This window comes from Streptomyces sp. NPDC015220 (assembly GCF_043079345.1).
GTDB lineage: Bacteria > Actinomycetota > Actinomycetes > Streptomycetales > Streptomycetaceae > Streptomyces.
In genome coordinates this window covers 1-57,671 of the sequence record NZ_JBIBUK010000030.1, presented here as the reverse complement: position 1 = coordinate 57,671, position 57,671 = coordinate 1, and the positions used below count along the sequence as shown (strand labels likewise).

The 57,671-nt window shown below is 72.6% G+C and carries 41 protein-coding genes, 9 tRNA genes, 1 pseudogene and 1 riboswitch; of the genes and pseudogenes, 26 read left to right on the top strand and 25 right to left on the bottom strand.

Going from position 1 to position 57,671, the window contains the following annotated elements; genetic code table 11:
• The first annotated feature begins 229 nt into the window (after positions 1-229).
• Both ACF061_RS35465 and ACF061_RS35460 read left to right on the top strand, forming a co-directional pair.
• The gene (locus tag ACF061_RS35465) at positions 230-1,723 is read left to right on the top strand and encodes a N,N-dimethylformamidase beta subunit family domain-containing protein (RefSeq protein ID WP_392271128.1); all 1,494 of its coding nucleotides are present in this window, start codon (positions 230-232) and stop codon (positions 1,721-1,723) included.
• 79 nt (positions 1,724-1,802) lie between these two features.
• Positions 1,803-2,702 (top strand): phosphoribosylaminoimidazolesuccinocarboxamide synthase, encoded by a 900-nt coding sequence (locus ACF061_RS35460; protein ID WP_392271127.1) that lies wholly within the window; start codon positions 1,803-1,805, stop codon positions 2,700-2,702.
• A gap of 41 nt (positions 2,703-2,743) precedes the next feature.
• Here the strand turns inward: ACF061_RS35460 and ACF061_RS35455 are convergent.
• From ACF061_RS35455 to ACF061_RS35430, 6 genes and pseudogenes are all read right to left on the bottom strand, one after another.
• Positions 2,744-2,819: transfer RNA gene (locus ACF061_RS35455), tRNA-Gly, on the bottom strand.
• A 23-nt stretch (positions 2,820-2,842) separates the two neighbouring features.
• Positions 2,843-3,519: pseudogene (locus ACF061_RS35450) on the bottom strand (LuxR C-terminal-related transcriptional regulator).
• A complete protein-coding gene (locus ACF061_RS35445; protein WP_392271126.1) occupies positions 3,413-3,739 on the bottom strand; it encodes a hypothetical protein in 327 nt (108 codons plus the stop codon). The pseudogene ACF061_RS35450 and the gene ACF061_RS35445 overlap by 107 nt, the downstream one beginning before the upstream one ends.
• A gap of 224 nt (positions 3,740-3,963) precedes the next feature.
• Positions 3,964-4,036, bottom strand: a tRNA-Gly gene (locus ACF061_RS35440).
• 81 nt (positions 4,037-4,117) lie between these two features.
• Positions 4,118-4,189: transfer RNA gene (locus ACF061_RS35435), tRNA-Gly, on the bottom strand.
• A gap of 206 nt (positions 4,190-4,395) precedes the next feature.
• Complete coding sequence (locus ACF061_RS35430; RefSeq protein ID WP_392271125.1) at positions 4,396-4,713, bottom strand: Lsr2 family protein; 318 nt, start codon at positions 4,711-4,713, stop codon at positions 4,396-4,398.
• A gap of 366 nt (positions 4,714-5,079) precedes the next feature.
• Here ACF061_RS35430 and purS point away from each other — a divergent pair, with 366 nt between their 5' ends.
• From purS to purM, 6 genes are all read left to right on the top strand, one after another.
• The gene (gene purS, locus ACF061_RS35425) at positions 5,080-5,352 is read left to right on the top strand and encodes a phosphoribosylformylglycinamidine synthase subunit PurS (RefSeq protein ID WP_392271124.1); all 273 of its coding nucleotides are present in this window, start codon (positions 5,080-5,082) and stop codon (positions 5,350-5,352) included.
• Positions 5,349-6,029, top strand: coding sequence for a phosphoribosylformylglycinamidine synthase subunit PurQ (purQ, locus tag ACF061_RS35420; RefSeq protein WP_392271123.1), 681 nt, complete (start codon positions 5,349-5,351; stop codon positions 6,027-6,029). Before purS ends, purQ begins: the two co-directional genes overlap by 4 nt.
• Positions 6,026-8,284, top strand: coding sequence for a phosphoribosylformylglycinamidine synthase subunit PurL (gene purL, locus ACF061_RS35415; RefSeq protein ID WP_392271122.1), 2,259 nt, complete (start codon positions 6,026-6,028; stop codon positions 8,282-8,284). Before purQ ends, purL begins: the two co-directional genes overlap by 4 nt.
• A gap of 293 nt (positions 8,285-8,577) precedes the next feature.
• Positions 8,578-9,375, top strand: coding sequence for a sterol carrier family protein (locus tag ACF061_RS35410; RefSeq protein ID WP_392271121.1), 798 nt, complete (start codon positions 8,578-8,580; stop codon positions 9,373-9,375).
• 309 nt (positions 9,376-9,684) lie between these two features.
• On the top strand, positions 9,685-11,214 hold the full coding sequence (gene purF / locus ACF061_RS35405) for an amidophosphoribosyltransferase (protein WP_392271120.1): 1,530 nt from the start codon (positions 9,685-9,687) through the stop codon (positions 11,212-11,214).
• 43 nt (positions 11,215-11,257) lie between these two features.
• Positions 11,258-12,364, top strand: a complete 1,107-nt coding sequence (gene purM, locus ACF061_RS35400) for a phosphoribosylformylglycinamidine cyclo-ligase (protein ID WP_392271119.1) — start codon at positions 11,258-11,260, stop codon at positions 12,362-12,364.
• 124 nt (positions 12,365-12,488) lie between these two features.
• Here purM and ACF061_RS35395 read toward each other — a convergent pair whose 3' ends face one another.
• Positions 12,489-12,743, bottom strand: a complete 255-nt coding sequence (locus ACF061_RS35395; RefSeq protein ID WP_392271118.1) for a DUF3073 domain-containing protein — start codon at positions 12,741-12,743, stop codon at positions 12,489-12,491.
• Positions 12,744-13,073: 330 nt separating this feature from the next.
• Positions 13,074-14,162, bottom strand: a complete 1,089-nt coding sequence (locus ACF061_RS35390) for a Leu/Phe/Val dehydrogenase (RefSeq protein ID WP_392271117.1) — start codon at positions 14,160-14,162, stop codon at positions 13,074-13,076.
• Between the two features lie 233 nt (positions 14,163-14,395).
• Here ACF061_RS35390 and ACF061_RS35385 point away from each other — a divergent pair, with 233 nt between their 5' ends.
• Both ACF061_RS35385 and bldC read left to right on the top strand, forming a co-directional pair.
• Entirely contained in the window at positions 14,396-15,268 is an 873-nt protein-coding gene (locus tag ACF061_RS35385) for a hypothetical protein (RefSeq protein ID WP_392271116.1), read from the top strand.
• Between the two features lie 531 nt (positions 15,269-15,799).
• Positions 15,800-16,006, top strand: coding sequence for a developmental transcriptional regulator BldC (gene bldC / locus ACF061_RS35380; RefSeq protein ID WP_003949541.1), 207 nt, complete (start codon positions 15,800-15,802; stop codon positions 16,004-16,006).
• Between the two features lie 474 nt (positions 16,007-16,480).
• On the opposite strand, the gene ACF061_RS35375 is transcribed toward bldC, so the two are convergent.
• The 8 genes from ACF061_RS35375 to ACF061_RS35340 all read right to left on the bottom strand — a co-directional run bounded on the left by ACF061_RS35375 (position 16,481) and on the right by ACF061_RS35340 (position 24,153).
• Positions 16,481-16,696, bottom strand: a complete 216-nt coding sequence (locus ACF061_RS35375) for a DUF6274 family protein (RefSeq protein ID WP_392271115.1) — start codon at positions 16,694-16,696, stop codon at positions 16,481-16,483.
• Positions 16,697-17,200: 504 nt separating this feature from the next.
• Positions 17,201-17,275 (bottom strand) — tRNA-Asp (locus tag ACF061_RS35370).
• 93 nt (positions 17,276-17,368) lie between these two features.
• Complete coding sequence (gene hrpA, locus ACF061_RS35365) at positions 17,369-21,373, bottom strand: ATP-dependent RNA helicase HrpA (protein WP_392271114.1); 4,005 nt, start codon at positions 21,371-21,373, stop codon at positions 17,369-17,371.
• A gap of 169 nt (positions 21,374-21,542) precedes the next feature.
• Positions 21,543-21,893 (bottom strand): hypothetical protein, encoded by a 351-nt coding sequence (locus tag ACF061_RS35360; protein WP_392271113.1) that lies wholly within the window; start codon positions 21,891-21,893, stop codon positions 21,543-21,545.
• A gap of 198 nt (positions 21,894-22,091) precedes the next feature.
• Positions 22,092-22,165: transfer RNA gene (locus ACF061_RS35355), tRNA-Phe, on the bottom strand.
• A 24-nt stretch (positions 22,166-22,189) separates the two neighbouring features.
• Positions 22,190-22,264, bottom strand: a tRNA-Asp gene (locus tag ACF061_RS35350).
• 50 nt (positions 22,265-22,314) lie between these two features.
• A tRNA-Glu gene (locus ACF061_RS35345) sits at positions 22,315-22,387 on the bottom strand.
• A gap of 80 nt (positions 22,388-22,467) precedes the next feature.
• Positions 22,468-24,153, bottom strand: a complete 1,686-nt coding sequence (locus ACF061_RS35340; RefSeq protein WP_392271112.1) for a metallophosphoesterase — start codon at positions 24,151-24,153, stop codon at positions 22,468-22,470.
• An 84-nt stretch (positions 24,154-24,237) separates the two neighbouring features.
• On the opposite strand from ACF061_RS35340, the gene ACF061_RS35335 reads away from it, so the two are divergent.
• The 3 genes from ACF061_RS35335 to ACF061_RS35325 all read left to right on the top strand — a co-directional run bounded on the left by ACF061_RS35335 (position 24,238) and on the right by ACF061_RS35325 (position 28,298).
• Positions 24,238-24,588 carry a metallopeptidase family protein gene (locus ACF061_RS35335; protein ID WP_392271111.1) on the top strand — a complete coding sequence of 117 codons (351 nt, stop codon included), beginning with the start codon at positions 24,238-24,240 and terminating at the stop codon, positions 24,586-24,588.
• 1,283 nt (positions 24,589-25,871) lie between these two features.
• Positions 25,872-28,043: a DEAD/DEAH box helicase gene (locus ACF061_RS35330; protein ID WP_392271110.1), complete on the top strand. Its 2,172-nt coding sequence runs from the start codon at positions 25,872-25,874 to the stop codon at positions 28,041-28,043.
• A gap of 182 nt (positions 28,044-28,225) precedes the next feature.
• Positions 28,226-28,298 (top strand) — tRNA-Lys (locus ACF061_RS35325).
• Between the two features lie 168 nt (positions 28,299-28,466).
• On the opposite strand, the gene ACF061_RS35320 is transcribed toward ACF061_RS35325, so the two are convergent.
• Positions 28,467-29,099, bottom strand: coding sequence for a LysE family translocator (locus tag ACF061_RS35320; RefSeq protein ID WP_392271152.1), 633 nt, complete (start codon positions 29,097-29,099; stop codon positions 28,467-28,469).
• A gap of 214 nt (positions 29,100-29,313) precedes the next feature.
• Between ACF061_RS35320 and ACF061_RS35315 the strand changes: the two genes are divergently transcribed.
• The 4 genes from ACF061_RS35315 (at position 29,314) to ACF061_RS35300 (ending at position 32,845) form a co-directional block, all read left to right on the top strand.
• Positions 29,314-29,820 (top strand): SigE family RNA polymerase sigma factor, encoded by a 507-nt coding sequence (locus tag ACF061_RS35315; protein ID WP_392271109.1) that lies wholly within the window; start codon positions 29,314-29,316, stop codon positions 29,818-29,820.
• Between the two features lie 11 nt (positions 29,821-29,831).
• Positions 29,832-30,350: a hypothetical protein gene (locus ACF061_RS35310; RefSeq protein WP_392271108.1), complete on the top strand. Its 519-nt coding sequence runs from the start codon at positions 29,832-29,834 to the stop codon at positions 30,348-30,350.
• Between the two features lie 471 nt (positions 30,351-30,821).
• Positions 30,822-31,580 (top strand): glycosyltransferase family 2 protein, encoded by a 759-nt coding sequence (locus tag ACF061_RS35305; protein ID WP_392271107.1) that lies wholly within the window; start codon positions 30,822-30,824, stop codon positions 31,578-31,580.
• Positions 31,577-32,845, top strand: coding sequence for a mannosyltransferase family protein (locus ACF061_RS35300; RefSeq protein WP_392271106.1), 1,269 nt, complete (start codon positions 31,577-31,579; stop codon positions 32,843-32,845). The genes ACF061_RS35305 and ACF061_RS35300 overlap by 4 nt, the downstream gene beginning before the upstream one ends.
• A 49-nt stretch (positions 32,846-32,894) precedes the next feature.
• Here ACF061_RS35300 and ribA read toward each other — a convergent pair whose 3' ends face one another.
• Together ribA and ACF061_RS35290 are read right to left on the bottom strand one after the other, a co-directional pair.
• On the bottom strand, positions 32,895-33,617 hold the full coding sequence (gene ribA / locus ACF061_RS35295) for a GTP cyclohydrolase II (protein WP_392271105.1): 723 nt from the start codon (positions 33,615-33,617) through the stop codon (positions 32,895-32,897).
• A gap of 131 nt (positions 33,618-33,748) precedes the next feature.
• Entirely contained in the window at positions 33,749-34,261 is a 513-nt protein-coding gene (locus tag ACF061_RS35290; RefSeq protein WP_392271104.1) for a MarR family winged helix-turn-helix transcriptional regulator, read from the bottom strand.
• A 77-nt stretch (positions 34,262-34,338) separates the two neighbouring features.
• On the opposite strand from ACF061_RS35290, the gene ACF061_RS35285 reads away from it, so the two are divergent.
• From ACF061_RS35285 to ACF061_RS35270, 4 genes are all read left to right on the top strand, one after another.
• Complete coding sequence (locus ACF061_RS35285) at positions 34,339-35,499, top strand: dihydrofolate reductase family protein (RefSeq protein ID WP_392271103.1); 1,161 nt, start codon at positions 34,339-34,341, stop codon at positions 35,497-35,499.
• A 242-nt stretch (positions 35,500-35,741) separates the two neighbouring features.
• Positions 35,742-35,815, top strand: a tRNA-Met gene (locus ACF061_RS35280).
• 448 nt (positions 35,816-36,263) lie between these two features.
• A riboswitch (cyclic di-AMP (ydaO/yuaA leader) is annotated at positions 36,264-36,421 on the top strand.
• Positions 36,422-36,432: 11 nt separating this feature from the next.
• Positions 36,433-37,500, top strand: a complete 1,068-nt coding sequence (locus ACF061_RS35275) for a M23 family metallopeptidase (protein WP_392271102.1) — start codon at positions 36,433-36,435, stop codon at positions 37,498-37,500.
• A 79-nt stretch (positions 37,501-37,579) separates the two neighbouring features.
• The gene (locus ACF061_RS35270; protein WP_392271101.1) at positions 37,580-38,533 is read left to right on the top strand and encodes an aldo/keto reductase; all 954 of its coding nucleotides are present in this window, start codon (positions 37,580-37,582) and stop codon (positions 38,531-38,533) included.
• 15 nt (positions 38,534-38,548) lie between these two features.
• On the opposite strand, the gene ACF061_RS35265 is transcribed toward ACF061_RS35270, so the two are convergent.
• The 4 genes from ACF061_RS35265 to ACF061_RS35250 form a co-directional block, all read right to left on the bottom strand.
• Positions 38,549-40,000 (bottom strand): PrsW family glutamic-type intramembrane protease, encoded by a 1,452-nt coding sequence (locus tag ACF061_RS35265; protein WP_392271100.1) that lies wholly within the window; start codon positions 39,998-40,000, stop codon positions 38,549-38,551.
• Between the two features lie 243 nt (positions 40,001-40,243).
• Complete coding sequence (gene trmB / locus ACF061_RS35260; RefSeq protein WP_392271099.1) at positions 40,244-41,074, bottom strand: tRNA (guanosine(46)-N7)-methyltransferase TrmB; 831 nt, start codon at positions 41,072-41,074, stop codon at positions 40,244-40,246.
• A gap of 149 nt (positions 41,075-41,223) precedes the next feature.
• Positions 41,224-42,471, bottom strand: a complete 1,248-nt coding sequence (lhgO, locus tag ACF061_RS35255) for an L-2-hydroxyglutarate oxidase (protein WP_392271098.1) — start codon at positions 42,469-42,471, stop codon at positions 41,224-41,226.
• 57 nt (positions 42,472-42,528) lie between these two features.
• Entirely contained in the window at positions 42,529-43,953 is a 1,425-nt protein-coding gene (locus ACF061_RS35250; RefSeq protein ID WP_392271097.1) for an MFS transporter, read from the bottom strand.
• 681 nt (positions 43,954-44,634) lie between these two features.
• Here ACF061_RS35250 and ACF061_RS35245 point away from each other — a divergent pair.
• Both ACF061_RS35245 and ACF061_RS35240 read left to right on the top strand, forming a co-directional pair.
• Entirely contained in the window at positions 44,635-46,713 is a 2,079-nt protein-coding gene (locus ACF061_RS35245; protein WP_392271096.1) for an asparagine synthase-related protein, read from the top strand.
• A gap of 344 nt (positions 46,714-47,057) precedes the next feature.
• Complete coding sequence (locus ACF061_RS35240) at positions 47,058-50,627, top strand: BTAD domain-containing putative transcriptional regulator (protein ID WP_392271151.1); 3,570 nt, start codon at positions 47,058-47,060, stop codon at positions 50,625-50,627.
• A 115-nt stretch (positions 50,628-50,742) separates the two neighbouring features.
• On the opposite strand, the gene ACF061_RS35235 is transcribed toward ACF061_RS35240, so the two are convergent.
• A complete protein-coding gene (locus ACF061_RS35235; protein WP_392271095.1) occupies positions 50,743-51,540 on the bottom strand; it encodes a TetR family transcriptional regulator in 798 nt (265 codons plus the stop codon).
• 395 nt (positions 51,541-51,935) lie between these two features.
• On the opposite strand from ACF061_RS35235, the gene ACF061_RS35230 reads away from it, so the two are divergent.
• Positions 51,936-53,312, top strand: coding sequence for an NAD(P)/FAD-dependent oxidoreductase (locus ACF061_RS35230; protein ID WP_392271094.1), 1,377 nt, complete (start codon positions 51,936-51,938; stop codon positions 53,310-53,312).
• Between the two features lie 237 nt (positions 53,313-53,549).
• A complete protein-coding gene (locus ACF061_RS35225; protein ID WP_392271093.1) occupies positions 53,550-55,223 on the top strand; it encodes a SpoIIE family protein phosphatase in 1,674 nt (557 codons plus the stop codon).
• 121 nt (positions 55,224-55,344) lie between these two features.
• Here ACF061_RS35225 and ACF061_RS35220 read toward each other — a convergent pair whose 3' ends face one another.
• Positions 55,345-56,613, bottom strand: a complete 1,269-nt coding sequence (locus ACF061_RS35220; RefSeq protein WP_392271150.1) for an MFS transporter — start codon at positions 56,611-56,613, stop codon at positions 55,345-55,347.
• 162 nt (positions 56,614-56,775) lie between these two features.
• On the opposite strand from ACF061_RS35220, the gene ACF061_RS35215 reads away from it, so the two are divergent.
• Positions 56,776-57,327, top strand: coding sequence for a MarR family winged helix-turn-helix transcriptional regulator (locus tag ACF061_RS35215; protein ID WP_392271092.1), 552 nt, complete (start codon positions 56,776-56,778; stop codon positions 57,325-57,327).
• Positions 57,328-57,671 lie beyond the last annotated feature (344 nt).

Sequence of the window (57,671 nt, the reverse complement as noted above, 5' to 3'; positions counted from 1 at the left end):
CTTGCTCGCTGTACCGGAGCCCTCACTTCCACTTCAGGTCAATTCGCAACGACTAGTGACAGTCCGCGTGCGTAATGTGATGTGCTGGGACCGATACCGCGCATGGCAAACGCTTCTGACATACGACAGACACCGACAACCGCACAGAGAGCCGGCCGGACAGCCGCTCGGGACGTCGCCCGCACCGCCGCGGGGCACGCCACGGGGGGCGCGAAGGAGGGGAGCGGACATGGGAACGGAGCGCATCCGCCGCTGGGAGTCGGGAGCACTCGCGCACGCCGTGACGGACCCCTTCGGCCTGGGCCCCGTGCCCTGGCTGCGCGGCAGCGAGACGTACTTCGACGACACCGGACACGTCGTCCCGTGGTACGTCGACCCGCCCCCGCGGACCACGCCCGGCGCGCCCCGCGTCCCCGCCCCGCGCGTGGCCGAGGGCGGCCCCCGCTCGGCGGACGACGTCCACCGCCAGATCAAGGGCTTCGCCTCCACCGGGGCCGTCACGCCCGGCGAGGCCATCGACTTCCACATCACCGTCGACCCGCCCCAGCAGTTCGGCGTCGACGTCTACCGCATCGGCCACTACGGCGGCGACGGCGCGGCCAAGATCACCACCAGCCCGCGGCTGTCCGGCATCGTCCAGCCCGCGCCGCTGACCGCCGACCGCACCGTCTCCTGCCACCACTGGTGGCTGTCCTGGCGGCTGCAGATCCCGTCGTACTGGAGCATCGGCGCCTACGTCGCCGTTCTGACCACGGCCGACGGCTACCGCTCACACATCCCGTTCACCGTCCGCGACAACCACCCGGCCGACCTGCTCCTGCTGCTGCCCGACGTCACCTGGCAGGCGTACAACCTCTACCCCGAGGACGGTCACACCGGCGCCAGCCTGTACCACGCCTGGGACGAGGAGGGGCGGCTGCTGGGCGAGGCCGACGCGGCGACCACGGTCTCCTTCGACCGTCCGTACGCGGGCGCCGGCCTGCCCCTGCACGTCGGCCACGCCTACGACTTCATCCGGTGGGCCGAGCGCTACGGTTACGACCTGGCCTACGCCGACGCCCGTGACCTGCACGCCGGCCGCGTCGACCCCACCCGCTACCGCGGCCTGGTCTTCCCCGGCCACGACGAGTACTGGTCGGTGCCGATGCGCCGCACGGTCGAACTGGCCCGCGAGAACGGCACCTCCCTGGTCTTCCTCTCCGCCAACACCATGTACTGGCAGGTCGAGCTGGGACCCGCGCCGTCCGGTGTGCCCGACCGCCTGCTGACCTGCCGCAAGCGCAAAGGACCGGGCCGGCCGGCGTTGTGGCGGGAGATCGACCGCCCCGAGCAGCAACTGGTCGGCATCCAGTACGCCGGCCGGGTTCCCGAGCCGCGCCCGCTGATCGTGCGCAACGCCGGACACTGGCTGTGGGAGGCGACCGGGGCACGGGAGGGCGAGGAGATCGACGGCCTGGTCGCGGGCGAGGCGGACCGTTACTTCCCGCGTACCCCGCTCCCCGACCACGAGGACCGCATCCTGCTCGCGCACTCCCCGTACCAGGACGCCGACGGCGTCCTGCGCCACCAGGAGACGTCCCTGTACCGGGCCCCTTCCGGCGCCCTGGTCTTCGCCTCCGGGACCTTCGCCTGGTCTCCCGCCCTGGACCGCCCTGGCCACGTCGACGCCCGTGTCCAGCGAGCCACCGCCAACCTCCTGGACCGGATCTGCAAGCGGGAGTGAACCGCGCGCCACCCGCTGTCCGCGGCCGGTGTCCGATACGGGAGAATCGGGCCATTGGACAGAACCACGGGGAGGAACCGTGTCCGGATTCGTCGAAAAGCCCGAGCCGATCCAGGTTCCGGGCCTGGTGCATCTGCACACCGGCAAGGTGCGTGAGCTGTACCGGAACGAGGCGGGCGACCTCGTGATGGTCGCCAGCGACCGCATGTCCGCCTACGACTGGGTGCTGCCCACAGAGATCCCCGACAAGGGCCGCATCCTCACGCAGCTGTCGCTGTGGTGGTTCGACCGGCTCACCGACCTGGTGCCCAACCACGTCATCAGCACCGAGATCCCCGAGGGCGCCCCCGCCGACTGGGCGGGCCGCACCCTCGTCTGCAAGTCGCTGCGGATGATCCCGGTGGAGTGCGTGGCCCGCGGCTATCTCACCGGCTCCGGCCTCGCCGAGTACGAGGAGACCCGCACGGTCTGCGGCCTCGCCCTGCCCGAGGGCCTGATCGACGGCTCCGAACTGCCCGCCCCGATCTTCACCCCGGCCACCAAGGCCGAGGTCGGCGAGCACGACGAGAACGTCTCCTACGAGGAGGTCGCCCGTCAGGTCGGCGCCGAGACCGCCGCCCAACTGCGCCAGGCCACCCTCGCCGTCTACGGCCGGGCCAGGGACATCGCCCGTGAGCGGGGGATCATCCTCGCCGACACGAAGTTCGAGTTCGGCTTCGACGGGGAGACACTCGTCCTCGCCGACGAGGTCCTCACCCCGGACTCCTCCCGCTTCTGGCCGGCCGACGAGTGGCAGCCGGGCCAGGCGCAGCCGTCGTACGACAAGCAGTTCGTCCGCGACTGGCTGACCTCCGCCGAGTCCGGCTGGGACCGCAGGAGCGAGCAGCCCCCGCCGCCGCTGCCCGAGCAGGTGGTGGAGGCCACCCGGGCCAAGTACGCCGAGGCGTACGAGCGGCTGACCGGCACGAGCTGGTCGTAGAAACGAACGAGCCCCCCGGCACAGACCGGGGGGCTCGGAACTGGAGCGGACGACGAGGCTCGAACTCGCGACCTCAACCTTGGCAAGGTTGCGCTCTACCAACTGAGCTACGTCCGCATTGCGCCGTGGCGCGAGAGCCACTATACCCAACCTCGTCCCCGTGCGAGGCACACCGCCGCATGCCGATTTTCCGCGCCAGCTCGGTCACGGCCGAAGACAGGTAGTTCCGTACGGTTCCGGCGGTGAGCGCGGCCCGCTCGGCGGTCTCCGTGACGGGCGCTCCGTCGGCGCCGAGCTCCAGCACCTCGGCCTCGCGCGCGGTGAGCGGAGAGCCGTCGGCAAGGATGGCGTCGGCGGCCAACTCCGGTTCGCCGTAGTGGTGTCCGGCGTGCACGGCACGGACGATCTCGGTGATCCGCTGGGCGCTGAGGGTCTTCGGGACCAGCCCGTGCCCCCGGTCGCCGGCGCGCTTCGGATGCCCGGGCCGACCGTGGCCGGTCACGATCAGCACCCGGCGCCCCGGCGACTCGGCCCGCTGAGATGTGGCCGCCTTCACACCGTCCGCGCCGGGCGTCCGGACCCCCGGGGTCCATCCGGTCCGCCGCCAGGTGTCCCGGTGGCCTTCGGTGTCCGGCCCGGTCGTCGGCACGTCCAGGAGCAGCACCTCGGGATCGCCGGGCAGCGTGAGCGCCAGGTCCGGGCGTCGCCGCTCACCGCCGGACAGCTGCTCGACCCGTACGTCCGCGCGGCGGTCGAGGCCGACCGGTGCGAGCGTCTCCTGGACCGGGCGTGTCCGGCTCACGCGGCCCGACCGCATCCGAGCGGTCTCGGCGACGGTCGGCTCGGGCGGGAAGCCGCCTTCCTGGAGCATCACAACCGGTGCGCGGTCGCACGACGGCACGCTCCGCGCACGGATCGTGCCCCAGCACCCGTACCCGGTCCGAGGCCGACGTCGCCGACCCCTCCAGGAGTTGGACCGTCGAGGTCTTTCCGGCGCCGTTGGTGCCCAACGGTGCGGAGAACTCGCCGTGTTTCACGTGAAACGTGATGCCGCGACGGCCTTGAGTCCGCCCCGTCCACGCGCCACAGGCCGGTGACCCCAATCACGTGTTCGTGTTCGCTGATGTCCATGACCCCAGCGCTCCGGCCGTCCGGGCGGAGCGGCAGTGCGCGGTGTCATTGATCGTTATGACAAATGCCGGCGGATGGCCACCGTAGACACGAAAAGACCCCGGTCCATTGGACCGGGGTCTTTTTCCCGAGCGGACGACGAGGCTCGAACTCGCGACCTCAACCTTGGCAAGGTTGCGCTCTACCAACTGAGCTACGTCCGCATTGCGTCCGACCGGCTCCCACCGATCGGTACGAACACCAGCCTACCTGATCCACAAGAGTGGTCGGGACCGGCGGTGCAGAGCGGGTGACAGGAATCGCACACTGCGCCTTCCCCCTGGAAGGGGGATGTTCTGCTACTGAACTACACCCGCATGTACTCCGTGGGTCTTGGCCATTCGGCCTCGCCCCTCGGCGTGCTCCAGACATTAGCTGATCAGCAGGGGGGTAGCGCAAGTCGGTTCTCCGCAGGGCCCGCTGACGGGCCCTGGGCTCGTTCCTGGGCTGCCCGGAGTCGGCGTCGGCCCTCCGACGCCGACACCCTGGGCCCGACCCCGACCCTGAGCACCGGCGCCGCCCGTCACTGGGCCGCGCTGAACGCCTCGTAGACCTTCTTGGGGATGCGGCCGCGCGCCGGCACGTCCATCCGGTTGGCCTGCGCCCAGGCGCGCACGGCCGCGGGATCGGGCGCCACCTCGGTCTGCCGGTACGCCTTGCCCGACCTCGACCGCTTGCGGCCCGCCTCCACGTACGGCTCGAGCGCCTTACGCAGTTTCTTGGCATTGGCTTGGTTCAGGTCGATCTCGTAGAACTTGCCGTCGAGTCCGAAGGCGATCGTTTCCGCCGCTTCCGAGCCGTCGATGTCGTCAAAGAGAGTGACCACGACACGCTGCGCCACGAATATCGGTCCCTTCGTGCGACACCTCTGCGTCCCAGCTGCTCCGGCATGCCCTGTCGGACGTGCGGAGATGTTCGCCAGATGTCGGCTGTCCGCCTGTTATCGGGAAAAGTATCGGCTGTTGCCAATTCATTTGTACAGTGCCGGGCATTGCCAAGTGAAGCCCCGACTAAATCTGCCCGCGTGTCCCGGGGCAATACTGGATCAGGCACGGAACACGGAACTTTCCCAGAACTTTTCACAAAGTCCGTGCTTCCTGGGGCGTCCGTGACCGGCGTCACGTACTTTCCTACCAATCTACTCGCGTAGAAATTTTGTGCGGGTAGTCTGAAGGAACCTGCTCAGCACCACACACCGGGAGTGCCAGTGGCACGCGTCGTAGTCGACGTCATGCTCAAGCCGGAGATCCTCGACCCCCAGGGCCAGGCGGTGCAGCGCGCACTGCCGCGCCTGGGTTTCGAAGGCATCTCCGACGTACGTCAGGGAAAGCGATTCGAACTGGAAGTGGACGGGCCCGTCGACGAGGCCGCGCTCGCCCGCATTCACGATCTTGCCGAATCCTTCCTCGCCAACACCGTGATCGAGGACTTCACCGTCAAGGTCGAGGCCGACGACGTGGTCGCGGGGGCCGCGAAGTGACCGCTCGTATCGGCGTCGTCACTTTCCCGGGCAGCCTCGACGACCGGGACACCCAGCGCGCGATCCGCCTCGCGGGCGCCGAGCCGGTCGCCCTCTGGCACAAGGACAAGGACCTCAAGCAGGTCGACGCGGTCGTCCTGCCCGGCGGCTTCTCCTACGGCGACTACCTGCGGGCCGGCGCCATCTCCCGCTTCTCGCCGGTGATGGACACCGTCATCGACCAGGCCAGGGCCGGCCTGCCGGTCCTCGGCATCTGCAACGGCTTCCAGGTCCTCACCGAGGCCCACCTTCTGCCGGGCGCGATGCTCGGCAACGACCACCTCCACTTCGTCTGCCGCGACCAGAAGCTCCGGGTCGAGAACGCGGAGACCGCCTGGACCAGCGACTACACCGCCGGCCAGGAGATCCGCATCCCGCTGAAGAACATGGACGGCCGGTACGTCGCCGACGAGTACACGCTCGACAAGCTGGAGGCGGAGGGCCGGGTCGCCTTCCGCTACCTCGACGTCAACCCCAACGGCAGCCTCCGCGACATCGCCGGCATCACCAACGAGGCCGGGAACGTCGTGGGCCTCATGCCGCATCCCGAGCACGCCACCGAGCCGCTGATCGGCACCGGCCGCACCGACGGCCTGCCGTTCTTCACCTCGATCCTGAAGAAGCTGGTCAACGCATGAGCAGGACGCCTCTGGACACGGTCGAGCACGCGGCCGCGACCCCCGACGTCGAGCTGCCCTGGGCCGAACTCGGCCTGAAGAAGGACGAGTACGAGCGGGTCGTGGAGATCCTGGGCCGCCGCCCGACCGGCGCCGAGCTCGCCATGTACTCCGTGATGTGGTCCGAGCACTGCTCGTACAAGTCCTCCAAGGTCCACCTCCGCCAGTTCGGCGAGAAGGCCCCCGAGAACGACGCCATGCTCGTCGGCATCGGCGAGAACGCCGGTGTCGTGGACGTCGGCCAGGGCTACGCCGTCACCTTCAAGGTGGAGTCGCACAACCACCCGTCCTACGTCGAGCCCTACCAGGGCGCGGCGACCGGCGTCGGCGGCATCGTCCGCGACATCATCGCGATGGGCGCGCGCCCGGTCGCGGTCGTCGACCCGCTGCGCTTCGGCGCGGCCGACCACCCCGACACCAAGCGCGTCCTGCCGGGCGTGGTCGCGGGCATCGGCGGCTACGGCAACTGCCTGGGCCTGCCCAACATCGGTGGCGAGGTCGTCTTCGACGCCTGCTACCAGGGCAACCCGCTGGTCAACGCCGGCTGCATCGGTGTGATGCGGCACGAGGACATCCACCTCGCCAAGGCATCCGGCGCGGGCAACAAGGTCATCCTGTACGGCGCCCGGACCGGCGGCGACGGCATCGGCGGCGCGTCGATCCTGGCGAGCGAGACCTTCGACGACGCCAAGCCGTCCAAGCGCCCCGCCGTCCAGGTCGGCGACCCCTTCCAGGAGAAACTCCTCATCGAGTGCACCCTGGAGGCCTTCGCCGAGAAGCTGGTCGTCGGCATCCAGGACCTCGGCGCGGCCGGTCTGTCCTGCGCCACCTCCGAGCTGGCCTCCAACGGTTCCGGCGGCATGCGCGTCACCCTGGACGACGTCCCCCTGCGCGACTCCACGCTCTCGCCCGAGGAGATCCTCATGAGCGAGTCGCAGGAGCGCATGTGCGCCGTCGTCGAGCCGGAGAAGGTCGACCGCTTCCTGGAGATCTGCGAGAAGTGGGACGTCATCGCCACCGTCATCGGTGAGGTGACCGACGGCGACCGTCTGGAGATCTACTGGCACGGCGGCAAGATCGTCGACGTCGACCCGCGCACGGTCGCGCACGAGGGTCCGGTCTACGAGCGCCCGTACGCCCGTCCGGAATGGCAGGACGCCCTCCAGGCCGACGACGCGAACGAGCTGCCCCGGCCGCAGTCGGCGGAGGAGCTGAAGGCGCAGATCCTCAAGCTGGTGGCGTCCCCGAACCAGGCGTCCAAGAAGTGGATCACCCAGCAGTACGACCACTTCGTGCAGGGCAACACCGTCCTGGCCATGCCCGAGGACTCCGGCATGATCCGCATCGACGAGGAGACCGGCCTCGGCGTCGCCCTCGCCACGGACGGCAACGGCCGCTACGCCAAGCTCGACCCGTACACGGGCGCGCAGCTCGCGCTGGCGGAGGCGTACCGCAACGTCGCCACCACGGGCGCGAAGCCGCTGGCCGTCTCCGACTGCCTGAACTTCGGCTCGCCCGAGGACCCGGCGGTCATGTGGCAGTTCGCGGAGGCCGTGCGCGGTCTCGCCGACGGCTGTCAGCAGCTGGGCACCCCGGTGACCGGCGGCAACGTCTCGCTCTACAACCAGACGGGCGAGGCCGCCATCCACCCGACGCCGGTCGTCGCCGTCCTCGGCGTGATCGACGACGTGTCCCGCCGCACGCCGGTCGCCTTCCAGGAGGAGGGCCAGCTGCTCTACCTCCTCGGCGACACGCGGCCGGAGTTCGGCGGTTCGGCCTGGTCCCAGGTGGTCCACGACCACCTCGGCGGCCTGCCGCCCAAGGTCGACCTGGAGCGCGAGCGGCTCCTGGCCGAGATCCTCATCTCCGCCTCCCGCGACGGCATGATCGACTCCGCGCACGACCTGTCCGACGGCGGCCTGGTCCAGGCGGTCGTGGAGTCGGCGCTGCTGGGCGGCAAGGGCGCACGGCTGATCGTGCCGGACGGCTTGGACGCGTTCACCTTCCTGCTCTCCGAGTCGGCGGGCCGTGCGGTCGTCGCGGTGCCGCGCTCGGAGGAGGTCCGCTTCAACGACATGTGCGGCGCGCGGGGCCTGCCCGCCACCCGCATCGGTGTCGTGGACGGGGACTCGGTGGAGGTCCAGGGCGAGTTCGAGCTGAGCCTGGCCGAGCTGCGCGAAGCCCACGAGGGCACGATCCCGTCGCTGCTCGCCTGAGCGGACGCGACGACGCCGCAGGCCCCACCCGTCACCGGCGGGCGGGGCCTGCGCGGGCTGCCGCGGACCTCGACGCGGACCCGTGTCCGCGTGCCGAGCCCTGCCCTTTGGAGGGCGTGGGCGACGTCCTGCGCGCCCGTTTCGGCAGGACGTCGGCGACGTCCCGCGGAAACGGGCGGTGGCCGGCCCGGACCGTGGTCGTGTGGACGGGTGCGGTGGCCGTGGGGCGGCGCCTGCCGTCCGCGCGCGGGGCGGGCCTGGCGGTCTCGTCGTGAGGGCATAGGCTCACCGCCATGCCCCCGGCGAAGAAGCGCACCCGGACGTACGACCCCGCCAGGACCCGCACGGCGGTGCTCGCCCAGCTCGGCAACGTGCGGGAAGCCGTGCGCACGCTGACGCCCGGTCAACTCGCCCTGCCCACACGGCTGGGCGGCTGGACGGTGCGGGAACTGGCCGCGCACATCGGGATGGCCGTCACGGCCGTCGGCCGCTCGCTCGACCTGCCCGAGCCCGCGCGGCAGGACGCCGTGCTCCTCGACTGGCCGTTCGCCACCTCGGCCAGCTCCTCGGCCATCGACGACTTCACCCGGCGGCTCGCTGCCCGGAGCCCCGATCTCGACGCCTACCTCACGGAGGTCGAGCAGAGCCTCGTCCGGCAGCTCGAAGAGCACCCCGGCACCCGGTTGCTCGCCACCAACGCGGGCGCCCTGCCGCTCGCCGACTACCTCGTCACCCGCACCGTCGAACTCGTCGTCCACACCGACGACCTGAACGCCGCGGTGCCCGGCCTGGACGTCCCCCTCGACCGCCAGGCGCTCGCCGCCTGCACCCGGCTCCTGGCCGACGCGCTCGCGGTCAGGGCGCCCGGCGGATCGACCGAGGTGCGCGTCCCGCCGTACGCCGTCGTGCAGTGCGTGGAGGGCCCCCGGCACACCCGCGGCACCCCGCCGAACGTCGTCGAGACCGACCCGCTGACCTGGATCCGGCTGGCCACCGGACGGCTCGCGTGGAAGGACGCCGTGGCGGCGGCCGAGGTCCGCGCGAGCGGGGAACGCGCCGATCTCGGCGGCCTGCTGCCGCTGATGGCCTGACCGCCCGTGGCCCGGCCGATCAGGGCCCGACCGCCCGTGACCCGGGCCGGCTCGCGGGCGATGTCCGCCGCCGGGCCGGGTCCGCGCGGCGTACACCGCCCCGATCGTGTGCGACACCTCACTCACGTCCACCGCGGAAAGGGCTGTGGAAGCCCGACGACGGCCGGTCGCGCGCCCGACCGGATCCCCGTTTCATGGCTGTGAGCTGGGAAAACAGTGGTGGCTGGGTGATCGGGGCACAGGCGCCGTCCGGTCGCCTGGCCCATCCCCAATTCGGACCAGTGGTCGACCTCGCTTAGACTCGGTGGCGTGCCACGTGGTGACGGTCGACTCAATCACGATCTGCTCCCCGGTGAGAAAGGCCCCCAGGACGCGTGCGGCGTCTTCGGTGTCTGGGCTCCGGGCGAAGAGGTCGCAAAACTCACGTACTTCGGGCTCTACGCCCTCCAGCATCGGGGCCAGGAATCCGCGGGTATCGCGGTCAGCAACGGCTCCCAGATCCTCGTCTTCAAGGACATGGGCCTCGTTTCCCAGGTCTTCGACGAAACCTCGCTCGGTTCGCTCCAGGGTCACATCGCGGTCGGACACGCCCGCTACTCGACCACCGGCGCCTCCGTGTGGGAGAACGCCCAGCCGACGTTCCGGGCCACCGCGCACGGTTCCATCGCGCTCGGCCACAACGGAAACCTGGTCAACACCGCCCGGCTGGCCGAGATGGTCGCCGAGCTGCCCAAGGACAACAACGGCCGCTCCACCCGCGTAGCGGCCACCAACGACACCGACCTGCTCACGGCGCTGCTGGCCGCCCAGGTCGACGCCGACGGCAAGCCGCTGACCATCGAGCAGGCGGCCCACGCCGTCCTCCCGCAGGTCAAGGGCGCCTTCAGCCTCGTCTTCATGGACGAGCACACCCTGTACGCCGCCCGTGACCCGCAGGGCATCCGCCCGCTGGTCCTCGGCCGCCTGGAGCGCGGCTGGGTCGTCGCCTCCGAGAGCGCGGCGCTCGACATCTGCGGCGCCAGCTTCGTCCGCGAGATCGAGCCGGGCGAGTTCGTCGCGATCGACGAGAACGGACTGCGTACCTCCCGGTTCGCAGAAGCGAAGCCCAAGGGCTGTGTCTTCGAGTACGTCTACCTGGCTCGTCCGGACACCGACATCGCCGGCCGGAACGTCTATCTGTCCCGGGTCGAGATGGGCCGCCGCCTCGCGAAGGAGGCCCCCGTCGAGGCCGACCTGGTGATAGCGACCCCGGAGTCCGGCACCCCCGCGGCGATCGGCTACGCCGAGGCGTCCGGCATTCCGTTCGGCAGCGGCCTGGTGAAGAACGCCTATGTGGGCCGGACCTTCATCCAGCCCTCGCAGACCATCCGCCAGCTCGGTATCCGGCTGAAGCTGAACCCGCTGAAGGAAGTCATCAAGGGCAAGCGCCTGGTGGTGGTGGACGACTCGATCGTCCGCGGCAACACCCAGCGCGCCCTGGTCCGCATGCTCCGCGAGGCGGGCGCCGCCGAGGTCCACATCCGGATCTCCTCGCCGCCCGTGAAGTGGCCGTGCTTCTTCGGCATCGACTTCGCCACCCGCGCCGAGCTCATCGCCAACGGGATGACCATCGAGGAGATCGGCACCTCGCTCGGCGCCGACTCGCTGGCGTACATCTCCATCGACGGCATGATCGAGGCGACCACCATCGCCAAGCCGAACCTGTGCCGCGCCTGCTTCGACGGCGAGTACCCGATGGAGCTGCCCGACCCGGAGCTCCTCGGCAAGCAGCTGCTGGAGACCGAGCTGGCCGCCGGCCCCGCCGCCACGGCCGCTTCCGACGCGATCCGGCGTCCGTAGCCGCCCGTCAGCCCCCCTTCACCAACCCGAAAGATCCCAGGCAATGTCTGCTGTGTCAGATCAGTCGCGTCCCGCGACGGGCGCCACCGGTGCGTCCGGTGCCTCCTACGCGGCCGCCGGTGTCGACATCGAGGCGGGCGACCGCGCCGTCGAGCTGATGAAGGAGTGGGTGAAGAAGACCCGGCGCCCCGAGGTGCTGGGCGGCCTCGGCGGCTTCGCCGGTCTCTTCGACGCCTCCGCCCTCAAGCGCTACGAGCGCCCGCTGCTCGCCTCCGCCACCGACGGCGTCGGCACCAAGGTCGACATCGCCCGGCAGCTCGGCGTGTACGACACCATCGGCCACGACCTGGTCGCCATGGTCATGGACGACATCGTGGTGTGCGGCGCCGAGCCGCTGTTCATGACCGACTACATCTGCGTCGGCAAGGTGCACCCCGAGCGGGTCGCCGCCATCGTCAAGGGCATCGCCGAGGGCTGTGTGCTGGCCGGCTGCGCCCTGGTGGGCGGTGAGACGGCCGAACACCCCGGGCTGCTCGGTGCGGACGACTTCGACGTCGCCGGCGCCGGTACGGGCGTCGTGGAGGCCGACCGGCTGCTCGGCCCGGACCGCATCCGCACGGGTGACGCGGTGATCGCCATGGCGTCCTCCGGCCTTCACTCCAACGGGTACTCCCTGGTCCGCCATGTGCTGCTGAACCAGGCCGGCCTGTCACTGGACGCGCACGTCGAGGACTTCGGCCGCACCCTCGGCGAGGAGCTGCTGGAGCCGACCAAGATCTACTCGCTGGACTGCCTGGCGCTGACCCGCACCACCGACGTGCACGCCTTCAGCCACGTCACCGGCGGCGGGCTCGCCGCCAACCTGGCCCGGGTGATCCCGGACGGCCTGCACGCCGTGGTCGACCGCGCCACCTGGACCCCGGCCCCGGTCTTCGACCTCGTCGGCAGGACCGGCGACGTCGAGCGGCTGGAGCTGGAGAAGACCCTCAACATGGGCGTGGGCATGATCGCGATCGTCCCCGAGGAGTCGACCGACGCGGCCCTCGCCACCCTGGCCGACCGTGGGGTCGACGCCTGGGTGGCCGGTGAGATCACCGACCGGGGCGAGCACACCACCGGCGCGGCCCTGGTGGGCGACTACGCCGGCTGAGCCCTGTCCCGGACCGGGCCGCCACGGCGGCCCGGACACGGACCGTTACGGGGACGAGCACGCGGGCAGCACGGAACCCGGTCCGTGGAGGCCCACGGACCGGGCAGTGGTCGATGCAGCAAGGTCAGGCGCCGCGGCGACGCTGGTGAGAGGAGTTGTCGTCCTCTTCCTCGTCGTCGTCCTCATAGAGGTCGGCGTACCGTGCGTACAGGTCGTCGTCGTGCTCATCTTCCTCGAAATGGTCGCCGTTCGTCGGCGACGGATTCGACGTCGATGCGCCCAGCTCCTCGGCCAGGCGTGAGAGGTCAGTCCCACCGCTGTTGTACTTCAGCTGGCGGGCGACCTTCGTCTGCTTGGCCTTGGCCCGGCCGCGCCCCATGGCTCGACCCCCTCAACGACGGGGCTCGACGGCCCCAGAGTCTTGACACGCGTTCATGATCCGGCACGGGCTCTCCGCGGAGAGACCGGTCCGTAGGGCTTCCACGGTACCTGAGCCCACGCCCATACGGTACGTCGCCCGTAGGACGCGCGGGTGCCCAAGACCTTCGAGGCGCCCTGTCCTCGCTGGTCAATGGCGATTTTAACCACTTATTGGCGGGCGACCCGCCGGTCGACGTGAGAGTTGTCTCCAACCGCCCACCGGCAGGTACCGCTCAAATGTGCGGCGACACCGTGCGCGCGCACGGTCACCGTCCGCGCGCACGGGCGGTCATCTGCGCGCGTCCGACATCCGCTGCTCGGCGATCCGGTCGGCCGCCGCGGCCGGCGGGATCCCGTCTTCCTTCGCACGTGCGAAGATCGCGAGCGTGGTGTCGAAGATCTTCGCGGCCTTCGCCCGGCACCGGTCGAAGTCGAAGCCGTGCAGCTCGTCGGCGACCTGGATGACACCGCCGGCGTTCACCACGTAGTCCGGCGCGTAGAGGATCCCGCGGTCGGCGAGGTCCTTCTCCACGCCCGGGTGGGCGAGCTGGTTGTTGGCGGCGCCGCACACCACCTTGGCGGTCAGCACCGGCACGGAGTCGTCGTTCAGCGCGCCGCCGAGGGCGCAGGGCGCGTAGATGTCGAGCCCCGCCACCCGGATCAGGGCGTCGGTGTCGGCGACCTGGCCCACGGACGGGTGGGCGTCGACGACCCGCCGCACGGCCTCCGGCCGCACGTCCGTGATCACGACCTCCGCGCCCTCGTCCAGCAGGTGCCGCACCAGGTGGTGCCCGACCTTGCCCACGCCCGCGACGCCCACCTTGCGGCCGCGCAGGGTGGGGTCGCCCCACAGGTGCTGGGCGGAGGCCCGCATGCCCTGGTACACGCCGAAGGCGGTCAGCACGGAGGAGTCGCCCGCGCCGCCGTTCTCGGGGGAGCGGCCCGTCGTCCAGCGGCACTCGCGCGCCACGACGTCCATGTCGGCCACGTAGGTGCCGACGTCGCACGCGGTGACGTAGCGCCCGCCGAGCGAGGCCACCATGCGCCCGTAGGCGAGCAGCAGCTCCTCGGTCTTGATCTGCTCCGGGTCGCCGATGATCACGGCCTTGCCGCCGCCGTGGTCGAGCCCGGCCATGGCGTTCTTGTACGACATGCCGCGCGCGAGGTTCAGCGCGTCGGCGACGGCCTCCGCCTCGTTCGGGTACGGGTAGAAGCGGGTGCCGCCGAGCGCGGGGCCCAGGGCGGTGGAGTGGATGGCGATGACGGCCTTGAGGCCGCTGGCGCGGTCCTGACAGAGCACGACTTGCTCGTGGCCGCCCTGTTCCGAGCGGAACAGGGTCTGCAGTACGTCAGCAGGTGCGCCGGTTACGTCGGTCACGGTGGTGACTCCCAGGTAAGTAGCGGCGAGCGGGGACGGGCTTCCGTGAAGGTGGCGGATGCCGTGCCCAGGAGATTAGACCCTGACCCCGTGCGCCACGGGCGCAGTGGCCGGGATCACCCTCCCTAGGAGTACCTTCCCACCCCGGCGTGGGACGATTTGCAGTGGTTTTCCGTCCGTCCGGGCGCGAGCCGGTCGGGTTTCGGGCCCGGTCCGATGGGGAGGGAGCAGGCGTGCCCAAGGTGTCCTCCCTCGTCGTCCCGTACGCGGCCTACTTGCGCGTCTACGAGCCGCTGGCCGCCTTCCCGGAGCAGGAGCGCGGGTACTGGGCGCGCTACGCCCGCCGCCCCGACCGCCCCTCCTACCAGGACGAGCTGCGCCGGTCGCTGGCCGACCTGCTGCCCACCCCGCCGGTGCCGGTGCCGGTGCACGAGAGCCGGGAGGCGTTCGTGCTCGACGTGGACGGAGTGGTCTGCGTCTGCCCCTGGCGCACCCGGCTGCGCGGCTGGCAGGCCCTGGGCGATCTCGCCGAGGAGCTTCCGGCGGTGGTCCTGGACGCGGTGCTGCCCCCGGTCGTGCGGCGCCAGGCGGCACAGGACTACGAGCGCTGGCTCGCCCGCAACCCCGACGCCCGGCCCTGGATCCGCACGGCGACCTGGCAGGTGCCGCTGAACTGGTTCGTGCTGGTCGCCGACGAGGAGCGGGAGTACGTCAAGGGCGCCGGAACGGTCGCGGACGCCGGCGGGGACTTCGGCGACGGCGTGCCGTCGCTGCGCTACCGGACGCCGATGGTGCAGGCCCGGCGGCGGGTGGCGCGCGGGCTGCGGGCGCTGCGGGACGCCGTCGACGAGGGCCCGCTGATCGACGGCCTGGTGGACGTCGGCCGCTGGCTGGAGGAGTTCCACCCGCGCTCCCTGGTGGAGCTGGACTACGGGGGGCTGGTGCACGTGCTGCCGGCCGGCGACCTGGAGGGCGACCACTCGGCGGCGGACGTGGCCGAGGGGGTCGAGGCCCTGCGCCGGGGCGACGGGGCGGCCGCGGGCGAGGCCTACGGACGGCTCGTGGAGCGCTGGCGGGCGGTGCGAGACCGGCGGTCGGCGAACTGACGTCCGGCCAAGTGACCTGGGTCACGGCTCGAACACCCTCGAACGGCGTACGGTCGGGGTCATTTCACGGAGCTGACGGGTCGTAGGGCCCGATCCGGGCGATTGTCCCAAGGGTGACGGACCGCACTTACAAGGCCCTTGCCCCGGTTGCCACTCCTCGTGCCAAAATAGGACAAGGGGCCCGGAGACGGGCTCTTCCGCCCAACTATGCTCCGATGTGGGGGGAATCTCAGCATTGCACGCTTTGGGGGGTCTGGTGACTTCCTGATCACCCTGTGACTGATCGTCACAGTGGTGTGACTGTCCGCTATGGCATGGTCCATCGGCTTCCGTCGCTGATGAACACCTGGGAGGGCAATTCCATCGGTTTGGCCGACGCGGCTGGACAGATGGTGTAGTTGTAGTGCCGAGGACAAGCCGTTCGTCCTATAACCGACTCGACTCGCGTCCGCCATTTCGGGCAACGCGGGTCAAGGTGCAGAATTTAGAGGAAAGAACCGAGAAGGTTCGGTTCTCCCGAGGAGGCCGCTCATGACCGCTCGCACCCCTGATGCCGAGCCGCTGCTGACCCCGGCTGAGGTCGCCACCATGTTCCGCGTCGACCCGAAGACGGTCACGCGCTGGGCGAAGGCCGGCAAGCTCACGTCGATCCGCACGCTCGGCGGGCACCGCCGCTACCGCGAGGCCGAGGTCCGCGCTCTGCTCGCGGGCATCCCGCAGCAGCGCAGCGAGGCCTGAACAACTTCATAACCGGACAAAGCGGTCGCCCCCCAATCGACCGTCACGTCCGGAACCACAGCTCCAAGCGACGCGGGTCCTGCCCCAACAGGCCCCACGCCCAAGCCTTCAGAGCTCTTCAGGCAAGTGAACAGGGTGCGTCGTCGGTCGCGCTGGACTCCGCCGGGTCCAGCGCGATCTTTTTTGTGCGCCTGGCGTGGACTGCGGGGCGGCTCTGTGAGCGGCCTTGTCGGAGCCTGGGGAGGGGTGTCGGATCCTCTGTGGAGACCCTTGGGACTCAGTGCAATTGCACATATAAAATTGACCCCTTGTAGGAGGGGTGTAAGTACCGGACTTTCAAAAACTCATGCGGTGACACCCGTCACATGAACGGATGCTTGTTGAGTGCCGCGGTCGTGCGCTAGAGGAGGCTCCGCTTCCACCAGCCCAGCCGGGCACGGGAGTTCGGCCGCGGGGCGTCCGCTCGGAGGTGGTTCACGCGGTCGAGGGTTGCTGCTCGACCTCCAGGGCCTCCAGGGTGCCCAGCGTCGCCTCCGGGGCGTCCGTGGCGGCCCGGGGCGCGCTGTCCATCGCGAGGCGCAGCAGGTGGCGGCAGACGGGGCAGTGGCGCGTGCGGTGGCGGTACGACGAGGCGGCCGCCAGGTGGGCGCGGAGCAAGGCCGCCGTCTCGTGCCTGGCCGATGCCGCCATACGCCACCTCCAGCGGGCCGCACCCGAACGCTGCCCCGACTTCCGGGGTACCGGGGGAATGTGACTCCGTCAAGACACCGCGCGGCGCAGAGGGGTGCGGCGCGCCTCCGGGGCGGGCCGGCGTCCAGGAGCGGGCGGGCCCTCAAGGGGCGCGGTCTTGACGGGACTTGTCACGCCGCCCAACCGCGACGGGGCCGTCGGCGCCGACTCGGCCGCGACGGGGGGCGGAGAGGGGCGGGGAGCGGGCGCGGTGGAGGCGGGAAGAGGCGGGGGCGGGCGCGGTGGGGATGGATGACCCGCCCGCGTCGCCGGGGGCGGACCGGGCCCCGCGACGCGGTCCTGACGGGATGCGTCGTGGTCGGTCGCGGCTTCGCCGCGGGTGCGGCGCCGTTCTGACGGAGACTCGGACGCGCCCCCGCGTCAGCCGGTCGTCCAAGCCGCCCGAGGCCAGCACGTCGCCCATGCAAAAGGCCCGCCTCCGTTACCGGGGCGGGCCTCGCGATGCGGTCCTGACGGGATTTGAACCCGCGGCCTCCACCTTGACAGGGTGGCGAGCACTCCAAACTGCTCCACAGGACCAGGTTTCGCGGCGCTTTTCTCGCGTTGCGCTGCGAGAAGAGACTGTACAGGAGGTGAGCCGCCTGGTCGAACTCACTCACTGTGCCCGCACCGTCACGGCGCCGCCGCGTCGATCGCCTTCACGATCCGCTTGTCGGAGACGGGGTACGCGGTGCCCAGCGCATGGGCGAAGTAGCTGACCCTCAGCTCCTCGATCATCCAGCGGATGTCCAGGACCGACGCCGGGACGGGGCGGCCCTGCGGCAACTGCTCGAGCAGCCAGGCGTACTCGTCCCGCATCTCGTGGACCTTCTCCATGCGCGTGGTGTCCCGTTGGACGTTCGTCGGCATCTGCTGGATCCGGCGGTCCGCGGCGATCAGGTAACGCATCAGGTCGGGGAGGCGCCGGGTGCCCGCCGCGGTCACGAAGCCGGGCTTCACCAGCCCGTCCAACTGCTCCCGCACGTCCGCCAGGTTCGGCAGCAGGGCGGGGCTCCGTACGGCCTTCAGGCGGCGCTCACAGGCCTGCCAGGCGGCCAGCACCTGCTGCACCTGGCCCACGGTCCGGACGGTCACGTCCACGATCTCGGCGCGCACCTTGTCGTACAGCTTCCGGTACGACTCCTCGTCCCACGCCGGCCCGCCGAACTCCGCGATCAGCCGGTCCGCCGCGGCCATGGCGCAGTCGTCGAAGAGCGCCTGGATCGAGCCGTGCGGGTTCGCCGACAGGGCCAGCTTCTGCTGGTTCGTCAGCTTCTCGGAGGCGAACTTCGCCGGACTGACCGGGATGTTGCGCAGGATCAGGCGGCGGGTGCCCTTCCACATGGCCTCGGCCTGCTCCGCCTCGGTGTCGAAGAGGCGGACGGAGACCGTGTCGCCGTCGTCCACCAGCGCCGGATAGGCCTTCACCGGCTGGCCGGCCCGGCGGGTCTCGAAGACCTGGGTGAGCGCGCCGATGGTCCAGTCGGTCAGCCCCTTGCGTTCCAGGGACTCGCCGCCGGTGCGTTCCGCCGTGGCGGCGGCGGCCTGCGAGAGGGCCTTGCGCGCCTTCGGCCTGAGCTTGAGCTTGAGCGCTTCGAGGTCCTTGTCCTCGTCCAGCTTGCGGCGCCGCTCGTCGACGATCCGGAAGGTGATCTTCAGATGGTCGGGGACCCGTGACCAGTCGAAGTCGTCGGCCTCGAAGGGCACGCCGACCATGCGCTTCAGCTCGCGCGCCATGGTGGTGGTGAGCGGTTCCTGGAGGGGGACGGCGGTGTCCAGGAACCGCTTGGCGTAGTTCGGCGCGGGCACGTAGTTGCGGCGGATCGGCTTGGGCAGCGAGCGGATCAGCTCGGTGACGACCTCCTCGCGCAGGCCGGGGATCTGCCAGTCGAAGCCCTCGTCGGTGACCTGGTTGAGCACCTGGAGCGGGATGTGGACGGTCACCCCGTCCGCGTCCGCGCCCGGCTCGAACTGGTACGTCACCCGGAACTTCAGGTTCCCCTGCCGCCAGGAGTCCGGGTAGTCGGCCTTGGTGACCGCCTCCGCCGACTCCCGGATGAGCATCTCCCGCTCGAAGTCCAGGAAGTCGGGCTGCTCCTGCCGCTTCCGCTTCCACCACGAGTCGAAGTGGGCGCCGGAGACGACGTGCTCGGGCACCCGCTGGTCGTAGAAGTCGTACAGCGTCTCGTCGTCGACGACGATGTCCCGGCGCCGGGCGCGGTGCTCCAGCTCCTCGACCTCGCTGAGGAGCTTGCGGTTGTCGGCGAAGAACTTGTGGTGCGTGCGCCAGTCGCCTTCGACGAGCGCGTTGCGGATGAAAAGCTCCCGGCTGACCTCGGGGTCGATCCGGCCGTAGTTCACCTTCCGCTGGGCGACGAGCGGCACGCCGTACAGCGTCACCTTCTCGTATGCCATCACCGCGGCCTGGTCCTTCTCCCAGTGCGGTTCGCTGTACGTCCGCTTCAGCAGGTGGCCGGCGAGCGGCTCGACCCACTCGGGCTCGATCTTCGCGTTGACCCGCGCCCACAGCCGCGAGGTCTCCACCAGCTCCGCCGACATCACGAACCGCGGTGGCTTCTTGAACAGGGCCGAACCCGGGAAGATCGCGAACTTGGCGTTGCGGGCGCCCAGGTACTCGTTGCGCCCGCCGTCCTTGCGGGTGCCCGGGGCGGAGTCCTTGGACTCCTTCACGTCCTTCATGCCGATGTGCGAGAGCAGACCGGCGAGGAGCGAGACGTGGATGCGGTCGCCGGGGGCGTCCTCCTCGTTGAGGTGGATGCCCATCTGCTTGGCGACCGTGCGCAGCTGGGTGTAGATGTCCTGCCATTCGCGGATGCGCAGGAAGTTGAGGAACTCCTGCTTGCACATGCGCCGGAAGGACGAGGAGCCGCGCTCCTTCTGCTGCTCGCGGACGTAGCGCCAGAGGTTGAGGAAGGCGAGGAAGTCGCTCGTCTCGTCCCGGAAGCGGGCGTGCTGCTGGTCGGCCTGGGTCTGCTTGTCGGAGGGGCGCTCGCGCGGGTCCTGGATGGACAGGGCCGCGGCGATGACCATGACCTCGCGAGCACAGCCGTTCCGGTCCGCCTCCAGGACCATGCGGGCCAGCCGCGGGTCCACGGGGAGCTGGGCGAGCTTGCGGCCGGTCTGGGTGAGCCGTTTGCGCGGGTCCTTCTGCGCCGGGTCCAGCGCGCCGAGCTCCTGGAGCAGCTGTACGCCGTCGCGGATGTTGCGGTGGTCCGGCGGGTCGATGAACGGGAACTTCTCGATGTCGCCCAGGCCGGCCGCGGTCATCTGAAGGATGACGGAGGCGAGGTTGGTGCGCAGGATCTCGGCGTCGGTGAACTCCGGCCGGGTGAGGAAGTCGTCCTCGCTGTAGAGCCGGATGCAGATGCCGTCGGAGGTACGCCCGCAGCGGCCCTTGCGCTGGTTGGCGCTGGCCTGCGAGACCGGCTCGATGGGCAGCCGCTGCACCTTGGTGCGGTGGCTGTACCGGGAGATCCGGGCGAAGCCGGGGTCGATGACGTACTTGATGCCGGGCACCGTGAGCGAGGTCTCGGCGACATTGGTCGCCAGCACGATCCGGCGGCCGGAGTGCGGCTGGAACACGCGGTGCTGCTCGGCGTGCGAGAGCCGGGCGTACAGCGGCAGCACCTCGGTGCTCTGCCAGCCGGCGATCCCGGCGCGGGCGTACTGCTTCTTCTTGTCGAGCGCGTCCGCGGTGTCTCGGATCTCCCGCTCGCCGGAGAGGAAGACGAGGATGTCCCCGGGCCCCTCGCCCATGAGCTCTTCCACCGCGTCGGTGATCGCGGTGATCTGGTCCCGGTCGGCGTCCTCGGAGTCCTCCTCCAGGAGCGGCCGGTACCGCACCTCCACGGGATACGTCCGCCCGCTGACCTCGACGATCGGCGCGTCGCCGAAGTGCCGGGAGAAGCGCTCGGGGTCGATGGTGGCGGAGGTGATGACGACCTTGAGGTCGGGCCGCTTGGGCAGCAGCTGAGCCAGGTAGCCGAGCAGGAAGTCGATGTTGAGCGACCGCTCGTGCGCCTCGTCGATGATGATCGTGTCGTAGGCGCGCAGTTCGCGGTCGGTCTGGATCTCGGCGAGCAGGATGCCGTCCGTCATGAGCTTGACGAAGGTGGCCTCCGGGTCGACCTGGTCGGTGAACCGCACCTTCCAGCCGACGGTCTCGCCGAGCGGAGTGTCCAGCTCCTCCGCCACCCGTTCGGCGACGGTCCTGGCCGCGATCCGGCGGGGCTGGGTGTGCCCGATCATGCCGCGGACGCCCCGGCCCAGCTCCATGCAGATCTTCGGGATCTGCGTGGTCTTACCGGACCCGGTCTCACCGGCGACGATGACGACCTGGTGATCGCGGATGGCCGCCGCGATGTCGTCCTTCTTCTGACTGACCGGCAGCTGCTCGGGATAGCTGACGGCGGGCACCCGGGAACGCCGGGCGGCCATGCGCTCCTCCGCCCTGGCGGCCTCGCCCTCGATCTCGGCGAGAACGGCGGCGCGCGCCTCCGGCTTGCGGATCTTGCGCGCGCCTTCGAGTCTGCGCCCGAGGCGGTGCGCGTCGCGCAGCGACAACTCGGTCAGACGGGAGGCGAGGGCGCCCAGGGCGGGGGCGGGATGCGTAGACATACGCGATCCAGGATCTCACCTCGGGGAAAATGCGCGCGAATGATTTGCCGGCCGGTCTGTCGGCACCGGGGGCCGGTCACCCGTCCGCGGTCCATGAGCGGGCCGCGGCCCCGTCCCGAGGACGGGGCCGCGGCCGGTCGGTGGTCGAAGGGCTGTGACGGCCGGCGGATCAGCAGCCTCGCTGGCCCTGCTTGAATCCGGACTTGAAGCCGTCCTTGAATCCCCGCTGGTAGTCCCTCTCGTCGTCCTTCTTCACCTGGTGGAAGCCGGCGGCCTGCCGCTCGTCGAAGTGGTTCCGGTCACAGCCTCGCTGGCCCTGCCTGAAACCGGACTTGAAGCCGTCCTTGAACCCCCGCTGGTAGTCCCTGTCCGACTGAGGAACCTTGACGGTGGCGCCGGCGTGGGTCTGGCTTGGTGCGGCGGCGAGGGCCTGCTGGTGGCCGACCGGGCCGAGAACGACGGCCGCGGCGATGAAGGCCGGGCCCAGGACGGCGGCCCTTCGTCTGTGCGTAGTGGGCATGAGCGCCCCCTGTGGTCGTTTCCTTCCGGATTTCCCAATTTTCACACTAGCCACTCGTGTGGCTGTCGCAACTGTGACGACGTCCTGTCCGTGGGCTCAGTGGACCCGGGGCGCGCGATGGTCGCGGGGGGACGGAGATACGGCTAGGCCCCTCTCTGTTGGTGCCAGAGAGGGGCCTAGGCCCTGTGAGGGCGATTGTGGCTGGGGCCGGGGTCGAACCGGCGACCTATCGCTTTTCAGGCGATCGCTCGTACCAACTGAGCTACCCAGCCACGAGGTTTCACGTGAAACCTCAGCGGTCCTGACGGGATTTGAACCCGCGGCCTCCACCTTGACAGGGTGGCGAGCACTCCAAACTGCTCCACAGGACCTTGTGGTTGTGTGCGAACCAACGAGAGTAAGTGTCGCACACCGTACTGCGTGCCCCCAACGGGATTCGAACCCGTGCTACCGCCTTGAAAGGGCGGCGTCCTAGGCCGCTAGACGATGAGGGCTATCGGCCCGCCTGGGCGCTTCTCAGCGCGTCGGGGACGTGAGAAGCATATGGGATGCCGAGGGGTATCGCCAAAACCGTTCACGGCCCGGCGGGCGCGGGAGTGCCGGAGGAGGTGGTCGGGGCCGGGGTGGCGCCCGGCCGGTTGTCCTTCGGGAGGTGACGGCTGACCTCGGCCGTCGTGCGGCCCAGCCCGCCCAGCCTGATCTCGTCCCAGGCCTGGAGGCGGTGGCTGTCCCGGTCGAGGTAGAGGATCGAGGCCTCGACCGGGGCGGGGTATTCGTGTTCGAGGGCGCGCAGGCCGCTGCCGCCCGTGGAACCCTCCATGCGCAGGCGGGTGCCGTACTTGAGGATCTCGGTGTCCTCGTGGTGGAGGTGGCCGCACAGGACCAGCGGCACGGTGCCGTCCGTCTCGCGGGCCGCCGACGGCTCGTGCGCGATGGCGATGTCGACCGGTGTGCCCTTGGCCCGCTGGTCGCGCAGGGCCGAGGCCAGTCGGGCGCCCGCCAGCTCCTCGGACGCCTTGCTGCCGGGTGCGGTGGAACGGTCGGGGGTGAACTGGGGATCGCCGATGCCGGCGAAGCGCAGTCCCGCGACCGTCTCGGCGCCGCCGTCGTCCAGCACGTGCACGTTCTTCATGCGCCGCAGGTACCGCTGGGTGGCCATCGAGTCGTGGTTGCCGCGCACCCAGACATAGGGGGCGCCGAGGTCCTCGATCGGGTCCAGGAAGCCGTTCTCCGCGGACGTGCCGTGGTCCATCGTGTCGCCGGAGTCGACGATCACGTTCACGTCGTACTGCTGCACGAGCGAGGCGATGATCTTCCAGCTCGCCGGATTGAGATGGATGTCGGAGACGTGCAGGACCCGGATGGTCGTCGGGTCGGGCTGGTAGGCGGGGAGCGTGGAGGTGACGTCGTAGAGCTTGGTCACGTTCGTGACCAGGCGCGCCAGTTCCTTCTGGTAGACGTCGAACTCGGTGACGATGCTGCGCGCGTTGCCGACCAGTGAGGGCGCCGAGGAGAGGAGCCCGGAGAACTTCGGCTCCAGCACCGACTTCGGGTTCCAGGTGGCGTACGCCGTCGCCCCGGACGCGGCGAGCAGGGTCAGGGCGAGGCCGCCGGCCGCCAGGGCGCGGCGCGGGCGGCGGTAGACGGCCAGGCCGAGCGTGGTCGCGCCGAGGACCACGGCCGCGCAGGACCGTACGGCCAGGTCGAGGGTGCCGTGCTCGACGTCGCGCACCACCTCGTCCTCGAGACCGGAGATCCGCTCGGGGTGGTCGACCAGGGCCTGGGAGCGTTCCGGGTCGAGCCGGTCGACGGTCACGTCCAGACGGACCGGGGCGACATGGCTGGCGAGTTCCAGATCGCCCAGCGGAGAGACGTCGATCCTCGTGCCGCCGCTGAGGGAGGGGCGCAGGGCCATCGTCGTGTTCATGGGGCCGACCGGGGTCCGTACGGTGCCGACGACCAGCAGACCCAGCCAGGCGCCGGCGAGCACGACGGTCACCAGGCCCAGGGCGCGGAGCCAGGGGTGCGGCTCGGGGGCCGGGGAGAGCAGGGCGGGGGCGGCTGGGCGGTGGCGGGAGAGGCGGTCGCCGGGCCGCCGGCGGCGGTGCTCGTGCCGGGCGTCTTCGCGAAGGCCGTTCCGGTGGCCGTGGTCGCGGCGGCGGGCGAAGGCGCGTGCCGCACCTCGTACGCGGTGCGCCAGGCGCGGGCGTATGCCGTGCGGGCGGGACGGGGGGTCCAGGTCGGCGGGGTCGCGGGCCATTGGTCGCGTATGCCCGTGACCGGCGGCGGATATGCGGGGCGCGGGAGTGGGGCGGTGGCCCGGTCGTGCCGGAGAATGGCCCTTGTGCTGGAGATGACGCGCGAGCAGTTCGAGGAACTGGTGGCCGAGGCCCTGGACCGGATCCCGCCGGAGCTGACCCGGCTGATGGACAACGTCGCGGTGTTCGTCGAGGACGAGCCGCCCGCGGACGATCCCGAACTGCTCGGGCTGTACGAGGGCACCCCGCTGACGGAACGCGGCGAGTGGTACGCGGGCGTGCTGCCCGACCGGATCACGGTCTACCGGGGGCCGACGCTGCGGATGTGCGAGACGCGCGAGGACGTCGTCGCGGAGACCGAGGTCACCGTGGTGCACGAGATCGCGCACCACTTCGGGATCGACGACGCCCGTCTGCACTCCCTGGGCTACGGCTGAGGCTCGACGGGCCCGGAGCGAGGCAAGCGGCCGGGGCCGGGGCCGGGACCCTGGGAAGCAGTGGCCCGTGACCGGATGCCGGGGCCGGGCCCGCCAAGGGCCCTGGGATTCCTGTGACTTGAGTGGCCTGTGTGGCGGTTGAGGCTCCGGGGGTTTCCATGCCGGCGGGTCGGGACGGCGCGCGTGTCCTTGGGTGGGCGCGGAGAGTTGGGCACGGAGACTTCTTCCTCCCGGAGGTGGCTGCCGTGCGCCCCTTGTCCGTATCCGTCCGGCTGGCCGCCTTGGCCACCGCTCTCACCGCCGCCGCCGGCTGCATGAGCGTGGGGGAGAACTCGGGCGGCGGGGCCCGGCCGTCGCACTCGGCGGGGCGTCGGGGCGGCTCGCCGCCGGAGGGCGGGGCGGCGGTGGCCGGCGGTGGCGCGGGACGGGCCGGCGGCCTCGGCGACGGCAAGCGCGGGCACGGCGGGAAGGCCGCCGCGAAGGACAGCGCGTCACCGTCCGCGTCGGACACCTCGCCGTCGGCCACGGGCAGCGCGTCGACGACCGCTCCAGGGAAACCCGGGAAGCCGCCGAAGACGAGTGATCCGGCACCCACGGAGGTGGTGCCGGCGCCGCCGCAGACGTCCGCCGCGCCGGAGCCGCCGCCGGCCTCGTCGTCCGCCCCGCCGGCCTCGCCGGACCCGACGGTGGCCGAGCCGTCGTCGTCGGCGCACGAGGGGTCGGGGTCGCAGCTCGAGCGGCACGCGCCGGGGCCGTACCGGGGCCGGTGACACACGTGCCGACCGTCGCGCACCGGTTCGGCGTTCGGGTCCGTGACCCGGGAGGACGGCCGGGCCGCCGCGCGGGCGACGGCTTCGTCACCGCGCGAGGAGACGTACTGACCGCCCGCCGCCGGGGGCGTGCGGACCGCGGCACGGGGGCCCGGACCGACCGTGGCAAGGGCGGGCGGAGCGACCGTGGCAAGGGCGGGCGGAGCGACCGTGGCAAGGGCGGGCGGAGCGACCGCGGAACGGAGCGAGGGGCCGGTCATGGCGTGGGGCGGGGTGCGGCACACCTCCCACCCGGGCCTGTCTGACCTGCTCCTATGGCGGCGGTTTGCCTTTGGGGGTGGAGAGTGCGTATGGTGGCAGATCGTTTGATCCCATTTGCCCGGCGCCCACGCAGAGCGCGCCGTGTGGCGCGTACTCTCCCTTGCCGTGGCTGACCGCATCGAGGCGGTCGTGGTGCGAAACACGGAGTTGACGGGCGCGTGCCGACGAGACTCCGGAAGGTTTCGCATTCGCATGTCCATTGCCAGTACTGATCACGTCGTCGTGCCCGAGAGCACCGAGGACACCCTCGAGAGCCAGGTGGACACCCAGGCTCCCGAGACCCACGAGGACCAGGCCCCCGAGATCACCTTCGCGGACCTCGGCCTCCCCGAGGGCGTCGTCCGCAAGCTCGCGCAGAACGGCGTGACCGTCCCCTTCCCGATCCAGGCCGCGACCATCCCGGACGCCCTGGCGGGCAAGGACATCCTGGGCCGGGGCCGCACCGGCTCCGGCAAGACCCTCTCCTTCGGGCTGCCGACCCTGGCCACGCTGGCCGGCGGCCGCACCCAGAAGCACAAGCCGCGCGCCGTCATCCTCACGCCGACCCGTGAGCTCGCCATGCAGGTGGCCGACGCGCTCCAGCCCTACGGCGACGTCCTCGGCCTGAAGATGAAGGTCGTCTGCGGCGGCACCTCCATGGGCAACCAGATCTACGCCCTGGAGAAGGGCGTCGACATCCTGGTCGCCACCCCGGGCCGGCTGCGCGACATCATCAACCGCGGCGCCTGCTCGCTGGAGGACGTGCGGATCGCCGTTCTCGACGAGGCCGACCAGATGTCCGACCTGGGCTTCATGCCCGAGGTCACCGAGCTGCTCGACCAGGTCCCGGCGGGCGGCCAGCGGATGCTGTTCTCCGCGACGATGGAGAACGAGATCAAGACCCTCGTCGACCGCTACCTGACCGACCCGGTCAGCCACGAGGTCGACGCGGCGCAGGGCGCGGTGACGACCATGTCCCACCACATCCTGATCGTGAAGCCCAAGGACAAGGCGCCGGTCACCGCGGCCATCGCCTCCCGCAAGGGCCGCACCATCATCTTCGTGCGCACCCAGCTCGGCGCCGACCGTGTCGCCGAGCAGCTGCGCGACGCCGGCGTGAAGGCCGACGCGCTGCACGGCGGCATGACCCAGGGAGCCCGCACCCGCACCCTGGCCGACTTCAAGGACGGGTACGTCAACGTCCTGGTCGCCACGGACGTCGCCGCGCGCGGCATCCACGTCGACGGCATCGACCTCGTCCTGAACGTCGACCCGGCCGGTGACCACAAGGACTACCTGCACCGGGCCGGCCGTACGGCCCGCGCCGGCCGCACCGGCACGGTCGTCTCCCTGTCCCTGCCGCACCAGCGGCGCCAGATCTTCCGCCTCATGGAGGACGCGGGCGTCGACGCCTCGCGCCACATCATCCAGGGCGGTGCGGCCTTCGACCCGGAGGTCGCCGAGATCACCGGCGCCCGGTCGATGACCGAGGTCCAGGCGGAGTCCGCGGGCAACGCCGCGCAGCAGGCCGAGCGCGAGGTCACCCACCTCGCCAAGCAGCTCGAGCGGGCGCAGCGGCGCGCGACCGAGCTGCGCGAGGAGGCCGACCGGCTGGTCGCCCGGGTCGCCCGCGAGCGGGGCGAGGACCCCGAGACCGCGGTGGCCGAGGCCCAGGCGGCGGCCGAGTCGGCGGCCGAGGTGTCGGTGCCGGAGCAGCCCGCGGCGCAGGATGTCGACCGCGCCGAGCGCGAGGAGCGTGCGGCGGCTTCGTCGTCGTACGACCGTCGGGAGCGCCGCGACGAGCGGGGCGGCCGTTCGTTCGACCGTGACCGTGCCCCGCGTTCCTTCGAGCGGCGTGACGACCGGGGCGGCTTCAACCGCGACCGGGACCGCGACCGCGGCTTCGACCGCGACCGGGGCGAGCGCGGTGACCGCGGCGGCTTCCGCCGGGACGACCGCGGCGACCGCGGCGACCGGGGTGGCCGTACCTTCGACCGGGACCGCGACCGCGGTTTCCGTCGGGACGACCGCGACCGTGACCGCGGTGGTCGTTCCTTCGAGCGGCGTGACGACCGGGGCGGCTTCAACCGCGACCGGGACCGTGACCGCGACCGCGGCTTCGACCGCGACCGTGACCGCGCCCCCCGTTCCTTCGAGCGCCGGGACGAGCGCGGCGGTTTCCGCCGGGACGACCGTCCGGCGCGGCGCGACGAGCGCGGCGGGCACCGCGGCAGCGACCGCCCGTTCAACCGCGACCGCCAGGGCGACCGCCCGGGCTTCCGCTCCGGCGGCCACGAGCGTCCTTACGGCCGTCGTGACGACCACCGCGGCGGCGGTTCCTTCGGCCGCCGTGAGGACAAGCCGCGCTGGAAGCGCAACGGCTGACACCGTGTGAGGTGAGGCGCAAGGGCCCGTACGACCTGGTTCGTACGGGCCCTTCGCACGCCCGGCCGCCGCCGTCACGGCTCAGGCGGGGCGCCCGTACGGCACACTCACGGCCCCGGCTACGCGATACCCGATCGGCGTTGCGGCCTCCTACGGCTATGCTCGGGGAGGCAACATCGCCTGGGCCCTTAGCTCAATTGGCAGAGCAGTGGACTTTTAATCCATTGGTTGTGGGTTCGAGTCCCACAGGGCCTACTGATGGCGGGCGGGCTGAACGGCCCCTGACCTGCTGGACGGCGCCCGGGTCGGCTTCGGTCGGCCCGGGCGTTCGCGTGTCCGCTCCCGGCCCGATGCCGGCGACGCGCCGACGATCGGGCGGGATGCGGCCGTCGTCGGCCCGGTCCCGGGACCGGGGGCGGGGGCTCACGGCTGGGTCGTGGCGACCTTCACCCCGAAGCCGATCAGTACGACCCCGGTGACGCGGTCCATGGCCCGTCGTACGGCGGGCCTGGCGAAGAACGCCCGGGCCCGGGCCAGCAGCGTCACGTGGCAGCCGAGCCAGACGAGGGTGAGGGCCGCGTGCAGCAGGACCAGCAGTGCCATCCCGGCGTGCGGGGAGAGCCCGGACGGCGCGAGCGTGGGCAGCAGTCCCGTGTAGAAGACGGCGATCTTCGGGTTGAAGAGGTCGCTGACCAGTCCGGTCCGCCACGGGTTGCCGGCCGGGGACGGCGCCCCCTGGGCCGGAGCGTGCGAGCGGCCGCGGCGGCTGTGCCACAACGCCTGGGCGCCGAGGAAGCCGAGGTGGACCGCGCCGGCCAGCTTGACGACCGTGCAGGCCGTGGCGGACGCGGCCAGGACGGCGGACAGGCCCACGACCGTGAGCACGCCCCAGGCCAGCAGCCCCGCCGTGATACCGCCGACGGTCCGCAGGCCGTCCGGCCGCCCGGAGGCGAGCGCCCGCTTCGTCACCACGGCCATGTCGGGACCGGGAACGACGGTCAGCACGGCGAGCACACCCGGTGAGGAACTGTACGAAAATGACGGCCAGTCCCACATCCGCGCGCGGCCGGCCGGCACGGGGCGAAGGCCGCACCCCGGACGCGGGTGACGGGGGAGCGGCTCACGACTCCCGGGGCGTACGTCGGCCGACTCGTACTCCTTCCGACAGAGGGAGTGAGGCGGATCACACGACGTGGGTGCATAGAACCGTGGGGGGCACCGTCTTTCCTCTGGGTGCAGGCACTTGGACGGAAGCGGGGACGGGGGGCGGATGCAGCAGGCTCGGGCGGGTGAGTTCGACGAGTTCGTGACGGCCCGCTGGTCGGCGTTGCTCCACCTCGCCCGGCTGCTCACCGGCGGCGACCGGCACCGGGCGGAGGACCTCGTGCAGGAGTCCTTGGTCAAGCTCTGGTTCGTCTGGCCGAAAGTCGCCCAGGAGGCTCCGGAGGCGTACGTACGCAAGGTGATGGCCCGGGCGTCGGCGCGCTCGGCCCGGCGGCGCTGGTGGGGGGAGCGTCCCGTCGAGCAGGTGCCCGAGACCCCGGCGGTGGGCGATGTGTCGGCGACCGTGGTGGAGCGCTCGCGACTGGAGGCCGCGCTGGCCCGGTTGCCCTCGCGGCAGCGGGCCGTGGTGGTGCTGCGCTACTACCAGGACCTCTCCGAGAGACAGGTGGCGGAGGCGCTGGGCTGTCCGGTGGGCACCGCCCGCTCGCACGCCGCGCGGGGCGTGGCGCGCCTGCGGCAGCTCCTGGCCGACGCCAACGAGCCGGTGGGGTGAAGGAGACTCCCATGAACCACATGGACCGCACGCCGGTGGACCGCACTGACCGGTTCGAACTGCGGCTGACGCGGCTGATGCGCGAGGGCGAGCAGTACACCCCCTTCGAACCCAGGCACCGGGAACGGCTCCGGGCCGGCGTACGGGCCCGACGACGGGCGCGGGCGGCGCGGCGGGCGGTCGGCTCGTTGCTGGCGGTGGCCGGCATCGGCCTCGGCCTTCTCCTGCTGCCCGACCGCCACGTCAGGACCGAACCCAGCGCACCCGTTCCCCGGCCCGTGTCGGTTCCGTCGTCCTCGCCCCCGGCGACCACGCCGCCGCCGGACGCCCCGGCGAGCCGGACCCCCTCCTCGGCCGACACGACCGCCCCGCCCACGCCGGGCCGCACCCGCGGCACTCCGCCCGCCGGTACGACGATGCCGGCGACCTCCCCGGCGTCGTACGGGGCGGCACAGGGTCCATTCGGTACCGGGGCCGCCCGGAGCGAGCCACCCCCCGCCGCCTCCTCGCTCGCCGGGACGCCCGGCTAGCGTGCTCTACCCGGCACCCACCACCCAACGACCGCAGCACGCGCGCCGCGCCCCGCCCCTCCGAGCGTGGCGCGCCACCGTCAGGAGTGTCCTCGTACCGATCCGGGAGCCGGCACGGGCGGCACATGGACGGCGCACGGACGACGCAGAAAAGGACCGACCTTGGCAGAGACCGGCCTCGCCGCCGGGACGGGCACCGGCCGCCCGCCCCGGCGGCCACCGATACCGGCGCCGCCACGCGCGCCGATACCGGTGTCGCGATGCGCACTGATACCGGTGTCGCAATGGGCGCGAATACCGGTGCCGCGACGCGGACCGGTGCGGGTGCCGCGGTGCGTGTCTCCGACCCCGGTGCCGCCACGCGTTCCGACAGCGGCGCCCCGACGCGTTCCGATACCGGCGCCCCGACCCGAGACCGCGCCTCGTCCGGAGACGGCGCACCACCGGGAGCCGGCCTCCCTCCCGGAGCCCGTGCTGGACATCGTCGTACCGGTGTCCGACCAGGAGAACGACCCGGGGCCCGGCCTCCGCCGGCTCCACGCGCACCCGCGTGAGACCTTCCCCGGCCCGTCCCGCAGCACCGCCACCGACGACGCCGGTACCGACGGCGCCCCGCGCATCGCCGCCCGGCCGGCCGGCGAACTCCCCGAGGCGGAGTGGCCGCGGCCGACCGAGAAGGACCGCGGCCGGGCACTGCGGGCCGCCCGGTCGAGGCCGGCGGTCCTCGTCCCGGCGTATCCGGACGCCGACCTGCCCACCGGACCGCCCACCGAACCGGCGGCCCTGCTGCCGCTCGTCGCCCCCCTGCTCCCCGGGCACCGCGACTTCGCCAACGACACCCGGCTCGCTCCTGGAGCCCGGGTGGTGCGCGGGCCCGACAGGAAGACCGTCTCCCGCCGCTACGGCGTCAACCCGCGCGCCATCCTCGGCGTGGGCCTCTCCTGCGCGCCGCGCGGTTCCAGGTCGGCTCCTCGCGACGTCACCGAGCAGCCGCTGCCGTTGGTGCGCGGCGCGGAGTGGTCCTTCGACACCGAACCGCTGGTGCTCGCCGAGCGGACGCGGCTGCCGGGACACGAGGCGCCGGCCGACCGGGCCGACGCTCACCCCGAACGGCTTCGGCACGTACGTCCGCCACCGGGCGGCCCGGCACACCCTCCCCCCGCTCGCCCCGCCCCGGCACGTACCGGCCGGAACACCCTCCCGTACCCATCAGAAACGGATGCCCGATGACCGCGACCGTGCCCCCCACCGAGACATCGGGCACCCCTCGGGCGGACGGTGCCCACGAACCCCCCGCCGAGCCGTCCGGCGGTCGCGCGCGCCGGTGGCCGCTCGACCGGCTGACGCCGACTGACCTGCGGGTGCTGCGGCTGTACCTCTTCACCCGCCTGGGACTGTGGCTCATCACCTACGCCGTCGCCTGGACCGCCCCCGGAGGCGACAGCAAGAAGCCGGCCGGCTGGCTGTCCCGCTGGGAGCAGTGGGACTGGGTCCACTACCGGCGAATAGCCCAGTACGGTTACTTCGACCCGTTCCCCGGCATGGACCCGCCGCACGACAACCGGGTCGCCTTCTTCCCCGGTTTCCCCCTGGTGCTGCGCGCCGTGCACACCGTGGTCGCCGACTGGACCGTGGCCGGCCTGCTGGTCTCCCTGGTGAGCGGCGCGGTCGCCGTCGTGGCGCTGGCCCGGATCGCCGGGCTCGAGAGTCCGGACGGCGCCCGCTCCGGGCAACGGGCCGCCGCGTTCCTGCTGGCCTCGCCGGCGGCCGTCTTCCTGGCCGCCGGATACACCGAGTCGCTGTTCCTGGCCTTCGCCCTGCCGGCCTGGCTCGCGGCGAAGCGACGCCACTGGCCGCTCGCCGGACTGCTCGGCGCGGCGGCCACCACCGTCCGCATCAGCGGGCTGTTCCTGGCCGCCGCGATCGCCGTCGAACTCCTGCTCACCCTGCGCCCGTCCGCCCGCACCGGCCAGGCGGACCCCGGAGTGCTGCGCCGCCTGCTTCCGCTGGGCTGGTGTGCGCTGCCCGCCGTGCCCGCGGTCGCGTACACCGTCTACCTGCACGAGCGCACCGGTGACTGGCAGGCCTGGCAGCACGCCGAGGAACGCGGCTGGTACCGGGACTTCCACACGCCCCTCGAAGCGTTCCGCAACACCTGGCGGAACGCCTTCGACCACCTCCAGACCACCGGTTACGCGGTCGAGTTCCAGCTGGAGCTGGTGGCCATGGCGGTCGGCGTCCTGCTGCTGGCGATGCTGCTGTTCCGCCGCCGCTGGCCGGAGGCCGTCTACGTCGGGCTCAGCCTCTGGGCCCTGGGCACGTCCTACTGGTACCTGTCCATTCCCCGCGCCACCCTGCTCTGGTGGCCGTTGTGGACGGGACTGGCCCGCTGGAGTCTGCGCCGCCGCTGGGTGGGGGAGGCCTACGCCGGGGTGGTGGCGCCGCTGACGGTGGTGCTCGCGGTGACCTTCACCTCGGGCCGCTGGACCGGCTGACGGGGTCTCGGGCCGGTGGACCGGCTGGCGGGCCGGTCCGCGGGCGGTGTCAGCCCGCGCTCAGCTCGGTCAGTTCGTCCAGGGGGAGGGTGTGCCGGGTCCGGAGGACCTTGGCGCGCAGGTAGCGGACGTTGTGGTCGGTGGTGAAGACGCCGGTCGGCACCCGGTCGTGGACCTCGATGCCCAGGGCGCGGAGCTGGTCGGCCTTGTCCGGGTTGTTGGAGAGCAGGTCCAGGGCCGTGATGCCGAGGGCCTTCAGCATCTGGGCCGCCGCCGTGTAGTCACGGGCGTCCTCGGGCAGGCCGAGGGCCGCGTTCGCCGCGTAGGTGTCCAGGCCCTGGTCCTGGAGGGCGTAGGCGTCGAGCTTGTTGTAGAGACCGATGCCCCGGCCCTCCTGGCGGAGGTAGAGCAGGACACCGCCGCGGTCGGCGATGCGTTCCACCGCCTCGCGCAGCTGCGGACCGCAGTCGCAGCGGGCGGAGCCGAAGACGTCGCCGGTCAGGCACTCGGAGTGCAGCCGGACCAGCGGGACGGCCCGGCCGGCACCGGCGGGCGCGGAGGAGGCGGGGCCGGGGACGGAGGCGGGAGCGCGGTCAGGGGCGGAGCCGGGGACCGGGGCGGAGCCGGGCGCGCCCAGCACCACCGCCACGTGTTCCTGCCCGTCGGTCAGCCCGTGGAAGGTGACCAGTTCGGCGTCGACGCGGTAGCCGTCGGGGAAGCGCAGCGGTACCCGGACGCGGGCGCGCAGGGTGGCGGCGGGTGTGTCGGGCATGCGGGTCCTCCGAGGGCCGGGCGGGCGGAATGGTGCTTCAGATTTGAAGCAAGACGTCGCTCCGAGACCCTAACGCGTGCTTAAAATTTGAAGCAAATGGAATACGGTTCTCCCGGCCCCCGGCCCCCGGCTCAGTCGCAGGGCGAGGACCGCCGCCGCCAGGGCACTTCCTCGGGTCCGGCTCCGGGCCCGTCGCCCTGGAGGCCGCGGGTGATCCGGGTGCAGATCTCCTCCAGCTGCCCCACCTGCTCCGGGGTCAGCCGGTCGAAGAGGCGCTCGCGTACGGTCTCCACATGGCCGGGCGCCGTGCGCTCCAGGACCGACATGCCCTCCGGCGTCAGCACCGCGACGCTGCCCCGCCTGTCCGAGGAGCATCCCTCGCGGCGGACCAGACCGTCCTTCTCGAGCCGCGCCACCGCGTACGTCAACCGGCTGCGCGTGATCTTCAGCCGCTCGGCGAGGCCGGTCATGCGCAGTGCGCGGTCCGGGGTCTCGGAGAGGACCGACAGGATGGAGTAGTACAGGTGCGGCATGCCGGCCTCCTGCTGGAGCTGCCGGTCGATCGCGTCCTCCAGCAGGAGGGAGGCGGCGATGTAGGCGCGCCAGGCGCGCTGCTCCTCGGGCGTGAGCCAGCGGGTCGTCATGCCGCCAGTGTAGTTTGTTTCAAACTTGAACCAATTCGGTCGGCGCCGGCCGTCCGCGTCCCAGGGAGAGTACGTCGATGCCCCTGCCGTACGTCCTGCTGTCCGCCGCCGTCTCGCTCGACGGCTACCTCGACGACACCGGGCCCGACCGCCTCCTGCTGTCCGGCCCCGCCGACTTCGACCGGGTCGACGAGGTGCGGGCGTCCGTGGACGCGATCCTCGTCGGGGCCGCCACCCTGCGCGCCGACAACCCGCGGCTGCTGGTCAACTCGCCGCGGCGGCGCGCCGCCCGGATCGCCGCCGGGCGGCCGGAGTACCCGCTGAAGGTCACGGTCAGCGCCTCCGGCGACCTGGACCCGGACGCGCTCTTCTGGTGCACGGGCGGCGCGAAGTCCGTCTACACGACGGACGCGGGCGCCGACCGGCTGCGGCGGGCCGGCATCGCCTCCGGGGGGACCGGCGCCGTCGACGTCGTCGCGCTGGGCGCCGAGCTCGACTGGCGGCGCCTGCTGGAGCACCTGCACGACGTGCGCGGCGTGCGCCGGCTCATGGTCGAGGGCGGCGGCACGGTCCACACCCAGCTGCTCCAGCGGCAGCTCGCCGACGAGGTGCAGCTCGTGCTCGCCCCGGTGTTCGTGGGCGACCCCGGCGCGCCGCGGCTGTTCGGGCCGGGGCGGTACCAGGGTGGCCGGCTGCGGCTGGTGGAGACGCGGGCGGTCGAGGACGTCGTGCTCATGCGCTACGAGCCCACGGCTCCCGGCGTCGGCGAGCGTGCCGTTCCCGCGGACCGGCACTGGCTCCGGCTCGCCTGCGACCTGGCGCTGCGGTGTCCGCCGTCGCGGACCGCGTTCAGCGTGGGCGCGGTGGTGGTCGCCGCCGACGGCACCGAGCTCGCGCGGGGGTACTCACGGGAGGCCGGTGACCCGGCCGCGCACGCGGAGGAGGCGGCACTGGCCAAGATCGACCCGATGGATCCGCGGCTGCCTGGCGCCACGGTGTACAGCAGCCTGGAGCCGTGCGCCCGACGCGCCTCCCGGCCGCGCCCGTGCGCCCGGCTGATTCTCGACGCCGGGGTACGGCGGGTGGTCACGGCCTGGCGGGAACCGGACACGTTCATCGAGGCGGCCGACGGGACCGGAGTCCTGGTCGGCGGCGGCGCGGAGGTCGTCGTACTGCCGGAGTTCGAGGAAGCGGCCAAGGAGCCGAACCGGCACCTGCTCGACGGGCCCCCGGCGTGAGACCGCACCGCATCCGCTCGGCGGGCCTTTGGCGTGAGCGTGAGACCGCACCGCATCCGCTCGGCGGGCTCCCGGAGTCAGCCCAACCGGGACCCGCGCGGTCCGGCTCCGGTGTGAGCCGGACGGGTGCCTGCCGGGCGGCACCAGTGGCGGCGGAGGGCCGCCGTCCGGGCCGCCGGAGGCGGGCGTGTGTAAACGCGTGTGCAACCCACCTCGAACATGGGATACACTGGTTTCACCGACGCGGGGTGGAGCAGCTCGGTAGCTCGCTGGGCTCATAACCCAGAGGTCGCAGGTTCAAATCCTGTCCCCGCTACTGAAGGCTCAGGGCCGGAATCCGAACATGGATTCCGGCCCTGAGTGTTTTCCGATCCCGCCTGTTCCCGAGCCTCGGGTTCTCCGCGCTCGTTCTCCGCGCTCGTGTGCTCACGAGGCCGGGCCTCTCCCGCCCCTCCCGCGCGTTCTCGCCGTCCCGACGGACCCGCCCCCTCCCCTGATCGTTGTCACGACACGTGAGCGACCGGTCCCCGTCCGCATAACAACTGACACACCATCAGGTCGGGCCGAGTGGCGAGGAGGGTGCGCGATGGCGCCGAAGTGGCTTGATCCTTTGTCAACTCACCCGGTTTTCACCCCCCGCAGGGGTTATGTCCTGGCCAAAAAGGTTTAATGATCAAGCCGCGCGGCTTGGAAACCGAGCCTCGCGTCTATTAACGTTCGATAACGCAGCGCGGTCGTCCCAGCCGTCACAAGAGGCGGCTCCGTGCGCGCACGCGCCGAATCCCGCGAGGGAACCGGGGAACCACCAACTTGGGGTGAATCGCACGTCGTCCACCGTGTCGTCACGGCTGGTTGACGCGCGTAGGAGACCTTCCCGCTCCGAACCCGTCAGCTAACCCGGTAGGCGACGCGGAAGGAAAGGAGTACGCCCGCGTGGCGTCCAACCGGCCTGCCCCTGAAGCCCCGTTCGTGCCCGGCCAGGGTCCCGAGACCTTCGCTTACGGCGACCGGGGCCCCGATGAGGGCCCCTGGGAGGAGTGGAACCCCACCGAGGAGTCCCTCCGCCCGGTACGCGGCCGGCACCGGGTCGCCAAGCAGCGCGGCGGCGGACTCGCCCGCAGCTCCACCGTGCTCGGCGTCGGCGTCATGGCCGCCGTCGGCGCGGGCGGCATGGCCAGCGCCAACACCGGCAAGCCGCCGGTCTCCATCTCCCTGCCCGACCTGCCCTCCGTGGGCGTGCCCTCCGTCGGCTCGCTCTTCGAGGACTCCTCCGTCCAGGAGGAAACCCCCCAGGGCTCCGCTACCGCGCTGAGCGACGTCGGCACGGCCGCCGCCCCGAGTGGACGGGACACCCCCGACGCGGGCGAGGCACTGCGCAACCGCATCATGGCGCAGGCCGAGCAGCAGCAGGACCAGGTCGAGGCGAAGGCCCGGGCCGCCGCCGAGGCCGCCGCCGTGAAGAAGGCCCAGGCGGACGCCGCCGAGGCCAAGCGGGAGGCCGAGCGGGTGGCCGAGGCCAAGGCCGCCGCCGCGAAGAAGAAGGCGGAGGAGGAGGCCAGGAGGAAGGCGGAGGCGGCGCGGCTGGCCGAGCTGGCCAGGCAGTACACGCTGCCGACCTCCTCGTACACCATCACCTCCACCTTCGGTCAGGCCGGCACCATGTGGTCCTCCGGCCACCACACCGGTCTCGACTTCGCCGCCCCCACCGGCACCCTGATCAAGGCGATCCACAGCGGCACCATCACCGAGGCCGGCTGGGCGGGCTCGTACGGCTACCGCACGATCCTCACCCTCGACGACGGCACCGAGCTGTGGTTCTGCCACCAGTCGTCGATCACCGTGACCGTCGGCCAGAAGGTGAGCACGGGTGACGTCATCGGCCGGGTCGGCGCCACCGGCAACGTCACCGGTCCGCACCTGCACCTGGAGGTCCACCCCGACGGGTCGCCCGCCGGCATCGACCCGATGGCGTGGCTGCACGGCAAGGGCCTCAACCCCTGACCTTTGTTTGCGCGATCTTTGCGCCCGGAAACGGCGGGGCGCGGAATGGGTCGCTCCGGATCGGTCGTTGATGCTCTACATGACTTCCAAGACTTCACTGCGCAAGCTGGGCCCGTCCGACCTCGAGGTCTTCCCGCTCGCCCTCGGCGGCAACGTCTTCGGCTGGACCGCCGACCAGGCGCAGTCGTTCGCGGTGCTCGACGCCTACGCGGCGGCCGGCGGCAACTTCGTCGACACCGCCGACTCGTACTCCGCGTGGATCGAGGGCAACCGGGGCGGCGAGTCCGAGACGATCATCGGCAAGTGGGTCAAGGAGCGCGGCAACCGCTCCGAGGTGGTCATCGCCACCAAGGTCAGCCAGCACCCCGACTACCAGGGCCTGAGCGCCGCCAACATCAAGGCCGCGGCCGACGCCTCCCTCAAGCGCCTGGGCACCGACTACATCGACCTGTACTACACCCACTTCGACCAGCCGGAGGTGCCCGTCGAGGAGATCGTCGGCGCCCTCGACGCACTGGTGAAGGCGGGCAAGGTGCGGCACATCGCCGCCTCCAACATCTCCGCCGAGCGGCTGGAGGCGTCGCTGGAGTTCTCCGAGCGCGAGGGCCTGGCCAGGTACGTGGCGCTCCAGCCGCACTACAACCTGGTCTCCCGCGGCACCTACGAAGGCGAGCTGCGCGACCTCGCCGAGCGGGCCGGCCTGGCCGCGGTGCCGTACTACGCGCTGGCCTCCGGCTTCCTGACCGGCAAGTACCGGCCCGGCGCCACGGTCGACAGCGCGCGGGCCGAGGGCGCCGGCAAGCACCTGGACACCGAGCGCGGCCAGAAGGTCCTCGCGGCCCTCGACGAGATCGCCCGGGCACGTGGGGCCGAGGTCGCCACCGTCGCACTGGCCTGGCTCGCGGCCCAGCCGACGGTGGTCGCCCCGATCGCCTCGGCGCGGACCGTGGAGCAGCTCCCGGCCCTGCTCGCCGTCGCGGAGCTGCGGCTGACGCAGGACGAGCTCGGGAAGCTCGCCCAGGCATCCGCCTGATCCCCCCGGCCGGTCCTAGGGCCGGGTCCGGTACGGGTTGTACGCGGCAGACGGCGCCACCGGCCCGTACGCCCCGTACCCCTGGGGCTGCCCGTGGCCACCGGGTTCCTGGGGCTGTCCGTACCACCCGTGCGCCTGGGGCCGGCCGTCCGGGCCCGCTCCCTGGTGCTGGGCGGGCCCGTACCGCTGGGAGTGCCCGTACACGCCGTACACCGGCCACGGCGGCGCGACCACCCGGACCGGCGGCGCGGTCATCCGCGCCGCGTGGTCCAGCGCGGGCTGCGCCACCTCGCGCCCGCGCCACATCGCGTGCAGCAGCTCCCGCTCCCGTACGGCGAAGTCGGCGCCGGCCCGGCCGAGCCGTCCCCGGTGGCGCAGGAACGCCAGCGACGTCGCGTACGCCTCGTACTGGGCGACGGTCCGCGCCGCCGGCTTGCCGAGGTGCCGGCCGGCGTACTCGCGGGCCAGTCGGCGGGCCCGCATGGACCCGAGGGCGAACGGCTCGGCGGGCGTCAGCCACCCGGCGGCGGCGTACGCCGGCAGCTCCTCGCGCACGGTCCGCAGCTCACGCTGCCGGGTCCAGACGACCAGCCAGGTCAGCAGCCCGAACGCGGGCACCATGAAGGCGCCGTAGACCGCGAAGAAGCCGTAGTCGCCGAAGGTCGAGGAGCCGTTCCAGAACGCGTGCATGCCCATCGCGAGCAGCAGCCCGGTCGGCGGCAGCAGCAGACGGCGCAGACGCTGGCGCTCCCCGGACAGCGCGGCGACGCCGAAGCCGATGCCGGTCAGGACGGTGAACAGGGGGTGCGCGAACGGCGACATGACGACCCGCACGAAGAAGGTCGCCGCGGTCACGGAGGCGATGCCCCGGCCGCCGGTCACCTGGTCGGCGCCGAAGGCGGTGCCGAGGTACAGGATGTTCTCGGTGAAGGCGAAGCCGGTCGCGGTCACCCCGGCGATCACCACACCGTCGACGATGCCGGTGAAGTCGCGTCTGCGGAAGAGGAAGATCAGCAGCACGGCGGCGGCCTTCGCCGACTCCTCCACGACCGGCGCTATCACGGTCGCCCCCAGGGTGTCCGCACCGGCCGGGTCGGCGGTCGCCGTGGCTATCCACTTCGTCGCGAAACTGTTGGCGACGATCGCTATCAGGGCCGCGGCGCACGCGCCCCAGGCGAAGGCGAACACCATGTTGCGCCAGGGACCGGGATCGACCCGGTCCAGCCAGCGGAAGGCGGCCGTCAGCAGCGGCACCGGCAGCACCGCCAGGCCGAGCCCGACCAGGAAGCCCTCGGTGCCGGTCTGCCGGCGGACGAGGGCGAGGATGACGAGCCCGGAGAGCGTCAGCAGGGCGGCCAGGGCGCCGTACCGCACCCGCTTCCGCTGCCACCAGTGGGCGTGCCGCGGTCCGCCGCCGACGGGGGCGGGTCCGCTGGGATGCGTCGGGTACGGGGGACAGATGGCCACGTGATTGACCCTAACGAGGGAGGGCGCCGCCCGCGACGGTGCCTCGACGTCCCGGTGCGGACGAGGTGATCAGGCGTGGCCCGGCGCGGACGGTGCGGTCCGGTGCGGTCGGTGTGACGGTGCGGTCGGTGTGGTCGTCGTGACGGTGCGGTCGGTGTGGTCGTCGTGACGGGGCGGTCGGTGTGGTCGTCGTGACGGGGCACGGCCCGGTGCGTGCGGTCGGGACCGGGCGCGGCCCAGGGGTCACGGCTGCTGGTCGCCGTGCGGTACGCGCCGGAAGAGCAGATCGTTCACCACGTGCCCCTTGTCCAGGCCCTGGCCCTCGAAACGGGTCAGGGGACGGAAGCCGGGGCGGGGCGCGAAGCCGCCGTCGGCCCGGGTGTTCTCGAAGCCCGGGTGCGCGGTCAGGACCTCGAGCATCTGTTCGGCGTAGGGCTCCCAGTCGGTCGCGCAGTGCACGACCGCCCCGGGCCGCAGCCGGGCGGCGGCCAGCGTCAGGAACTCGGGCTGGATCAGCCGCCGCTTGTGGTGCCGCTTCTTGGGCCAGGGGTCCGGGAAGTAGACGCGCAGCCCGTCGAGGGAGTCGGGGGTGAGCATCTCGCGCAGCAGGATGATCGCGTCGCCGTTGCCGACCCGCACGTTGGCGAGTCCGCCGCGGTCGGCGAGGCTCAGCAGGTTGCCCTGGCCGGGCGTGTGCACGTCGACGGCGAGGATGTTGGTGTCCGGGTCCGCCGCCGCCATCCGCGCGGTGGCCTCGCCCATCCCGAACCCGATCTCCAGCACCACGGGACGGTCGTTGCCGAACAGCTCGGCGAGGTCGAGCACCCGCTGACCGTCGATGTCCAGGCCCCACTGGGGCCACAGCCGTTGCAGGGCGTCGGCCTGCCCCGTGGTCACCCGGCTCCGTCGGGGCTGGAAGCTCCGGATCCGCCGCTCGAAGTGCGACCCGGCCGGATCGGCCCTGGGCCCGTCGGGGAACCGCGGCTCCCCCTTGGCCCGGGGGGGCCGAACGGACGCACCGGAGACGTCGTGCGGGAGCTGGTGAGCTGGGGAGAGGTTCAGGGAGTCAGACACAGTGCCACCGATTTTACGGGGCGGAGGACCGAAGCAGCCCGCCCGGTGCCCGGGCAACCGCGCCCGCCACCGACAGACGTGGACCCGGTCCCGGCCCCACTCCCCGCTCTCACCCACGCCCCCTCGCACTCCGGCGCCTGCCGCCCTCCTCACCCCTCCGCAGAGGCCAGCGCGGCCAGCGCCCGCCGAGCCACCTCCCGCCCGATGGGCAGCGAGGCGGTCGCCGCCGGCGACGGCGCGTTGAGCACATGCACGGCCCGGGCCCCCTCCCTGATCAGGAAGTCGTCCACCAGCGTCCCGTCCCGCAGCACCGCCTGCGCCCGGACCCCCGCGGCCGCCGGCACGAGATCCTCCTCCGTCACCACCGGCAGCAGTCTCCGCACCGCCTGTGCGAACGCCGCCTTCGACACCGACCGGCGCAGTTCCCCGGCGCCGTACCGCCAGTGCCGCCGGGCGATCCGCCACGATCCCGGCCAGCCCAGTGTCCCCGCCAGCTCCCGGGGCCGTACGACCCCCCACCCGTAGCCCTCGCGGGCGAGTGCCGGCACCGCGTTGGGCCCGATGTGCACGCCGCCGTCGATCCCGCGCGTCAGATGCACTCCGAGGAACGGGAACGCCGGGTCCGGCACCGGATACACCAGACCCCGCACCAGCTCCGGGCGCGCCAGCTCGTAGTACTCCCCGCGGAACGGCACGATCCGCATCCCCGGGTCGTCCCCGGTCAGCCGAGCCACCTCGTCGCAGTGCAGTCCGGCGCAGTTGACCAGCACACGCGCGCGCAGGACGTCGCCGCGCGCCGTGCGGACGGCCACCCCGAGCTCCGGCCGCCGGTCCACCCGGACGACCTCTGCCCCGTAGCGCATCTCGGCGCCCGAGGCGTGGGCCAGCTCCCGTGCGACGGCGGTGTAGTCGCAGATGCCGGTCGTGCCCACGTGGATCGCGGCCAGGCCGCGCACCTCCGGCTCGTACTCCGTGATCTGGGCGGCGCCCAGTTCGCGCACCGGGATGCCGTTCTCCCGGCCGCGCTGCACCAGGGCGTGCAGCCGGGGGAGCTCGGCCCGCTCGGTCGCGACGATCAGCTTGCCGGTGACGGCGTGCGCGATGCCGTACTCGGCGCAGAACTTGACCATCTCGGCGGCGCCCCGCACCGCGTACCGCGCCTTCAGGGAGCCCGGCCGGTAGTAGATCCCGCTGTGGATCACGCCGCTGTTGCGGCCCGTCTGGTGCCGGGCCGGGCCGGGTTCCTTCTCCAGCACGGTCACGCGCGTGCCCGGCGCGGCACGAGTGATCGCGTACGCCGTCGACAGGCCGACGATCCCGCCTCCGACCACCAGCACGTCGCAGTCGTAGCCGATCCCTGGCCGCACCAGCTCCACCTCCCGGTTCCGATAGTGCACCGTGCCACTGACAATGCCCACGAACCAGGGTGGTGGACCCACTCCCGGGCGAACCGTCTACGCGGGGGTCACGAGCAGCGGCCGGGCCCGTTCGCGGAGCTCGGCCACCCGGGGCTCGTGGCTGTAGGGCTCCAGCCGGTGCAGGAGGTCCTTGACGTACTCCGTGGTGCGCGCGGAGGAGATGCGCCCGGCGACCTCCACCGCCCGCACGCCCTGCTCGCAGGCGGCGTCCAGGTTCCCCGACTCCAGTTCGGCGACCGCGGAGACGACCAGTCTGAGGCCGTGCGAGCGCACGAACTCCTCCGTCGGCTTCGACAGCGCCTGCTCGGTGAAGCGGCGGACCTGGCGCGGCGCCTTCAGGTCGCGGTAGCACTCGGCGGCGTCGGCGGCGAACCGGTCGTAGCCGTAGAAGCCGAGCCAGGTCGGGTCGCTGTCGCCCTCGCGGGAGCGCTCCAGCCAGGCCTCGGCCGCCTTCAGGGACGCGCCGGCCGCCTGGGCGTCCCCCGCGCGCGCGTGGGCGCGTGCCTCGACGAGGCGGAAGAAGCTCATGGTGCGGGCCGTGGCCAGGCCGCGGTTGCGCTCCAGCGCGGCCTGCGCGAGGTCGACGCCCTCGTCGCCGAAGCCGCGGTAGGTCGCCTGGAGGGACATCGAGGCCAGGACGTAACCCCCTAAGGGCACGTCCGCGGCCGCGCGGGCCAGGCGCAGCGCCTGGATGTAGTACCGCTGCGCGGCCTCCTGCTGACCGGTGTCGAAGGCCATCCAGCCGGCCAGCCGGGTCAGTTCGGCGGACGCGCCGAACAGTGCCCTGCCGACCTCGTCGGAGTACGAGCCGAGCAGCAGCGGCGCCGCCTCCACCCGCAGGCACTCGGGCACCATCGACGAACGCCAGTCGCCGCCCCCGTACTTGGAGTCCCAGCGCCTGGCGTCCTCGGCTGCCTCCCGCAGCTTGCGCACATCGCTGTGGCCGACTTTGATCGGTGCGCCGGAGCCTTCCGCCCCTCCCGCTTCGCGCGCCACCGAACTGTCGGCCGGGGTTATCAGCCACCGGGAGGCGGGCGTGGCGTACGCGGTCACCGCGAAGGAGCCGGCGAGCGACTGCCAGATGCCGCCGGACCCGGCCCGGCGGCCGGCGAGGTCGAGCCGGTACAGCTCCGTCGCCGACTTCACCGCCTGGCCGACGTCCCGGGGGAAGGCGAGGCCCACTTCGGGCGCGGGATCCGCGTCCGCCAGGCCGATCTCGTGGAGCGGCACCGGGCGGCCGAGCTTCTGGCCGATGGCGGCCGCGATGAGGTGCGGTGCCGCACCCTGCGGCACCATGCCCTTCGAGACCCAGCGCGCCACCGACGTCTTGTCGTAGCGAAGCGTCAGGCCGCGTTGTGCGCCTAGGTCGTTGACGCGTCGCGCGAGCCCTGCGTTGCTGATTCCCGCGAGGGCGAGAACGGCGCCGAGCTTCTCGTTCGGCCCGCGTTGCTCCCTGGACATGCGCCACCCCTCGACACAGACGGCTGCCGCGCTGGCATAACCACGCGGCATTCGTAAACCCAGCGTAGTTCGCCGCATCCCAAGCGTTAAGGGGCATTCTTCCGGATGGCGGGATTGTGGTCCGTACGGGAGTACGGGCTCTGCACGCTGGGTTGCCACGTGCTCCCGACGTGTGGCCGTGCGCCCGTGCGTGCGCTCTACTCCGGCCACTTGGGGAGCGATTCCATGGCGGTGCGTGGGTCGGCCCGCTGTACTGGATCCAGTGGGCTGGGGGACACCGCCGCCTTCATCCCCGCGGGCGGCGGAACGGTCCGGGAGGCGAACTCCGCCTCCCGGACCGGGCGTTGTCCGTGCACTGTGCGCAGCGTCTACGGAGCGTGCGCACGTCTGTTCCCCGAACTCCGATTTGGCTGAAAATAGACCGCACCTCCCGCCGCCGAATTCCGTCCTCACCACGGCACTTGACGGCGCGCAGGTATTGCGGGGAGCGCATCAGGGGGCGCATTCAGGTCGCAGCGACCATGCCCGGTACGGGGGTTCACCATCACCGGGGCAGGCGCGCGGGGGCGCGCGGAGCGTGCCGAAGGCGGCTCCGCCTCCCCTCCGGCACGCCTCCTTCGTGGCAGCATGGTGACCGGTTCGTGCGGTGCACCTGGTTGTCCACAGTCCGTGGAGGCGTCGATGCGGTGGTTGGTGGGATGGAGCAGCGCCGCCGCGGGGACGGACCGGATCGGCTCCGCGGGCGCCACCGGATACGACGGCGAGACCGTGCAACCGGTGGGCTCCCAGCTTCTGTGGGGCGATCCCGACCCGCTGTGGGCGGTCGGCGACTGGCGGCCGGACGAGGTCCGCGTGGTGCAGGCCGACGCGGGGACGAGGATCGCGGTGCTCGGCACCTGCGGCGCCTCCGACGAGCAACTGCGCGTCGGCCTGTTCGCCGCGCGCGGGGGCGCGCTGCGGCACCTGACCGCCTGGCCCGGCAGCTACACGGCCGTCGTACAGGTCGGCCGCCGGGTCACCGTCTGCGGCGACCTCGCCGGCGCCCGCCCCGTCTTCCACACGCCCTGGGCCGGCGGCACCGCCTACGCCACGGCGGCGCTGCCGCTCGCCGACCTCGTCGAGGCGAACCTCGACTTCGGCCACCTCGCCGCCCTGCTCGCCGCTCCCGACGTCCCGGCCGCGCTGCACGACTCCACGCCCTACGACGGCGTACGGCGCATTCCCCCCGGGCACGCCCTGATCCTGCGCGCGGGCGCGCGCGAAGTCGCGGGGTACGAGCCGGTCGCCTCGCTCGCCGTGGCGGCGCCCCCGGCCGATCCCGACAGCGCGGTCGACGCGGTGCGCGACGCCCTGGTCGAGGCCGTCCGCGCCCGCCTCTCCGCGCCCCGGCACGTGCCCGACATCGACCCCGGCCCGGTGCCCGGCATGGGGCCCACCGAACGCCGGGCGGCACGCGGGATGCCGGTGCCCGGAGTCGGGGCGGACCTGTCCGGCGGCCCGGCCTCGGGCACCCTCGCGCTGCTGGCGGCGGGCCTGCCCGGCAACCCGGGCACGCTCCTGGGCCACGGCGCGGGCGCCGGCGAGCGGCTGCTGGCCGTCACCTTCAACGACCTCGCCGTCGGCGGACGCGAGGCCGAACTGGAACGGGCCGGCACCCTCGCCGCCAACCCGCGCCTGCGCCACGTGGTCGTCACGGGCGGCGAGGACGTGCTGCCCTACGCCGACCTGGACGGCCCGCTGACCGACGAGCCCGGACCCTCCCTGATCACGGCGGCCCGGCACCGCGCACGCCTGGCCTCGGGCAGCGCGGACCACTTCACCGGCTACGGCGCCCGCCAGGTGCTCGACGCGCACCCCGCGCGGCTGGCCGACCTCCTCATGGACCGCAAGCGCCGCCACCTGGTCCGGCCCGTCGCCGCGCTGGCCAGGGCCGACGGGTCGGTGATGGTCCCCGCGCGGGTGTACGGCGCCGCCCGGCGACTGGCGAGGACGCCGTACCGCGCGGGACTGGAGGGGCTCGCCGAGCGGCTGCTGCACCGCCGGTTCGACGAGCCCCCGGGCGCGGTCGGGGCGTCGCTGGCCGCGCTCACCTGGGCCGGCCCCGGGCCGGCCGCACGGTGGCTGACCGGCGAGGCACTGGCTGAAGTATCGGTTCGCCTCCAGGGCTCGACGACGCGCTCCGCGATCGGCCCGGGCCAGCGACCGGGGGACCATCGCGCGCGTGCCGCCCTGGCGAGACACGCCGCCGACCTACGGGTGCTGGAGCAGGCCGCGGAGATCCGCTCCCAGCGGCTGCACGCCCCGTTCCTCGACAACCAGGTCGTCCGCGCCTGCCGTGCCCTGCCGGAGGCGCTGCGCGTCCAGCCGGGAGCGCGCGCGGCCATCCTGCGCACGGTGCTGGAAGGCGCCGGAGTGGGCGGGCTGCCTCCCGGCTGGGGGGCGCCCTCGCACGCCCCGGCGGCCGTCGCCGCCCGCGCCGGCCTGCGGGTGGCCGTGGACGACCTGGTCGACCTGTTCGCGACACCCCTGCTCGCGCAGGCCGGCCTGGTGGAGGCACGGGTGGTCCGCAAGGCCCTGCGCGCCGCCGCCCAGGGCGAACCGCTCCCCCTGGACGGCCTGGCGGACCTGGTCTCCCTGGAGACGTGGCTGCGCCGCCTGCTGGCCCGCAGGGGCACCTGCTGGACCGGAACACCCGCACGCGCACGCGCCGTCCCGGCGGGCATCGCACCCCGCAGGAGCGCTCTGGCCTCCGGGGGATGACACCCGCCCTGGTCCCGGGACGCCCTACGCTCCGCTCCCGCGTCGGCGTCCGTGCTGGTCCCGTGCCGGCGTCCGGGCTGGTGTCCGTGCTGGTCCTGTGACGGTGTCAGCACCGGTCCGGCATCGGTCGTGCGTCGGTCTTCGTCCCGTTCGTACGTCGGCGTGCGCCTGGTCCTGCCCCGGCGTGCGGCCGGGGCCTGTGACGGCGTTCGCGCCGCTCCCGTGTCGGTACCCGCCCCGGCTCGGGATCGGACGCGTCCCGCTGCGACCTCGTCCTGAGCCGCCCCGCCGCGAATTCCGTGCCCCGGCTTCCCGCTCCCGGCGACAATGAGCCGGTGCGGTACATGATCCTGGGCGTCACCCAGGCCGAGGACGACCAGGGCACCGTCGTGTCCCTCGGCGGCTCCCGGCTGCGCGCGCTGCTGGCCGCCCTCGCGCTGCGCGTGGGCACTGTGGCCGCCCCGGCCGCCCTGATCGACGAGGTCTGGGACGACAGCCCGCCCCTGGACGCCCCGGCCGCGCTCCAGGCCCTGGTCGGTCGCCTGCGCCGTGCCCTCGGCAAGGAGGCGGTGCGTTCCGAGGCGGGCGGCTACCGGCTGACCGCCGACCGGGACGACGTCGACCTCTTCCGATTCGAACGCCTCGTACGGCAGGGCACCGACGCCCTCGTCCGGGGCGACGCGGCCACGGCGGCCGCCGCCCTCGACCAGTCACTCGCCCTGTGGCGCGGCCCCGCCCTCGCCGACCTGCCCGACCGCGCGGCCGCCGCCCGCCCGGAGGCCCTGCGCGTGGAAGCGGTCCGCGCCCGTGCCGACGCGCTGTTGCGGCTGGGCCGCGCCGCCGACGTCGTACCGGAGTTGACGGAACTGACCGCGACCCGCCCGTACGACGAGCCGCTGCACGCCCTCCTCATCCGAGCCCTGCGCGACACCGGCCGCGGCGCCGACGCCCTCGCCGCGTACGAGACCGCCCGCCGTGCCCTGGACGACGGCCTGGGCACGGACCCCGGCCCGGAACTGTGCGCCCTGCACGCCGAACTCCTCAACCCGAACGTCGCGCCTGCGGCACATGCGGCACATGCGGCACATGCGGCACCGACGGCACCGGCTGCGCCTGAGGCGCCGGCGGTGCGGGCTGCCCCCGCGGGCCGGGCGGACCGACGACTCGCCTCCGCCCCGGTGGAACCGCCCGCCCCGGCGGCGCCGTGGGCCCAGGCCCGCGCGGAACCGTCTCCCGACGGCCCGGGAGCGGACCATCCCGTCCCGCGGCCCGATCCTCACCCGTTCGAGCGAACCGGCAACATCCGTCCACGGCTTACCTCTTTCGTGGGTCGGGAACCCGAACTCGTCGCGATCCGTGCCGACCTGCACGGGGCCCGCCTCGTCACCCTCACCGGGCCGGGCGGCTCCGGAAAGACCCGCCTCGCCGAGGAAGCCGCCGCCGGGCTCCCGCACGCCTGGCTGGTCGAGCTCGCGCCGCTGGACCGGCCCGAGGCGGTGCCGGGCGCGGTGGTCAGCGCGCTCGGTCTGCGGGAGACGGTGCTGATGACCAACGAACTGGCGGCCCCGCAGGACGACCCGGTCGCCCTGCTCGTCGCGCACTGCGCCCCGCACGACCGTCTCCTGATCCTCGACAACTGCGAACACGTCATCGGCGCGGCGGCCGACCTGGCCGAGACGCTCCTCACCCGCTGCCCGGGACTGACGATCCTCGCCACCAGCCGGGAACCCCTGGGCGTGCCCGGCGAAGTGGTGCGCCCGGTCGAGCCCCTGCTGCCCGCCCAGGCTCACCGCCTCTTCGCCGAGCGCGCCGCGGCCGTCCGACCCGGCGGCGACGGCGTCCCGGGCGACCGGGAGGCCGTCGCGGAGATCTGCCGCCGTCTGGACGGTCTGCCGCTGGCCATCGAACTGGCCGCCGCCCGGCTGCGGTTGCTCACCCCGCGCCAGATAGCCGACCGGCTCGACGACCGCTTCCGTCTGCTCACCGCCGGCAGTCGCACGGTCCTGCCCCGCCAGCAGACCCTGCGCGCCGTCGTCGACTGGTCCTGGGACCTGCTCGACGAGCGGGAGCGGACCGTGCTGCGCGAGGTGTCCGTCTTCGCGGGCGGCTGGGACCTCACCGCCGCCGAGGCCGTGTGCACCGGCCCCGCGGCCGACCTCCTCGGCGCCCTCGTCGACAAGTCACTGATCGTCGCGGCGCCGTGCGAGGAGGACGGTGGTGTGCGGATGCGCTACCGCATGCTGGAGACCATCCACGAGTACGCCGTCGAGCGCGCCGCCGAGTGCCCCGGGGTGCGCGCCGCCGCCGAGCACCGGCACGGGGCGTGGGTGCGTGCGCTCGTCGAGGAGGCGGATCCGCGGCTCAGATCGGCCGGGCAACTGCCCTGGCTCGCCCGCCTGGAGAACGAGCTGGACAACATCCGGGCGGCTCTCGACCGAGCCCTGGCGGCCGGCGACGAACGGTACGCGGGCGGACTCGTCCTCGCCATGGGCTGGTTCTGGTGGCTGCGCAACTACCGTCGCGAGGCCGCCGGCTGGACCCTGCGCGCACTGGGCCTGGGCGCCGCCCTCGACGCCCTCCACACCTCCCGCACGACCGCGGACACAGCGGCCGGAGACGGTGGGACCGGAGCGGACGGCGCGGGCGGCGCGGGCGGGTACGGCCCGGCACCCGCGCCCTCACCGGCGCCCCCGGCTCCGCGCCCGTCCGCCGACCCCGTGGCCGCGCTGCTCGACGCGCCGGACGGCGAGCGGCACCACCCGCTGCGCGCCGTCCGCATGGACCTCCGGATGCTGCACCTGTTCCTGACCTCCGACTCCGAGCCGGTGGACTGGACGCGCGACGAGCGTTTCGTTCGCTACGTCGCCCAGGTGCGGGCCACGTTCGAGGCCGGCGGTCCACGGGCGGCCCGGATGCCCGGCCTGCTCTGGCCGCTGACCGTCTACTACACGGGCGGTCCGGACGAGATCCAGTCCGCCATGCACGCGGCCGTCGCCAACTCCCGCCGCCACGGCGGCGACTGGGAGATCGGTGTCGCCCTCATGTTCCGCACCCACATGGTCGTCGACTCACCGGGCAACCTGCGCGGCGTCGACGAGGACCTGGCCGAACTGCGCCGGCTCAGCCGACGCGTGGGCGACCGCTGGATGCGCGCCCAGGTGTGCAGCGCGGCCGGGGAGGCGGCCATGGCGCGCGCCAGGTTCGAGGAGGCACGCGCCGAGTACGAGGAGGCGCTGCGGCTCGCCCGGGAGGTCGGTGCGCACGCCGAGGCGGCGTTCCTGCTCGCGCGGCTCGCCGAGATCGCCTACCGCTCAGGTGACCGGACCGGCGCCCGGACCGCTTTGGACGAGGCGAGCTCGTCGGCCGAGCGGTACCAGGTGGCGGACTCGGGGGCCTTCGTCGAGCTGCTGCGGGCGCAGATCGCCCTGGACGACGGGGACGTGGCCGGAGCGCGCGCCCACTGGGAGGCGTCCCGCGCGCAGAGCGAGCGCGGCACCCCGCCACCGCAGTTCGAAGCGATGCTGAGCGCGGTCCACGCCCTCGTCACGGCCGGCGAGTCCGGCCCGGAGCACGGCCTGCCGTTGCTGGCCGACGCGCTGCGCACGGCCGCCGAGCAGCGGTGCTCGGAGGTGGTCACGACGGCGCTCGTGGACATGGCGGCCGAACTGCTGGCCCGGCTCGGTGAGATCCCGTGCGCGGTCCGGCTGCTCGCCGCCGCCGACCGCTGGCGCGACGGCCGCCCGCGTCCCCTGCCCGAGCGCGCGGCGGCGGAACGCATCGAGGCCACCGCCCGGGCCACCCTCACCGCGGACCGCCATGGCGCCGAACACGCCCGGGGCGCCGGCCTGACCCTGGAAGACGTCCTGACCGAACTCGCGGAGGCCACGCGAACCCACCCCGCCACGCCCGGATGACCCGTGGCCGGGCCGGACGGCGCCGCGCGGTCCCGCCCGGCTCAGGCCGGACGGGACCGCACCCCCTCGGACTCCCGGAACCGAGCCGAGGGGCGACCCCAGCCGGCACGCCGGCTCACGCCGGACGGGACCGCAGACCCTCCAGCAGGATGTCCAGCAGCCGTGCCGAGGCAGCCGCCTGCTGGACGGCGTCCGGAAGCGAGGGCGCCGCCGTCGCGATGACCAGCAGCACGTCCGACACCGACACGTCCGGCCGCAGTTCGCCCGCCGCGCGGGCCCGCTCGACGAGCCGTCCCACGACCTCGAGCAGCGCCGCCGCCCCCGCGTCCTCCACCGCCGGGTCCGACGCGTGCGCGCCGTCCCCGCCGGGCACGAGCCGCAGCTCCCCGGCGCCCGGCTGGGTCCGCTGCTGCGGCAGCGGCAGCCGTACTCCGTCCGGCCCGGCCGCCTCCTCCGTGGGCTCCTCCGCGACTCCCACCCGCAGCACCTGCGGCGGCAGCAGCCGCCCGGCGCCGGAGGCCACCGAGGTGCGCAGGAAGCGCGAGAGCGCCGACCACGCGTCGTCCTCCTGGCCGAGCGCGGCCCGCGCCTGGTCGGTCAGCCGGGAGGTCTCCTCCTCGGCTATCCGCCGCACCAGGACGTCCTTGCTCGGGAAACGCCGGTACACCGTGCCCACCCCGACCCGAGCGCGCCGCGCCACGTCCTCCATCGGCGCGCCGTAGCCCAGCTCGCCGAAGACCTCGCGCGCCGCCCGCAGCACGTGTTCGAGGTTGCGCTGCGCGTCCACGCGCAGCGGCGTCGTCCGGGCCGACCTGGGCTCCTCCCCGGGCCCGCCGTTCGCCACCGCGCTGATCGCGGTGCCGCCGGGCACGACGGCGGACGCGGTCGACCAATGAGTGTCCTGAATGTGCATGACTGATCCCCCGGTAATGACGTCTCCCCCCGGAGACACTCCCCGCCACTGAATCCGAGGTGCGCGAAGCGGGAACCGCGCACGAGCGAGCCCTTCCCGCGATCCGGCCGGACCCCGCGGACTCGTTCGCCCCCCCACCCCTTACACCCCGTCGACACGAACATAGTTGAGAGGCAGTCAATTCAGAAGGGGCAGGTTCCGCACAGAGCGCCCCCCGATCGGAGTACGGGTCGCATACGTCCGGATTGCCATGCGTTCCGCATCCCGCCCTACCCGCGTTGACCTGCGTGCTTTTTGCATACTCCGGTGATTCGGCCAACCCCGGGGAGCACCGGCGGACCGTCACACGAATCGTCGGGCCTGTGGACAAACGAGAGTCACGGGTGCGTCATGGGATGGTGAAGGAACGTGTGCGCATTCTCGTTGTCGGCGGCGGCTACGTCGGGATGTACACGGCCCTGCGCCTGCAGCAGCGGATGAGGCAGGAGCTCAGGCGGGGGGAGGTCGAGATCACGGTCGTCACGCCCGACCCCTATATGACGTACCAGCCGTTCCTCCCCGAGGCGGCCGCCGGCGCGATCTCCCCCCGGCACGTCGTCGTACCGCTGCGCCGTGTCCTCGACCAGTGCCGCGTCATCGTCGGCGAGGCCACCGCGGTCGACCACGCGCGCCGCACCGCCACCGTGACGACCCTCGCCACGGAGGAGACCGGCGGCGCCGAGGAACTGGCCTACGACGAGCTGGTGCTCGCCCCCGGCTCCGTCTCGCGCACCCTGCCCATCCCCGGCCTCGTCGACTACGGCATCGGCTTCAAGACAGTCGAGGAGGCCATCGGGCTGCGCAACCACGTCCTCGAACAGATGGACATCGCCTCCTCCACCCGCGATCCGGAGATCCGCGACGCGGCCCTCACCTTCGTCTTCGTCGGCGGCGGGTACGCCGGCGTGGAAGCGCTCGGCGAGCTGGAGGACATGGCCCGCTACGCCGCCCGCTACTACCACAACGTCCAGCCCGAGGACATGAAGTGGATCCTCGTCGAGGCCACGGACCGCATCCTGCCCGAGGTCGGCGAGGAGATGGGCCGCTACACGGTCACCGAACTGCGCCGCCGCAACATCCAGGTCCTCCTGCGAACCCGCCTCGAATCCTGCGCCGACCGCGTCGCCGTCCTCAGCGACGGCCAGCGCTTCCCGACCCGGACGCTCGTGTGGACCGCCGGCGTCAAACCGCACCCGCTCCTCGCCGCCACCGACCTGCCCCTGGACGGCCGCGGCCGGCTCAGGTGCACCGCACGGCTGACCGTCGAGGGGGCCGAGCACGCCTGGTCCGCCGGCGACGCCGCCGCCGTGCCCGACGTCACCGCCGCCGAACCCGGCCGGGAGACCGCGCCCAACGCGCAGCACGCGGTCCGCCAGGCCCGGCTCCTCGCCGACAACATCGCCCACCTCCTGCGCGGTGAGCCCTTGGAGACGTACGCGCACAAGTACGTCGGCTCGGTCGCCTCGCTCGGACTGCACAAAGGCGTCGCACAGGTGTACGGACGCAAGCTGAAGGGCTACCCCGCCTGGTTCATGCACCGCGCCTACCACCTCAGCAGGGTCCCCACCGTCAACCGCAAGGCCCGGGTCCTCGCGGAGTGGACGCTGGCGGGGCTCTTCAAACGGGAGGTCGTCTCCCTCGGCTCACTGGAACACCCCCGCGCCGAGTTCGAACTCGCGGCCGGTGGAAAGCATCCTCTCGACCCGAACATCAACCCGAAAGGGTCGTCCTGACCGGATCGAGGAACTCCGTGGCACGCCCCGGCGTCCGACGGATGTCGGCGCGAGGCGGCCGCACTGCCAGACTGGTCCACGACCCGGGCGGGCAGCCGCCCGCCCCCGGTCACCGATGACGCATCACCGCTGTGCCGCACCGACCGGGGCGGTAGAAATGTGCGGACCCGCCGCGCGGCCCCAACCCCCGGCCGGGCCCGGAGCCGGCCCGAGACGACAGACACGAGGCAAGGATTCGTGAACTTCACGCGCTGGAGCGCCCGGCTCCCCGGCATCCCCGGAACGCAGCGCCGCGCCGCGGCGCGGACCACTCTCGCCACGGCGCCCGGCCGGCGGGCCGACGGCTCCGTTCCCGCCGCACGCGCCGGCCAGGGAGCCGACGGGGCACCGCCCGTGCCCGCCGTCGACGAACTCCCCGCACGCGAGGTCCTCGACCGCGTCCCGGCCCTCGTCGCCCTCGTCCACGGCCCCGACCACCGCATCGCCTACGTCAACGGCGCCTACACCTCCGCGTTCGGCGCCCGCACCCTCGGCGAACCCGCCCGCGAGGCACTCCCCGAACTGCGCGAACTGGGCCTGCTCCCGCTCCTCGACCAGGTGCTGCGCAGCGGCAGACCCCGCACCCTGAAGTCCCGCAGGGCGACCGACGGCCGCTGCTACACCTTCACCTGCACCCCGGCCGGCGGCGCCGCGGGCGACGGCCGCGCCACGAACCCCGGGGTACTGGTCTTCGCCGCCGACGTCACCGACCACGCGGAAGCCGCCGAACGCCTGCGGGCCAGCGAGCGACGCCAGCGCGAGACCGCGGTCACTCTCCAGCGCTCCCTCCTGCCGCAGGTGCTGGAGCAGCCCGACGACCTGCGGATCGCCGCCACCTACCAGCCGGGCGGCACGGAGGCCGCCGTCGGCGGCGACTGGTACGACGTCATCACCCTCGGTGGCGGCCGCACCGCACTGGTCATCGGAGACGTCATGGGCAGAGGGGTGCGCGCCGCCGCGGTCATGGGCCAGCTCCGCACCGCCGTCCGCGCCTACGCCCGCATGGACCTGCCACCGCACGAGATCCTCCAGCTCCTCGACGGCCTGGCCGCCGAGATCGACGCCAACCAGATCGCGACCTGCGTCTACGCCGTCCACGACCCCAACGAGGGCCGGCTGGTGTACTCCTCCGCGGGGCACCTGCCGATCCTGGTCCGCGACGAGAGCGGCGTCGTCGTGCGCGCCGACGAACCCACCGGTCCGCCGCTCGGCACCGGCGGCTGGCTGCACGCCTCCGGATCGGTCCCGCTCGGCCCCGGCTCCACGGCCGTGCTCTACACCGACGGCCTGGTCGAACGCCGGGACCAGGACCTGGACGAGGGCATCGCGGCCCTGGAACGAGCCCTGTCCGGCGCCACCGGCGCCCCCCAGGTGATCTGCGACCGCCTCGTCCGCTCGGCCGGAGTGCAGGCCGACCACGACGACGACGTCGCCGTCCTGGTCCTCCAGCACCCCGCACGCACCGGCCCGGACGGCGAACTCTTCCGCAACGCCGCGCTGGAACTGCTCGGCGGCGTGGAAGCCGCTCCCCGCGCGCGTGCGTTCGCCTCCGGCGTCCTGACCAGCTGGCGCTTCCCGCCCGATCTGCACGACGCGGGCGTCCTCGCGGCCAGCGAACTCGTCGCCAACTCCCTCCAGCACGGAACACCGCCCATGCGCCTGCGTCTGCGCCGCACCGACCGCCGGCTCATCGTCGAGGTCACCGACGGGGACGACCACCTCCCCAGGCGCCGTCGCGCCGAACCGGTCGACGAGTCCGGCCGCGGCATCGCCATCGTCGCCACCATCGCCTCGAGCTGGGGCTCCCGCCGCACCCCGGGCGGCGGAAAGGCGGTGTGGTGCGAGTTCGCGCTGCCGGGCAGGCAGCCGTGACCAGCGGTCGTACGACACGCGGGGCGGCCGCCACCCGAAGGTGACGGCCGCCGTTCACGGGTTCCGCCGAGCCGGCCTCGTCAACCCGAGGAGCGGGCGCCGAGCCGGGGCCCCAGTCGGCTCACGCCTCCGCGGGCACCGGCTCGGCGGCCGACCCACCGCGAGCCACCACCCGGCTCCGCGCGGCCCACGGGTGATCCTGCATGGCCGTGAGCCCCCGCCCGAGCCGCAGCGCGAGCACACTGACCGCCAGCGCGAACAGCAGGAACACCACGACGTACGGCCCCGGCAGCGAAGCCGCCAGCGGACCGCCCACCGCCGGCCCGACCGCCAGAGCGAGCTGCTTGACCAGGGCGAACGCCGAGTTGTACTGCCCCGCCATCCCGGCCGGCGCCAGATCCGCCACCAGCGGCGCGAGCGTCGGCGACAGCATCGCCTCACCCAGTCCGAACAGCGCGTACGTCGACACGAACGCGGCCGTCGCCATCGCCTGGCTGCCGTGCCCGAGCCCCGCGTACGCCGCCGCGGCCCAGGCGACCGCCCAGATCGCACCCACGGCCGCGATCATCCGCGACCGCCGCCGCCGTTCGACGAACCTCAGCACGGCGAACTGCGCCACCACGATCATCAGCGTGTTCGCGGCCAGCGCCGTCCCCAGCGTCGACGTCGATATCCCCGCGGCCTCCACGCCGTACGCGCTCAGACCCGACTCGAACTGCCCGTAGCAGGCGAAGAACAGCACGAAACCCAGTACGCACAGCTGCACCATGGCCCGGTTCCCGAGCAGCTGCCGCCAGCCGTTCGCGCCCGTCCCGGCGCCCGCCGGAGCATCCCCGACACGGGGCGCGCGCGGCATCCGCACCGTCGACATCAGCACGACCAGCAGCACGAACACCGCCGCCTCGATCGCGAAGAGCAGCGTGAAGGACGACACCCGCGAGGTGTCGACGAGGTGGCCGCCGATGAGACCGCCGACGCCGAGCCCCAGGTTCTGCAGGAAGAACTGCATCGCGAAGGCCCGTGACCGCGTCTCCGTCGACGAGCAGTCCACGATCATCGTCGCCAGCGCCGGCTGCATCACGGCCTGCCCGGCGCCGAGCGCCGCCGCCGACAGCAGCACGGTCGCCGCACCGTCCGCCAGCCCCAGGCTCAGCGCGCCCAGCGCGGCGGTGACCAGGGCGGCGAGCAGGACCGGCAGCGGGCCACGCCGCACGATCGCCCGGCCGGCGAACGGCAGCACGATCAACGCGGCCACGGCGAAGACGGCGAGCACGAGGCCCGCCGTCATGGCTCCGAGCCCCCGCACCTGCGCCACGTAGACGTACAGGTAGGGGACGGTGAAGCCGAGTCCGAACGCGCTGAGTCCGTTGGCCACGTGGATCCGGCGCATCGCCGCGCCCATCGCCCTGGTCACGTTCACCTCTCTCGAGTCGTGCTGGTTACTTGGCATGCTTCAGTAGTTAGAACTGAAGACTTCGAAGCTAAACTTCGATGCTAAACAGTACACCCGGAAGGACTTCGACGCCAAGCGGCCCCGTGCCATACTGCGGACATGGGCGACACCTCCGGCATCGGCAGCGAACCGACACTCGAAGAGCAGATCGCCGCCTACCAGCGCGAGTTCCAGGACCTCGACCCCCAGGTCGAGCAGATCGTCTCGGCGCTGTCCCGGCTGAACCGCCGGATGAACGTCGCCTACGGCCGGCAGACCGCCGCCCTCGGCATCAGCAACGCCGAGTGGGAGGTCCTCAAGGCGCTCGTCCTCTCCGGTGCTCCCTATCGACTGGGCCCGAGCGAGTTGGCCAAGCGGCTCGGCCTCACCCCGGCCGCGATGACCCACCGCATCGACCGCATGGTCGCCGAGGGTCTGGTCACCCGTGAGCGGGACGAGAACAACCGGGTCCGCGTCATCGTGGAGCTCACCCCCGACGGGCGTGAGAAGTGGCTGGAGGCCATGCGCCTGGCGACGGTCTTCGAGGGGGATCTCCTGCAGGACCTCACCCAGGCCGAGCGCACGGTCCTCGGCGAGGTCCTGACCCGGCTGCTGCGCAGGGTGGAGCACGCCCAGCCGGACGCCGGCGGCAGGCTCAGCGACCTCGACTAAAAGATCTTGACAGAGGGGCCTTGACAGTCCCCTGCTCGATCCGTAGGGTTCTTCGGGTTGCCACGGAGCCGTAACGGTTCTCCGGCGACACCTCCCGCCGCACCTGCGGCAATCAAACCACCAGCACGATCTCCCAGCCGGGTTGCTTTCGGTGTCCCCGAATTCAATTCGAATGGGACTTGTCGACCTCGAACGGATCCACCAAGGGCCCGATTGGGAATCGCCGAGGAGATCCGCTAAGGTTTGGGACGTCGGAACGGCCGAACAGCCGGGAAGACAAACCCCGCTGACCGGGGGTCAGGTCGAAAAAAGGATCTGATAGAGTCGGAACCGCCGGAAAGGGA

What these genes read in the sequence shown, in the direction of transcription:
- ACF061_RS35465 (WP_392271128.1), top strand. Translation starts at nt 230, where the DNA reads ATGGGAACGGAGCGCATCCGCCGCTGGGAGTCGGGAGCACTCGCGCAC.
- purL (WP_392271122.1), top strand. Translation starts at nt 6,026, where the DNA reads ATGAGCAGGACGCCTCTGGACACGGTCGAGCACGCGGCCGCGACCCCC.
- ACF061_RS35410 (WP_392271121.1), top strand. Translation starts at nt 8,578, where the DNA reads ATGCCCCCGGCGAAGAAGCGCACCCGGACGTACGACCCCGCCAGGACC.
- purM (WP_392271119.1), top strand. Translation starts at nt 11,258, where the DNA reads ATGTCTGCTGTGTCAGATCAGTCGCGTCCCGCGACGGGCGCCACCGGT.
- ACF061_RS35395 (WP_392271118.1), bottom strand. Translation starts at nt 12,743, where the DNA reads ATGGGGCGCGGCCGGGCCAAGGCCAAGCAGACGAAGGTCGCCCGCCAG.
- bldC (WP_003949541.1), top strand. Translation starts at nt 15,800, where the DNA reads ATGACCGCTCGCACCCCTGATGCCGAGCCGCTGCTGACCCCGGCTGAG.
- ACF061_RS35375 (WP_392271115.1), bottom strand. Translation starts at nt 16,696, where the DNA reads ATGGCGGCATCGGCCAGGCACGAGACGGCGGCCTTGCTCCGCGCCCAC.
- hrpA (WP_392271114.1), bottom strand. Translation starts at nt 21,373, where the DNA reads ATGTCTACGCATCCCGCCCCCGCCCTGGGCGCCCTCGCCTCCCGTCTG.
- ACF061_RS35360 (WP_392271113.1), bottom strand. Translation starts at nt 21,893, where the DNA reads ATGCCCACTACGCACAGACGAAGGGCCGCCGTCCTGGGCCCGGCCTTC.
- ACF061_RS35340 (WP_392271112.1), bottom strand. Translation starts at nt 24,153, where the DNA reads ATGGCCCGCGACCCCGCCGACCTGGACCCCCCGTCCCGCCCGCACGGC.
- ACF061_RS35330 (WP_392271110.1), top strand. Translation starts at nt 25,872, where the DNA reads ATGTCCATTGCCAGTACTGATCACGTCGTCGTGCCCGAGAGCACCGAG.
- ACF061_RS35320 (WP_392271152.1), bottom strand. Translation starts at nt 29,099, where the DNA reads ATGTGGGACTGGCCGTCATTTTCGTACAGTTCCTCACCGGGTGTGCTC.
- ACF061_RS35315 (WP_392271109.1), top strand. Translation starts at nt 29,314, where the DNA reads ATGCAGCAGGCTCGGGCGGGTGAGTTCGACGAGTTCGTGACGGCCCGC.
- ACF061_RS35310 (WP_392271108.1), top strand. Translation starts at nt 29,832, where the DNA reads ATGAACCACATGGACCGCACGCCGGTGGACCGCACTGACCGGTTCGAA.
- ACF061_RS35300 (WP_392271106.1), top strand. Translation starts at nt 31,577, where the DNA reads ATGACCGCGACCGTGCCCCCCACCGAGACATCGGGCACCCCTCGGGCG.
- ribA (WP_392271105.1), bottom strand. Translation starts at nt 33,617, where the DNA reads ATGCCCGACACACCCGCCGCCACCCTGCGCGCCCGCGTCCGGGTACCG.
- ACF061_RS35290 (WP_392271104.1), bottom strand. Translation starts at nt 34,261, where the DNA reads ATGACGACCCGCTGGCTCACGCCCGAGGAGCAGCGCGCCTGGCGCGCC.
- ACF061_RS35285 (WP_392271103.1), top strand. Translation starts at nt 34,339, where the DNA reads ATGCCCCTGCCGTACGTCCTGCTGTCCGCCGCCGTCTCGCTCGACGGC.
- ACF061_RS35270 (WP_392271101.1), top strand. Translation starts at nt 37,580, where the DNA reads ATGACTTCCAAGACTTCACTGCGCAAGCTGGGCCCGTCCGACCTCGAG.
- ACF061_RS35250 (WP_392271097.1), bottom strand. Translation starts at nt 43,953, where the DNA reads ATGTCCAGGGAGCAACGCGGGCCGAACGAGAAGCTCGGCGCCGTTCTC.
- ACF061_RS35245 (WP_392271096.1), top strand. Translation starts at nt 44,635, where the DNA reads ATGCGGTGGTTGGTGGGATGGAGCAGCGCCGCCGCGGGGACGGACCGG.
- ACF061_RS35240 (WP_392271151.1), top strand. Translation starts at nt 47,058, where the DNA reads ATGATCCTGGGCGTCACCCAGGCCGAGGACGACCAGGGCACCGTCGTG.
- ACF061_RS35235 (WP_392271095.1), bottom strand. Translation starts at nt 51,540, where the DNA reads ATGCACATTCAGGACACTCATTGGTCGACCGCGTCCGCCGTCGTGCCC.
- ACF061_RS35230 (WP_392271094.1), top strand. Translation starts at nt 51,936, where the DNA reads ATGGTGAAGGAACGTGTGCGCATTCTCGTTGTCGGCGGCGGCTACGTC.
- ACF061_RS35220 (WP_392271150.1), bottom strand. Translation starts at nt 56,613, where the DNA reads ATGCGCCGGATCCACGTGGCCAACGGACTCAGCGCGTTCGGACTCGGC.
- ACF061_RS35215 (WP_392271092.1), top strand. Translation starts at nt 56,776, where the DNA reads ATGGGCGACACCTCCGGCATCGGCAGCGAACCGACACTCGAAGAGCAG.